This is a genomic window from Arthrobacter humicola (genome assembly GCF_039531445.1).
Taxonomy (GTDB): domain Bacteria; phylum Actinomycetota; class Actinomycetes; order Actinomycetales; family Micrococcaceae; genus Arthrobacter; species Arthrobacter humicola.
Map to the genome: position 1 here is coordinate 1 of NZ_BAAAQB010000029.1, position 46,155 is coordinate 46,155.

General features: G+C 67.2%; 40 protein-coding genes and 1 pseudogene. 17 read left to right on the top strand and 24 right to left on the bottom strand.

The window, feature by feature from the left end; genetic code table 11:
- Positions 1–61 precede the first annotated feature (61 nt).
- From ABD243_RS09460 to ABD243_RS09470, 3 genes are read right to left on the bottom strand one after another with little or no spacing between them, the layout of a single operon-like run.
- The gene (locus tag ABD243_RS09460; protein ID WP_116766704.1) at positions 62–1,210 is read right to left on the bottom strand and encodes a mannitol-1-phosphate 5-dehydrogenase; all 1,149 of its coding nucleotides are present in this window, start codon (positions 1,208–1,210) and stop codon (positions 62–64) included.
- Positions 1,210–3,198: a PTS mannitol transporter subunit IICBA gene (locus tag ABD243_RS09465; protein WP_344364729.1), complete on the bottom strand. Its 1,989-nt coding sequence runs from the start codon at positions 3,196–3,198 to the stop codon at positions 1,210–1,212. The genes ABD243_RS09460 and ABD243_RS09465 overlap by 1 nt, the downstream gene beginning before the upstream one ends.
- Before the next feature lie 58 nt (positions 3,199–3,256).
- Entirely contained in the window at positions 3,257–3,985 is a 729-nt protein-coding gene (locus tag ABD243_RS09470) for a TetR/AcrR family transcriptional regulator (RefSeq protein WP_344364732.1), read from the bottom strand.
- A gap of 184 nt (positions 3,986–4,169) precedes the next feature.
- Between ABD243_RS09470 and ptsP the strand changes: the two genes are divergently transcribed.
- The 3 genes from ptsP to ABD243_RS09485 all read left to right on the top strand — a co-directional run bounded on the left by ptsP (position 4,170) and on the right by ABD243_RS09485 (position 6,706).
- Positions 4,170–5,855: a phosphoenolpyruvate--protein phosphotransferase gene (gene ptsP / locus ABD243_RS09475; protein WP_344364735.1), complete on the top strand. Its 1,686-nt coding sequence runs from the start codon at positions 4,170–4,172 to the stop codon at positions 5,853–5,855.
- An 81-nt stretch (positions 5,856–5,936) separates the two neighbouring features.
- Positions 5,937–6,356 (top strand): helix-turn-helix domain-containing protein, encoded by a 420-nt coding sequence (locus ABD243_RS09480; protein ID WP_344364739.1) that lies wholly within the window; start codon positions 5,937–5,939, stop codon positions 6,354–6,356.
- A gap of 116 nt (positions 6,357–6,472) precedes the next feature.
- Positions 6,473–6,706 carry a hypothetical protein gene (locus ABD243_RS09485; RefSeq protein WP_344364742.1) on the top strand — a complete coding sequence of 78 codons (234 nt, stop codon included), beginning with the start codon at positions 6,473–6,475 and terminating at the stop codon, positions 6,704–6,706.
- On the opposite strand, the gene ABD243_RS09490 is transcribed toward ABD243_RS09485, so the two are convergent.
- A complete protein-coding gene (locus ABD243_RS09490; RefSeq protein WP_344364744.1) occupies positions 6,703–7,923 on the bottom strand; it encodes a PucR family transcriptional regulator in 1,221 nt (406 codons plus the stop codon). The genes ABD243_RS09485 and ABD243_RS09490 overlap by 4 nt on opposite strands.
- A gap of 245 nt (positions 7,924–8,168) precedes the next feature.
- Here ABD243_RS09490 and ald point away from each other — a divergent pair, with 245 nt between their 5' ends.
- A complete protein-coding gene (gene ald / locus ABD243_RS09495) occupies positions 8,169–9,287 on the top strand; it encodes an alanine dehydrogenase (protein WP_116766711.1) in 1,119 nt (372 codons plus the stop codon).
- 99 nt (positions 9,288–9,386) lie between these two features.
- On the opposite strand, the gene ABD243_RS09500 is transcribed toward ald, so the two are convergent.
- Positions 9,387–10,442 carry a Gfo/Idh/MocA family protein gene (locus ABD243_RS09500; RefSeq protein WP_344364746.1) on the bottom strand — a complete coding sequence of 352 codons (1,056 nt, stop codon included), beginning with the start codon at positions 10,440–10,442 and terminating at the stop codon, positions 9,387–9,389.
- 25 nt (positions 10,443–10,467) lie between these two features.
- The gene (locus tag ABD243_RS09505; RefSeq protein WP_344364748.1) at positions 10,468–11,100 is read right to left on the bottom strand and encodes a TetR/AcrR family transcriptional regulator; all 633 of its coding nucleotides are present in this window, start codon (positions 11,098–11,100) and stop codon (positions 10,468–10,470) included.
- A gap of 125 nt (positions 11,101–11,225) precedes the next feature.
- Here ABD243_RS09505 and ABD243_RS09510 point away from each other — a divergent pair, with 125 nt between their 5' ends.
- From ABD243_RS09510 to ABD243_RS09520, 3 genes are all read left to right on the top strand, one after another.
- Positions 11,226–11,789 (top strand): NAD(P)H-dependent oxidoreductase, encoded by a 564-nt coding sequence (locus ABD243_RS09510; protein WP_116766713.1) that lies wholly within the window; start codon positions 11,226–11,228, stop codon positions 11,787–11,789.
- Positions 11,790–11,951: 162 nt separating this feature from the next.
- On the top strand, positions 11,952–13,250 hold the full coding sequence (locus tag ABD243_RS09515; protein ID WP_116766714.1) for an aminotransferase-like domain-containing protein: 1,299 nt from the start codon (positions 11,952–11,954) through the stop codon (positions 13,248–13,250).
- On the top strand, positions 13,247–13,675 hold the full coding sequence (locus ABD243_RS09520) for a universal stress protein (RefSeq protein WP_116766715.1): 429 nt from the start codon (positions 13,247–13,249) through the stop codon (positions 13,673–13,675). Before ABD243_RS09515 ends, ABD243_RS09520 begins: the two co-directional genes overlap by 4 nt.
- A 3-nt stretch (positions 13,676–13,678) precedes the next feature.
- On the opposite strand, the gene ABD243_RS09525 is transcribed toward ABD243_RS09520, so the two are convergent.
- Positions 13,679–15,289, bottom strand: coding sequence for an AMP-binding protein (locus ABD243_RS09525; protein WP_344364755.1), 1,611 nt, complete (start codon positions 15,287–15,289; stop codon positions 13,679–13,681).
- 256 nt (positions 15,290–15,545) lie between these two features.
- Here ABD243_RS09525 and ABD243_RS09530 point away from each other — a divergent pair, with 256 nt between their 5' ends.
- Positions 15,546–15,884, top strand: a complete 339-nt coding sequence (locus ABD243_RS09530) for a hypothetical protein (protein WP_344364757.1) — start codon at positions 15,546–15,548, stop codon at positions 15,882–15,884.
- A 105-nt stretch (positions 15,885–15,989) separates the two neighbouring features.
- Here ABD243_RS09530 and ABD243_RS09535 read toward each other — a convergent pair whose 3' ends face one another.
- The 4 genes from ABD243_RS09535 to ABD243_RS09550 form a co-directional block, all read right to left on the bottom strand.
- Complete coding sequence (locus ABD243_RS09535) at positions 15,990–17,543, bottom strand: dihydrolipoamide acetyltransferase family protein (protein WP_344364759.1); 1,554 nt, start codon at positions 17,541–17,543, stop codon at positions 15,990–15,992.
- A 9-nt stretch (positions 17,544–17,552) separates the two neighbouring features.
- A complete protein-coding gene (locus ABD243_RS09540; protein WP_116766719.1) occupies positions 17,553–18,533 on the bottom strand; it encodes an alpha-ketoacid dehydrogenase subunit beta in 981 nt (326 codons plus the stop codon).
- Positions 18,533–19,783: a pyruvate dehydrogenase (acetyl-transferring) E1 component subunit alpha gene (gene pdhA, locus ABD243_RS09545; RefSeq protein ID WP_344364763.1), complete on the bottom strand. Its 1,251-nt coding sequence runs from the start codon at positions 19,781–19,783 to the stop codon at positions 18,533–18,535. The genes ABD243_RS09540 and pdhA overlap by 1 nt, the downstream gene beginning before the upstream one ends.
- A 147-nt stretch (positions 19,784–19,930) precedes the next feature.
- Complete coding sequence (locus ABD243_RS09550) at positions 19,931–21,049, bottom strand: histidinol-phosphate transaminase (RefSeq protein WP_344364766.1); 1,119 nt, start codon at positions 21,047–21,049, stop codon at positions 19,931–19,933.
- 85 nt (positions 21,050–21,134) lie between these two features.
- Here ABD243_RS09550 and ABD243_RS09555 point away from each other — a divergent pair, with 85 nt between their 5' ends.
- The gene (locus ABD243_RS09555; protein WP_116766790.1) at positions 21,135–21,521 is read left to right on the top strand and encodes a phage holin family protein; all 387 of its coding nucleotides are present in this window, start codon (positions 21,135–21,137) and stop codon (positions 21,519–21,521) included.
- Here the strand turns inward: ABD243_RS09555 and ABD243_RS09560 are convergent.
- Both ABD243_RS09560 and ABD243_RS09565 read right to left on the bottom strand, forming a co-directional pair.
- Complete coding sequence (locus ABD243_RS09560; protein WP_344364771.1) at positions 21,472–22,935, bottom strand: alpha/beta hydrolase family protein; 1,464 nt, start codon at positions 22,933–22,935, stop codon at positions 21,472–21,474. The two genes, ABD243_RS09555 and ABD243_RS09560, sit on opposite strands and share 50 nt — an antisense overlap.
- Positions 22,935–23,270 carry a hypothetical protein gene (locus tag ABD243_RS09565; RefSeq protein ID WP_344364773.1) on the bottom strand — a complete coding sequence of 112 codons (336 nt, stop codon included), beginning with the start codon at positions 23,268–23,270 and terminating at the stop codon, positions 22,935–22,937. The genes ABD243_RS09560 and ABD243_RS09565 overlap by 1 nt, the downstream gene beginning before the upstream one ends.
- A 180-nt stretch (positions 23,271–23,450) precedes the next feature.
- On the opposite strand from ABD243_RS09565, the gene purB reads away from it, so the two are divergent.
- The 5 genes from purB (at position 23,451) to ABD243_RS09590 (ending at position 31,706) form a co-directional block, all read left to right on the top strand.
- Positions 23,451–24,893 (top strand): adenylosuccinate lyase, encoded by a 1,443-nt coding sequence (purB, locus tag ABD243_RS09570; RefSeq protein ID WP_344364776.1) that lies wholly within the window; start codon positions 23,451–23,453, stop codon positions 24,891–24,893.
- Positions 24,890–25,561: a histidine phosphatase family protein gene (locus tag ABD243_RS09575; protein WP_344364779.1), complete on the top strand. Its 672-nt coding sequence runs from the start codon at positions 24,890–24,892 to the stop codon at positions 25,559–25,561. Before purB ends, ABD243_RS09575 begins: the two co-directional genes overlap by 4 nt.
- Positions 25,562–25,716: 155 nt before the next feature.
- A complete protein-coding gene (locus ABD243_RS09580) occupies positions 25,717–30,567 on the top strand; it encodes an NAD-glutamate dehydrogenase (RefSeq protein ID WP_344364781.1) in 4,851 nt (1,616 codons plus the stop codon).
- A gap of 154 nt (positions 30,568–30,721) precedes the next feature.
- A complete protein-coding gene (locus ABD243_RS09585) occupies positions 30,722–31,225 on the top strand; it encodes a GNAT family N-acetyltransferase (protein WP_091248278.1) in 504 nt (167 codons plus the stop codon).
- A gap of 46 nt (positions 31,226–31,271) precedes the next feature.
- Entirely contained in the window at positions 31,272–31,706 is a 435-nt protein-coding gene (locus ABD243_RS09590; RefSeq protein ID WP_116766726.1) for an acyl-CoA thioesterase, read from the top strand.
- 1 nt (position 31,707) lies between these two features.
- Here ABD243_RS09590 and ABD243_RS09595 read toward each other — a convergent pair whose 3' ends face one another.
- From ABD243_RS09595 to ABD243_RS09605, 3 genes are all read right to left on the bottom strand, one after another.
- Positions 31,708–32,100: a nuclear transport factor 2 family protein gene (locus ABD243_RS09595; protein ID WP_116766727.1), complete on the bottom strand. Its 393-nt coding sequence runs from the start codon at positions 32,098–32,100 to the stop codon at positions 31,708–31,710.
- A 116-nt stretch (positions 32,101–32,216) separates the two neighbouring features.
- Complete coding sequence (locus ABD243_RS09600) at positions 32,217–33,407, bottom strand: 4-hydroxybenzoate 3-monooxygenase (RefSeq protein ID WP_116766728.1); 1,191 nt, start codon at positions 33,405–33,407, stop codon at positions 32,217–32,219.
- 93 nt (positions 33,408–33,500) lie between these two features.
- Positions 33,501–34,280, bottom strand: a complete 780-nt coding sequence (locus ABD243_RS09605) for an IclR family transcriptional regulator (protein WP_344364788.1) — start codon at positions 34,278–34,280, stop codon at positions 33,501–33,503.
- A gap of 132 nt (positions 34,281–34,412) precedes the next feature.
- On the opposite strand from ABD243_RS09605, the gene ABD243_RS09610 reads away from it, so the two are divergent.
- Complete coding sequence (locus tag ABD243_RS09610) at positions 34,413–35,702, top strand: MFS transporter (protein ID WP_425547165.1); 1,290 nt, start codon at positions 34,413–34,415, stop codon at positions 35,700–35,702.
- Here the strand turns inward: ABD243_RS09610 and ABD243_RS09615 are convergent.
- Positions 35,699–36,781, bottom strand: a complete 1,083-nt coding sequence (locus ABD243_RS09615) for an FUSC family protein (protein WP_344365289.1) — start codon at positions 36,779–36,781, stop codon at positions 35,699–35,701. The genes ABD243_RS09610 and ABD243_RS09615 overlap by 4 nt on opposite strands.
- Before the next feature lie 263 nt (positions 36,782–37,044).
- Between ABD243_RS09615 and mscL the strand changes: the two genes are divergently transcribed.
- Both mscL and ABD243_RS09625 read left to right on the top strand, forming a co-directional pair.
- Positions 37,045–37,563: a large conductance mechanosensitive channel protein MscL gene (gene mscL, locus ABD243_RS09620; protein ID WP_344364791.1), complete on the top strand. Its 519-nt coding sequence runs from the start codon at positions 37,045–37,047 to the stop codon at positions 37,561–37,563.
- Positions 37,564–37,774: 211 nt separating this feature from the next.
- Positions 37,775–38,644 carry an amino acid-binding protein gene (locus ABD243_RS09625; protein ID WP_344364793.1) on the top strand — a complete coding sequence of 290 codons (870 nt, stop codon included), beginning with the start codon at positions 37,775–37,777 and terminating at the stop codon, positions 38,642–38,644.
- Here the strand turns inward: ABD243_RS09625 and ABD243_RS09630 are convergent.
- The 7 genes and pseudogenes from ABD243_RS09630 to ABD243_RS09660 all read right to left on the bottom strand — a co-directional run.
- A complete protein-coding gene (locus ABD243_RS09630) occupies positions 38,574–41,303 on the bottom strand; it encodes a WecB/TagA/CpsF family glycosyltransferase (RefSeq protein WP_344364795.1) in 2,730 nt (909 codons plus the stop codon). The two genes, ABD243_RS09625 and ABD243_RS09630, sit on opposite strands and share 71 nt — an antisense overlap.
- A 14-nt stretch (positions 41,304–41,317) precedes the next feature.
- Positions 41,318–41,914 carry an acyltransferase gene (locus tag ABD243_RS09635; RefSeq protein WP_344365292.1) on the bottom strand — a complete coding sequence of 199 codons (597 nt, stop codon included), beginning with the start codon at positions 41,912–41,914 and terminating at the stop codon, positions 41,318–41,320.
- An 81-nt stretch (positions 41,915–41,995) separates the two neighbouring features.
- A pseudogene (locus ABD243_RS09640) lies at positions 41,996–42,433 on the bottom strand (VanZ family protein); the annotation flags it as partial.
- Positions 42,434–42,437: 4 nt separating this feature from the next.
- Positions 42,438–43,094, bottom strand: coding sequence for an acetyltransferase (locus ABD243_RS09645; protein ID WP_344364798.1), 657 nt, complete (start codon positions 43,092–43,094; stop codon positions 42,438–42,440).
- On the bottom strand, positions 43,087–44,217 hold the full coding sequence (locus tag ABD243_RS09650) for a DegT/DnrJ/EryC1/StrS family aminotransferase (RefSeq protein ID WP_344365295.1): 1,131 nt from the start codon (positions 44,215–44,217) through the stop codon (positions 43,087–43,089). Before ABD243_RS09650 ends, ABD243_RS09645 begins: the two co-directional genes overlap by 8 nt.
- 50 nt (positions 44,218–44,267) lie before the next feature.
- Positions 44,268–45,263, bottom strand: coding sequence for an NAD-dependent epimerase/dehydratase family protein (locus ABD243_RS09655; RefSeq protein WP_344364800.1), 996 nt, complete (start codon positions 45,261–45,263; stop codon positions 44,268–44,270).
- On the bottom strand, positions 45,260–46,155 hold an 896-nt coding region (locus ABD243_RS09660; protein WP_344364803.1), incomplete at its 5' end, for a Gfo/Idh/MocA family protein. The genes ABD243_RS09655 and ABD243_RS09660, both read right to left, overlap by 4 nt.

Genomic DNA, 46,155 nt, shown 5'->3' on the forward strand with positions numbered 1-46,155 from the left:
GACGCCGCAACTCAGGCGAGTTGCGGCGTCGGCGTTTAGTGCTCGGCGTTATCGGAAGAGGCTAGACGACCGCCTTGGCTTCCTCAATGAGGGACGAGACGGGGGCGAAGAGCGGGTGGCCCGGCGCCAGGCCCGTGATCTTCTCCGTGGCCTCGTCGGGCGTGGATGCGGACAGGATTTTCGCCAGCTCCACGGCCTCGGCGTCCGCCGGATCGTTGAAGCGCAGGGCCGAGGCGATCGCCCCGAGCAGTGCCTCCGGGACAATCCCGCGTTCGGCCAGCTCGGCGGCGGGGCCGATGAAGCGTTCGTGCCGGCCGAGTTTGCGCAGCGGGGCGCGGCCCACCCGAGTGACAGTGTCCGGCAAGTGCGGGTTGGAGAAGCGGCCCAGAATTTTCTCCACATAGGCCTCCTGCTCCTCGCGGTTGAAGCCGTGCTTGGCCACCAGGAGCTCCTTTGTTTCGTCCAGGACGGCGCGGACGTCTGCCGCGACGTCCTGATCGGCCATGGCCTCGGAAATCTTGCCCAGGCCCGCTTCGAAACCGAAGTAGGCCGCCGCCGCGTGGCCGGTGTTCACCGTGAACAGCTTCCGCTCGATGTAGGGTTCGAGGTCGTCAACGAAGGTCGCTCCCGGAATGACCGGCTCTTTCCCGGCGAACGGGGTACGGTCGATCACCCACTCGTAGAACGTCTCCACCGTGACGTCAAGGCCCTGGCCGGCCTCCTGGTTGGGCACAATCCGGTCCACCGCCGTGTTGGCGAACACCGCGGCAGCGTCCAGGGATCCGGCGGCCGGATCCCACTGGGCCGCGACTTCGGATTTCAGGATGTCGGTCGCATTGATGGCGTTCTCGCACGCCATCACCTGCAGCGGCCCCAACCCGGCCGCGCGGGCTGCGATCCCCTTGGCGATCACGGGCGCCACGAACTTCAGGATGTGCGGCCCCACGGCGGTGGTGACGATGTCCGCCGTCGCGATTTCCGCGACGACGTCGGCTTCCTGGGTGCCGGAGTTCAGCGCGCGGAAGTTGTCGACGGTCCGGACGGCGGGGTTGTCTCCCACCTCGTGGACCTGGTAGCTGTCCGCCGCGGCGAGCTGGGTGATGAGGGCGTCCGCGACGTCGGCGAACACCACCTCATACCCGGCATCGTGCAGCAGCAGGCCAACGAATCCGCGCCCGATGTTTCCCGCTCCGAAATGAACAGCCTTCACTAGGAGTTGACCTTTCCGAAGAGGGCGAGGACTTCGTCAACCGTGGTGGCCGCTTCGAGCTGCGCGACCTGTGCCTTGTTGGTGAAGACCTTGGCGATCGAGGACAGGATCTGCAGGTGTTCGTTGTTGATGCCGGCGACGCCGACGACGAACTTCACTTCCTTGCCGTTCCAGTCGATGCCGTTCGGGTAGCGGATCACCGACACCGCGGACTTCATGATGTGGTCCTTCGCGGCGTTGGTGCCGTGCGGGATCGCGAGGTAGCTGCCCATGTAGGTGGAGACGGATTCCTCGCGTTCGTGCATGGCGTCCAGGTAGCCGGAGTCGACGGCGCCGCGGTCCAGCAGGAGCTGCCCGGCCTCATCGATCGCGGCGTCCCGCGTGGTTGCGGTGCCGTTGAGGATGACGCTTTCGGCCACGAGAATGCCCGCCGGGCCAGCCTCTTCGGCGGGAGCCTCAGCGGTGGCTTCCGGTGTGCCGCCGACGGCAGGAGATGCGGTAGCCGGAGCCCCGGCGTCGGGAGCCTCTCCCCCGTCCGTGTTGCTGGCCCTGACCAGCTCCACGATCTCGTCGTACCGCGGGCTGTTCATGAAGTTGTCCACGGACACGTGCACTGCGCTGGCCGTGGCGGGTTTGGCCCGCTCGGTCAGGTCCTGGTGGGTGATGACGACGTCGTAGGTGTCGCTGAGGTTGGCGATTGCGGAGTTGGTGACCTTGACGTCCGCGAAGCCGGCAGCCTTGATCTTGTTGCGCAGCACCGAGGCGCCCATCGCGCTGGAGCCCATGCCGGCGTCGCAGGCGAAGACAATGTTCTTCACCGGGCCCGCGAGGACCGCGACGCCGCCGGCATTCATGCCGGCACCGGTGAGGGCGGAGGCAACCGAGCTCTTCTTGCCCTTCAGGGCCTCCATCCGGTGGGTGGCCTCGTCGAGGTCGTCCTCCGCGGGTGCCTTGCTGGCTTTCAGGACCACCGAGGCGATGAGGAAGGACACCGTGGTGGCGAACAGCACCGAGAGTGTCACGCCGACGTAGCTGTCGCGTGCGGTGGCGGCGTAGACGGCGATGATGCTGCCCGGGGCGGCCGGGGACCGGAGTCCGGCGCCGGTGACCACCAGGGTGAAGATGCCGGTCATGCCGCCGCCGATTGCGGCGAAGATCGTCATCGGCTTCATCAGCACGTACGGGAAATAGATCTCGTGGATGCCGCCGATGAACTGAATGACGGCTGCGCCCGGCGCGGACGCCTTGGCCAGGCCTTTGCCGAAGAATGAGTAGGCGAGGAGGATGCCGAAGCCCGGACCGGGGTTTGCTTCAAGCAGGAACAGGATGGATTTGCCCTGTTCGAGCGCCTGCTGCGTGCCCAGCGGCGTGAGGATGCCGTGGTTGACGGCGTTGTTCAGGAACAGCACCTTTGCGGGCTCGATGAAGATGCTGGTGAAGGGCAGCAGACCGTTGACTACGAGGAATTCGACCACGGCGCTGGCGCCGTTGCTGAACGCTTTCACCACCGGGCCGACCACGAGCATGCCGACGGCCGCCATAATGGCGGCAAGGATGCCGGCGGAGAAGTTGTCGATCAGCATCTCGAAGCCGGGCTTGACGCGGCCTTCCCAGATCTTGTCGACCTTCATCATGAGCCAGGCCGTGAGCGGCCCTAGGATCATGGCGCCAATGAACATGGGGATGTCGGTACCGACGATCACACCCATCGTGGCCACGGCACCCACTACGCCGCCACGGACGCCGTAGACCATCCGGCCGCCGGTGTAGCCGATCAGGAGCGGGAGCAGGTACGTGATAATCGGCCCGACCAGCTTGGCGAGCTCCGAATTGGGGAAGAAGCCTGCCGGGATGAAGAGCGCCGTGATGAAGCCCCAGGCGATAAAAGCACCGATGTTGGGCATGATCATTCCGGACAGGAACGTCCCGAATTTCTGGACGTGTACCCGCACGCTGGTCTTTGGTTTCGCAACTGTCTCTGTTGCCATGTGAATTCCTAACCGTCGTTCCCGCTGCTTTGCAGGATGGTCCGATAATTTCGCCGAGCTAGCTGGTGGAGCTGGTGGAGATCCGGTGGAGCCATTCGAGGAAGAGCTTGAGTTCCGAACTGGAGAGCTGGTCCGAGTGGGACGCCTGGAGTGCTGCGTTCAATGCGATTGCCGCCACAACCACGGAGGATTTTCCGCTGTCATCAGAGTCGTTGGTCCGGGCCTGTTCGGTGGAAACCGCAAAGATCATGGCGTCGCGGGTCATGGTGGACAGCTCGAGGTTGCGTTCGGGCGCCTTTTCCGCGATCAACATGAGGGTCACACCCACGTTGGCCGCCAGGATGGACCGGGCAGCCTCCCGGGGCGGGACGTTGAGCTGGCCGGAGACAGCCGCCTTGTTGAGCATCTCCTCCATGAGGGCCTCGGCATCGGCGACGATCGCCGGCCTGCTCTCAGGGCGGATGTTGCCAAACATGACGAGGTACAGTTCCGGCTGTTTCAGCCCGAACTGTACGTGGTTGTCCCACATCCTCCGGATGTCCTCCAGCGGCTGGCCAGAGGGCGCAAAGTCGCGTTCGCCCGCGACATATTCGTCAAAACCCGCTGCGACGACGGCGTCGAACAGCCCTTCCTTGTCGCCAAAGTGGTGGTAAAGGGTCGGCGCCGTGACACCGGCCAATTGCGTGATCTGACGGGTCGAGACTGCGGACCCGCCGGAGTTGGCCAGCAGCTCGGCGGCCGCACGCAGCAGCCGGGCTTTGGGTGGTAGCTGGCCATCGATACTCATAACCGCTACCCTAGCACCTATAGCAACGCTATATGAACTACATCACATACAATTTTTGCAGGTGCCGTGATCCGCCCGCAGACGTAGCCGTCACGCGCAGCACAAATGATCAGCAGGATCAGCGGCGGCACCTGGTTAACCGGCTTAGTGGCCATTGGCCTACGACAGAGAATGAGGACCTTCAGTGCAGAACTTCCCAGGAGTAGGCGTTAGCCCCGGCCGCATCATCGGCACCGTCCGGCAGATGCCCAAACCGATCAGCGAACCGCCGGCCGGAGAGCAACTGCCCGCCGGCGTCACGGCGGAAGAGGCGACGGCGGCGCTGAAGGCCGCGGCAAAGGCGGTCCACGACGAGCTCAAAGCCCGCGCCGAGACCGTCACGGGCGACGGCAAGGCCGTCCTTGAGGCCACGGCACTCATGGCCACCGACACCATGCTGCTCAAATCCGCCACGAAGCTGATCGGCCGCGGCACCTCCGGGCAGCGGGCGATCTGGGAAGCCGGCGCCTCGGTCTCGGAAATGCTGCACAACCTGGGCGGCTACATGGCCGAGCGCGCCACCGACGTCCTGGATGTCCGGGCCCGCATCGTTGCGGAACTGCGCGGAGTGCCCGCGCCGGGCATTCCCGTATCCGCCACGCCTTTCATCCTGATCGCCGAGGACCTGGCCCCGGCCGACACCGCCACCCTGGATCCGGAGAAAATCCTGGCCCTGGTCACCGCGGGCGGCGGTCCGCAGTCCCACACCGCCATCATTGCCCGCTCGCTGGGCCTGCCCGCCGTCGTGGCCGCCACCGGAGTCGATGAGCTCGCCGACGGCACCGAGGTATACGTGGACGGCGCCGCCGGGCTCATCACCGCGGAGCCCGGCGAGAGCCAGCGCGCCGCCGCGGCCCACTGGGCCGCCACCGCGTCACTGCTGGCCGCCTTCGACGGGACGGGCACGACGGCGGACGGTCACCTGGTCCCGCTTCTGGCCAACGTCGGCGGCGCCAAAGACGCTGTAGCCGCGGCCGGGCTCAACGCCCAGGGCGTGGGCCTGTTCCGAACCGAGTTCTGCTTCCTCGAACGGGACACCGAACCGACCGTGGAGGAGCAGGCCGCCGCCTACAAGGGCGTCTTCGATGCCTTCCCGGGCAAGAAAGTGGTGCTCCGCACGCTCGACGCCGGCGCGGACAAACCGCTGCCGTTCCTGACCGACGCCACTGAGCCCAACCCCGCTCTGGGCGTCCGCGGCTACCGGACCGACTTCACCACGCCGGGGGTCCTGGAGCGCCAACTGCAGGCCATCGCCCTGGCCGAGCAAGCCTCCGAAGCCGACGTCTGGGTGATGGCCCCGATGATTTCCACCGCGGAGGAGGCCGCCCGCTTCGCCTCGCTGTGTGCCGCGGCGGGGATCAAGACCCCCGGTGTCATGGTGGAGGTCCCGTCCGCCGCGCTCACCGCCGAGGCCATTCTCCGCGAGGTCGGCTTCGCGAGCCTGGGCACCAACGACCTCACCCAGTACGCCATGGCCGCGGACCGCCAGCTCGGCCCGCTGGCCGCCCTCAACACGCCCTGGCAGCCGGCCGTGCTGCGGCTCGTGGGCCTGACGGTGGAGGGCTCAAGGGCCGAGGGCCACAACAAGCCCGTGGGCGTGTGCGGCGAGGCCGCCGCAGACCCGGCCCTCGCCGTCGTCCTCACGGGCTTGGGCGTCACCACGCTGTCCATGACGGCGCGCTCCATCGCGGCCGTCGCTGCCGTACTGAAGACCGTCACCCTGGCCGAAGCCCAGGAGCTGGCCAAGCTGGCCCTGTCCGCGCCGAGCGCAACGGAGGCCCGGGCCTGGGTCCGGGCCAAGCTGCCGGTCCTGGAGGATCTCGGGCTGTAACGGACGAAGCGCCAACGGCTGGACCGCCGGCGTCCCCGCCGGCGGATCCGGCCGCCAGAATGCAGCCGTTAGGATGCACTCATGGCACTAATAGCTCCCAGGGTGACGGCCGGCCTTCCGGCCGAGGACGCAGAGAAACTCAAGTACGCCCTCGACGGCAGCCACGACATCACGGTGTTCGTGGACGGCACCGTCCACCGCCTCCCGCCCGAGGCGAGGGACGCCGTCGTCGATATGCTGGGCCGCTTCAGCCGCGGCGAGGCCGTCACGGTCAGCAGCGTCGAGGAGATGCTGACGACGTCGCGGGCCGCGGAGCTGGCGGGGATCTCGCACACGTATCTGCGGAACATGACCGACCGCGGCGAGATTCCGGTGGAGTACCGCGGAACGCACCGGCGGATCCGGCTGGCCGACATCATGGCCTGGCTCGAAACGCAGAAGAAGAATAGTGCGGGCGCGGGCACGCTGCCCGGCCAGGATGACGACCCAGATGCTTCATAAACAGGCGATTCATGAAGCAGTGATAAGGATCAAGCAACGATCACAGTCCGACGCCGAAACACAGAAAGGCCGCGGGTTACTCTTGAATTGTGGGTAAATTCAGAGGATGGCACATCGTGGCAGGCATCGCCGCCATGCTGCTCGCCGGCTTCGTCGGAACCGCGATGGGCCTGAACAACACCGCCACCTATATGGCCAGCGGCGTCGCGTTCGTTGCCGTGTCCCTCTGGGTGGATAGCCGGATATCCCGACGTCGGAGCGCCGCCCGCCAGTCCGGGACGGACGCCGCTGTTGCCGGCCCGGACGCCGGACTGGTTCTCGACGCCGACGCGTCGAACCGCGAGGGCTAAATCCGGGGCCGGCCGGCCCAGCGCCGGGCCTTGAGCGCGGCGTGAAGCTCCAGCCGCACCATTCCCTTCAACGGGTCCACGCCCAGCAGTTGCCGGATCCGGCCCAGCCGGTTGTAGATGCTGCTCCGGTGGAGGTGCAGCTTGGTCGCGACCTCCTGGACCGAGCCGTCGTTGTCATAGAACAGCTCCAGGACGGGAAGCAGCTCGTGGTTCCGGTCATGGTCTTCGAGGATGCGGAAATACACGGATCCCGCGTCCGCCCAGGCGCCCGCGCCGCCGCCGGCTGATGCCAAAAGCTGGTAGACGCCGGTGGCCCGGCAGTCGACGAGCTCTCCCAGCTGGGGATCCACCGCCGCCGCCTGGGCCGCCTGCCGAGATTGCCGGTAGGCCTCGGCGAGTTCGCGCGGCTTGGCGAATCCCTCGCTGGTGCCGAGGATGATCCGCCGGACCGTCCGCCCCGAGCGTTTGGCGAGTTCCAGCTGGTAGTGGACCAGGACCTGGGCGTGGTCAGCCCGTCCGGTGGATTCCTTGAAGAGCACCACGGCGTGGGTTTCGGTGCCGGCACTGAACAAGGCGGCGTCGACGCCGATGGTGGCCTGCAGTGCCGCGGAGCGGTGGATGAGCGTGTCCGCGATGGGATCCGACCCCCCGGCCCAGCCGTCTGCGTCCAGGACAATCACCAGCTGCCACGGCCCCTTGCCCTGGACCTCTTTCCAGCCCGCCACAGCCGCGGCCGCGTTGGCTTCACCGGCGCAGGCGGCCAGGAACTCCTGCTCGCGGCGGCGGCGGAACTCGGACTCTGCGGTGTTGGAATCCAGCAGGAGGGAGGACAGCTGTTCCAGCTCCCGCGCCACGTCCGGCAGCTGGGCGAGGACGGTTGCGGCGCTGGGTTCCTCGGGATCAAGCTGGACCCACAGGTACCCCACCCGGAAGCCGCGCACCAGCAGCGGCACGCACACCCGGCCCAGCATGCCGAGATCCGCGTTGGCCGGCACGACCACCGGCCGGACCGCCGTCGCGATCCCGTGGGAAAGCTGCCACGCACTGACTTCCACCGGGACGCGCTTGCTCAGCAGGAAGTTCACCCGCACGCGGTCCGCATGCGACTGGTTGGAACTGTAAGCGAGGAGCAAACCGTCCAGGTCCTCGAGCGAGAGACCGCGGCCCAGCCGCTGCGCCACCTGCTCCACGAGCTGCTCCACGTCCTGCTGCTGCATGCTGCCACACTACTGCGCCGGACGGCCGCACTGCGAATGCGGACACGAACGGACACGAGCCGACACCTGACGCCCGCTATCTCGACAAATGTCTACCACTGGATTCGGAAAACCCCGGAAAGACGGGGCCGGGGCCTTGGACCGGCCAGACACTCCTGTCGCCTGCCTCACAGCCGGATCTATTCTGGAATTACGAAATCCCCCGCTCATCCAGGCCCGCGAGGCCGCCACTACTGGAGCAAAAAATGATCATCGGTGTCCCCAAAGAGATCAAGAACAACGAATTCCGCGTCGCCATCACGGCAGCGGGCGTTCACGAATTCCGCACCCACGGCCACGTTGTCCTCGTAGAGCGCGGCGCCGGCCTGGGCTCCGGCATCACTGACGAGGAATACGCGATTGCCGGCGCCGAGATCGTCGCCGAAGCCGACGACGTCTGGGCCCGCGCCGACATGGTCATGAAGGTCAAGGAACCGGTCAAGGCTGAATACCACCGCTTCCGCAAGGGCCTGATCCTCTTCACCTACCTGCACCTGGCTGCCGAGCCGGAACTGACCCAGGAACTGATCAACTCCGGCGTCACCGCGATCGCCTACGAGACCGTCCAGGAAGGCCGGTCCCTGCCGCTGCTGGCCCCGATGTCCGAAGTTGCCGGACGCCTGTCCGTGCAGGTCGGCGCGACCTCCCTGATGGCCCCGGCCGGCGGCAAGGGCGTGTTGCTCGGCGGCGTCCCCGGTGTTCGCCCGGCCAAGGTGGTTGTCCTGGGCGCCGGTGTTGCCGGCACGAACGCTGCCGCCATGGCCCTGGGCCTCGGCGCCGACGTCACCATCCTGGACATCAACATCAACCGCCTGCGCGAGCTCGACGCCCAGTACCAGGGCCGCCTGAAGACGGTCGCGTCCAACTCCTACGAAATCGAGAAGTCCGTCGTGGACGCCGACCTCGTGATCGGCTCCGTCCTGATCCCGGGCGCCAAGGCCCCCAAGCTGGTCACCAACGAACTCGTGTCCCGGATGAAGCCCGGCTCCGTGCTGGTGGACATCGCCGTGGACCAGGGCGGCTGCTTCGAGGACACCCACCCCACCACGCACCAGGAACCGACGTACAAGGTCCACAACACGATCTTCTACTGCGTGGCCAACATGCCCGGCGCCGTCCCGAACACCTCCACCTATGCGCTGACCAACGTCACCCTGCGCTACGCCGTGGCCCTGGCCAACCTGGGCGTCAAGGCTGCCTTCGAGCGTGACGCTGCCCTGGCCGCCGGCCTGAACATCGCCGCGGGCAAGGTTGCCCACCACTCCGTCTCCGAGGCGCACAACCTGCCCCTCGTCGCCGACTGGCACCAGCTGGTCTCCGCGTAAGCATCAGCGCATCGGCTGCTCCATAACCGCCCTTTTGGACCCCCAAAACGGCAGTTGCGGAGCAGTCGATTGCTCTTTAAGACCGGTCAGCGAAGCCCGTCAGGCCAAAGCCCGGGCCTGCTCGATGAGCCGCAGCACCTCGACGGGCCCGGCGGGGTCGACGGGGACGGGCAACGCCGAGGCCGCCCCGCCGTCGGCGATCTTCGCCGCCAGGATCCGGTAGAACTCGGGGTAAGCGCCGCGTTCGGTGGGCAGCCGGTCCAGGTGCCCATCGCGTCCCAGCAGCCCGGCCCAGTCCGGGTCCTCGACGCCGTAGTCAGCGTCCAGCGGGCTGCCGCCGGCCACAATGTAGGGCTCCTGCGGGTCCACGCCGTGCTTGGAGAAACCTCCAGTGCTGCCCAGCACGCGGTAGCGCGGACCCTGCTGGGCACAGAGCATGTTCATCCACAGATGGCTGATTACTCCTGACCCGTGGCGCAGGGCCACGAAGACGTCGTCGTCGGCCTTCTCGCCTGGCCGCCGGACCTCCAGTTCCGCGTGCGTCACCGTCGCCGGGCCGAAGAGCTGCACCGCCTGGTCCAGCAGGTGAGTGCCGAGGTCGAAGAGCACCCCGCCGCCGTCGTCCGAGGTCGCGGCCGCCTTCCACGCTTTGGAGACGTCGGGCGACCACCGCTCAAAGCGGGACTCAAACCGGGTCACTGTGCCGAGGAGTCCCGTGTCTATGAGTCCTTTGACCGTCAGGAAGTCGCCGTCCCAGCGCCGGTTCTGGAACACGGTGAGCACCCGGCCCCGCCGCGCGGCGAGGTCGATGAGTTCCTGTCCTTCCGCACTGCGCACCGCGAACGGCTTGTCGACGACGACGTCGAGGCCTGCTTCCAGCGCCGCCTTTGCGAGCGGGTAATGGGTGGCCGGCGGCGTGCCGAGCACCAGCAAGTCCAGCTCGCCGGCGAGCTCCAGGATGTCGGCCGGGGTGTCGACGATCCTGGCCGCCGGGTAGCTGGCGGCGGCGGCAGACTTCCGGCCGGCGTCGGACGTCGAGATGACATCCAGCGAGAAGGCGTGGTTCGCGGCAAGAAACGGGGCATGGAAGACGCTGCCCGAGAGACCGAACCCGGCGACGCCGGTGCGGATGGGCCGGGCTGAATCGTTGCTCATGGTGCCTAGGCTACCGCTCCGGCCGCTACCCGCCACCCACTACGCGCGTGACGAGTTCCCGCCACGTTTCCGCGAGCCGCTCGGGCGCGATCCCGTGCACGCCGACAGCGTGCAGCAGCAGTTCCGGCTCCAGCGCAGCGCCCAGGGCCGACGCCATGAGCCACGGGTCCGCCGTCACGCCGGCTTCGCGCAGCAGCATCTCGAGGTGGCGGTGCCAGAGGACGGCCGGCGGGACATCGAACCTGTTGTAGACCGAGGCGTCGGCGGCCCGGGCCAGCTCCCCGAATTCCAGGATCCAGGATATGCGCGCGGCCCCGACGGCGATCAGGCGCTCCAGTGGCGGCGCACCGGGGCCCACCGGAGGCGGGCCGAACATGAACCGGCCCTGGAACTCGGCCTCGGCACCGCTCAGGAGCGCCATCATCAGCCCGGCACGGCTGCCGAACCGCCGGAAGACTGTTCCCTTGCCTACGCCGGCACGCTGGGCCAGCCGGTCCATGGTGAGCGCGTCGGCGCCGGATTCCTCAACGATTTCCCGGGCCGCGCAGAGCAGGAGCTCCCTGTTGCGCGCCGCGTCACGGCGCTCGGACTCTGCGGCGGGCCCGGGGGCGCGCCCTCCCCCGGGCTGGGCACCGGGACGGATCGGGATGAGGCTCACACCGCTGATTCTAGCGCCTGGGAATACAACCGGACCGCGGTCCGTTTAACATGGGTGAAGGCCTCAAAGCCTCACGACCAGCCAGCCGCAGGAACCGTCCCGCGGCGTGACGCATAGGAGTACACATGTCCAAGAAGACCGTCCTCACCCTCGTCGGCAGCCTGCGCGCCGGCTCCACCAACCAGCAGCTGGCCGAGGCCATCCAGCTCAACGCGCCGGACCAGGTGAACGTCGTCATTCACGAGAGCCTCGGCAACATCCCGTTCTACAACGAGGACATCGACGTCGAAGGCCAGGTGCCCGCAGCGGCGGCCGCCCTGCGCGCAGCAGCCAACGACGCCGACACCCTCCTGCTGGTCACGCCGGAACACAACGGCACGGTCCCGGCCTCCTTGAAGAACGCCATTGACTGGCTGTCCCGCCCGTTCGGCGCCGGCGCCCTCGCCGGCAAGCCCACCGCCGTCGTCGGCACCGCCTTCGGCCAGTTCGGCGGCGTCTGGGCCCAGGACGAGGCCCGCAAGGCCGTCGGCATCGCCGGCGCCCAGGTCCTCGAAAACGTCAAGATGGCAGTCCCCGGCTCGATGGTCCGCTTTGCCGAAGTTCACCCGAAGGACGACGCCGAAGTTGTCGAGCAGATCAAGGGCGTCTTCGACGCGCTGGCCGAAGCCCGCACCCCGGAAGCGGCGTAGCACACACCGAGCTCCTGCGCCCTTGAGGCCCCCGGCAGCCGCGACTGCCGGGGGCCTTGGACTTTACGGTCAGCCGGCAGATGCCCTCGCATGGCACCCGGCATGGGCGGGATTGAAAACAATCGTTTCCCCATAGACAACATGGGTAGTATCCTTGGGACTGTGACCCACGAAACACTTGATGCCGCCGCAGCAGTACTTCCGGCCGAGGCCATTGACGCAATCGAACGTGCGGCTACGTCCGCCCACCGCCACGAGATCCTGTTCTCGGAGCGCGCAGCAAATATCAAACAGTCGGCCGTGCGGGATGTTTTCGACATCTCGATGCGCCCGGGCCTCGTTTCCCTGGCCGGGGGAAGCCCGTACCTGCAGTCCCTGCCGCTGGAGCGCCTTGGCCAGACGGCCGCGAAGATCATCGCCGAGCAGGGCATGACCGCCCTGCAGTACGGCGGCGGCCAGGGCACCGAGGAACTCCGCACCCAGATCTGCGAGGTCATGGCAGCCGAAGGGATCCTCGATGCCGATCCTGCGAACATCGTCATTACCGCGGGTTCCCAGTCCGCGCAGGATGTAGCCACCAAGGTCTTCTGCAACCCGGGCGACGTTGTCCTTGTGGAGGACCCCACGTATGTGGGCGCCCTCAACACCTTCGAGGCCTACCAGGTGGAGGTCGAAACCGTGCCGATGGACGGGGACGGCATCGTACCTGACCTGCTGGAGGCGAAGATCGCCGCCCTCCAGACCGCGGGGAAGAACGTCAAGTTCCTCTACACCATTCCCAGCTTCAACAACCCTTCCGGCATCACGCTTTCCCCGGAACGCCGGCAATCAGTGGTCGATATATGCCGCCGCGCGAATATCTTGGTGCTGGAAGACAATCCCTACGGTCTGCTCCGCTTCGACGGCAAGCCGCTGATCCCGTTGCGGGCAGCCAATCCGGACGACGTCATCTACATGGGGTCCTTCTCGAAGATCTTCGCCCCCGGCCTGCGGATCGGGTGGGCCCTCGTCCCTGCCCACCTGCAACGCCGCTATTACCTGGCTTCGGAGGCCGTCACTCTTTGCCCGCCGACGTTCAACCAGATGCTGGTCTCGGCCTATCTGCGCGATTACGACTGGCGCGGCCAGATCGAGACCTACCGGGGGCTGTACCAGGAACGCTGCGAGGCAATGCTTGCCGCCCTGGCAGAATTCATGCCGGACGGGCTCAGCTGGACGCGCCCCGACGGCGGCTTCTTCGTGTGGGTCACGCTGCCCGACGGCGTGGATACCTACCCGTTGCTGAGGAAGGCGATCGACGCCGGCGTCGTGTTCATCCCGGGAGCGGCATTTACGCATTCGGACGACCCGTCCAACAAGATCCGGCTGGCGTTCAGCGCTGTGCCGCCCGAGTCCATCCGTGAGGGCGTGCGGCGCCTCGCGCCGGTCCTGCGCGAAGCTGTAGAGGGGCTGAAGCCATGACCGGAATTATCGTTGTCGGCGTCGACGGCAGTGAGACTGCACTGCGGGCGGCCCAGACCGCGCGTGACCTCGCGGCGTCCATGGGGGCGACCCTTCACGTGGTCAGCGCCTTCGACAGCGACAGGACCGAGGTCATCAGCAGCGGCGGCGACACGTGGATCATTTCCGACGCCGGCAACGCGGAGAAGGTCGCCCGCACGGTCGCGGACGGCCTGCGCCGCCCCGGCACCAACGTCTCCTACGCCGCCGCCCGGGGCAAACCCGCGGAGGCCCTCATCAACGAAGCCGAACGGACCGGCGCCCGGATGATTGTGGTCGGCAACCGGCGCATGAGCGGAATCGGCCGGGTGCTGGGGAGCGTTGCGAACAGCGTGGCCCACAACGCCCCCTGCGACGTCTACATCGCCAAGACCGACGTCGGCTAGGCCCTACTGCTTTGCTGCCCCCGCAGCCGGAGCCGTGGTCTTGAGCATCCGGCGCAGGATTTTTCCTGACGACGACTTCGGCACGGCCTCGATGAACTCCACGCGCCGCACCTTCTTGAACGGCGCCACCTTGGCCGCCACGAACGCCATGACGGCGTCTTCATCCAGGGCGGCGCCGTCCGGTCCGGGCTGGCGCACCACAAACGCCATGGGAACTTCCTGGCCGTCGGCGTCGAGGGCTCCGATCACCGCGGAGTCGGCAATCCCGGGGTGGGTCAGGAGCAGCGCCTCCAGCTCCGCCGGAGCGATCTGGTAGCCCTTGTACTTGATGAGTTCCTTGAGCCGGTCCACAATCGTCACGACGCCGTCCGCCCGCACCGTCGCGATGTCCCCGGTGTGCAGGAAGCCGTCCGCGTCCAGGGTGTCCGCGGTTTCCTCCGGCCGGTTGAGGTAACCGAGCATGACATTCGGTCCGCGGCACAGCAGGTGCCCCGGCGCGCTGGTTCCTTCCGCGGGAACCGGAATCTCCTCCCCCGTGGCCGGATCCACGAGGCGGCACTGCATGTTGGGCACCGTGTACCCGACCGAACTGACGGGAACATCAACACCATCGCGCGGAATGAGGTGCGACACCGGGCTCATCTCGGTCATGCCGTAGCCCTGCAGCACGCGGCATCCCAGGCGCTGCGCGAGTCGGGTACCGAGCTCCCCGTCCAGGGGCGCCGCGCCGGAGAGGGTGGTGTGGACCGAACTGAGGTCGTACTCGGCAACCAGCGGGTGCTTGGACAGCGCCACGGCCACCGGCGGGGCGATGAACAGGTAGGTGCACCGGTGGTCCTGGATGATCCGCAGGAACTCGGGCAGATCGAACCGGGGCATGGTCACGAGCCGGGCCCGCTGGCGCAGGGCGATGTTCAGCAGCACCGTGAGTCCGTAGATATGGAAGAACGGGAGCAGCGCCAGGACGCGGTCCTCGGGGCCGACGTCGAGCATTCCCCGGGACTGTTCCACATTGGCGACCAGATTCCGGTGGCTGAGCATGACGCCCTTGGGCCGGCCCGTGGTGCCGGAGGAGTACGGCAGCACGGCCACATGGGTGGCCGGATCAAACGAAACTTGGGGCGCAGGCGCCCCGGCGCCGAGGAGGTCAGCAAGGGAGGGGTGGCCGTCGGCGCCGTCGATCACCACGAGCCGCTCGGCAGGGATCCCGGTCCTTTCGGCGGCCTCCCGGGCAGCCGGCAACAGCGCCGAGACGGTGAAAAGCCAGCCCGCACCGGCGTCGGTGAGCTGGTTGGCGATGTCCTCCGCCGTGTACAGCGAGTTGATCGTGGTGACCGTGGCGCCCGCCCGCAGCAGGCCGTGGAAAACAGTGGCAAACGCGGGGATGTTCGGACACAGGATGGCTGCCACGCCGTGGACGCCGAGTCCTTGCGCGGCAACGGCGCCGGCGAGGGCATCGATCTGGCCGCGGAGCGTACGGTAGGTGGTTTCCGCACCGCTGGCGCCGTCGACGACGGCGACCCGGTCCAGGTCTTCTTCGGCCAGGTCGCCGAAGAGGTAGTCGTAGATACCGAGGTTGGGAACATCGACGTCGGGGTACGGGCTTGAAAACACGCAACATCTCCTTTGATCCGCGTCCGCCGGGCTGGCGGCGGCTGGTGTCACTCTAGTGCCGCGGTGCACCCGGCGGACAGGACGGCACGGACTTGACCGGGACCGGACTTGGCCGTGATTGGAGTTGATGAGGATCACCCCCTCCCGTGGGCAGCCTCACCGCCCTGCGCCCCGTCCGGAAGAGCCCGGCTCGGTAAAATGGGAAGTGCCCTGCGATGGTGCGGACATCCGAGAATCCACCTACCAAGGGGACCCCATGATCACTCTTCAGCGCCGCCAGCTGGTTGGCCACGACATCCTGCTGGCCCGCCACGGCAACCACATCAGCACCATGCGGGTGGACCGCGGCGCAGGCCGCGTTGTCGCCTTTCTGGACGACGGATCAACGGACAGCGCCCCCAACCTGATTGCCCCGGGACTGCGCATGCCGGACACCGTGCGGAGCGTGCTCCGCGAGGACTGGAAGTTCCTCGCCGGCGCCAGCGCGTGCGGCCTGGGACTCGCCGGACTGATGTTTGCCGCCGCGTCCGCCCTCGCCGGCATCAGCGGCGATCCTGCCCTGGCTCAGGTCCTGACGGCATACTCGGGAAACTGAGGCATCCGGGCGCAGAGGCCTGACACTGACGGAACCCCGCCGCTGAAGCATTCAGCGGCGGGGTTCCGTGTTCTGTTGGCCCTGGTCCGGCAGCCGTTCCGGGGGCTAGTCCAGGAGGAGTGCCGGTTCTTCCAGTATGGCGGCGACGTCGGCCATGAAACGGGCCGAAAGGTCCCCGTCCACGACGCGGTGGTCGAAGGAGCCGCCGAGGGTGGTGATCCACCGCGGAATGACTTCCCCGTCCAGGACCCAGGGCTTCTGCTTGATGGTGCCGAATGCCACGATCGCAACCTCGCCCGGGTTGATGATCGGCGTGCCGGTATCGATCCCGAGGGCGCCGATGTTGGTCACGGTGAGCGTGCCCCCCTGCATCTGGGCGGGCTGGGTCTTGCCCGCCCGTGCCGTGGTGGCGAGCTCGTTCAGGGCCAGGGCCAGCTGCTTGAGCGAAAGATCCTGGGCGTTCTTGATGTTCGGCACCATCAGTCCTCGGGGGGTGGCCGCCGCGATGCCGAGGTTCATGAAGTGCTTGACGTGGATCTCCGCGGAGTCGCTGCCGTCGGGGTTGTCCACCCAGGTGGCGTTGACGCTCGGGTTCCGCGCCGCGGCCCAAATGACCGCCTTGGCGAGGATCAGCAGCGGGGAGACCTTGATGCCTTCGAAATCACGGGAGGCCTTCAGCCGCTTCACGAATTCCATGGTGCGGCTGGCGTCGACGTCGACAAAGATGCTGACATGAGGCGCCGCAAAGGCTGATTCAACCATGGCCTTTGCGGTGGCCTTGCGGACGCCCTTGACCGGGATCCGCTCGATCCGCTGGTCCTGCGGACGGCCGGACTTGCCCCAGAACGAGTCCGCCTTGTCCACCTCGGCGTCACGTTGGGCCTGGTAGCTCACCAGGTCCTCACGGGTCACTTCACCGCGGGCGCCGGTGGGCACGACGTCGGCCAGGTTGATCCCGAGATCCCGGGCGATCTTGCGGACGGGCGGCTTGGCCAGCACCTTGCCGACCAGGCCGCTGATGGCACCGCTGAACGTGGGACGCGGGTCGATGGCGCCGGCGGGGCCAGCGGCTTCGTCAGCCGTTCGGCCGACGGTGTCCGGGTTGATCCAGATGTCGTGGGTCTCTACGCCCACCCGCTCCGCCACCGCGGCGGAAGCACCGGTCGCTGCCGAGGCCGCCGGCGTTTCGCGGCCTGTGGCCGGAGCAGCCGCCGGGGCCGAAATCCGCCGCCGGCGCTTGACGGCGTCGGCCTTGGGACCGGAACCGACCAGCGGGCCGCCGGCCGGGCGTCCGGACGTCTCGCCGCCGTCGGACGTGTCGGCCGTCAGCTTTCCGTACATCGGCGCGGCAACGGCGGGTGCCTGGGCAACAGGTGTCTGGTCAGCAGGCGACGGTGCAGCAGCTGGCGGGGCCGCCGCGTCGTCACTCACGCTGATGATCGGCGTGCCGACCTCCACCGTGACACCCTCGGGAACCAGCAGTTCGGTGACGGTCCCCGCGAACGGTGAGGGCAGTTCCACGAGGGACTTGGCCGTCTCGATCTCGCACAGGACGTCGTTGATGGCCACGGTGTCGCCGGCTTTGACCTTCCAGTCGACGATTTCGGCCTCGGTCAGCCCTTCGCCGACGTCCGGGAGGTTGAACTTGTTAAGCGTCATGGGTCCTCGTTAGTACGCGAGGGCGCGGTCCAGCGCCTCAAGGATGCGGTCGATGTCCGGCAGGTAGTCTTCTTCGACCTTGGCGACGGGATAAGGCATGTGGAAACCGCCGACCCGGATCACGGGGGCTTCAAGCGAGTGGAAGGCACGCTCGCTGATCCGGGCCGCGATTTCGCCGCCGATGCCGCCGAAGGTGGGGGCCTCGTGGGCCACGATCAGCCGGCCGGTTTTCTGGACCGAGGCCGTGACGGTGTCAAAGTCGATCGGAGAGATGGAACGGAGGTCGATCACTTCGACGCTGCGGCCGTCCTCGGCCGCGGCTTCGGCCGCCGCGAGGGCCACGGGCACCAGCGGGCCGTAGACGACGACCGTGGCGTCGCTCCCCTCCCGCAGCACGTGCGCCTTGAAGGGGTCTGCGGACGCGCCGGGGTTCTCGGTGTCCACCTCACCCTTGAGCCAATACCGGCGTTTCGGCTCGAAAACGATCACGGGATCCTGGCATTCGACGGCCTGCTGGATCATCCAGTAGGCATCGTGCGGATTGGACGGCGTGATGATGCGCAGGCCGGCCGTGTGGGCGAACAGCGCCTCCGGCGATTCGGAGTGGTGCTCGATCGAGCCAATGCCGCCGCCGTACGGGATCCGGACCACGACCGGAACGGTCAGGTTGCCGTTGCTGCGCGAGTGCATCTTGGCCAGCTGGGTGGTGATCTGGTTGAAGCCCGGGAACACGAAACCGTCGAACTGAATCTCGCACACGGGCTGGTAACCGCGCAGGGACAGGCCGATCGCGGTGCCGATAATGCCGGATTCGGCCAGCGGCGTATCGACCACACGGTCGCCGCCGAATTCGCCGATCAGTCCGTCGGTGACCCGGTAGACGCCGCCGAGGGCCCCGATGTCCTCGCCCATCAGCAGCGAGCGGGGGTTGTTGGTCAGCGTCGCCCGCAGGCCTTCATTGATGGCCTTCGCAATGGTCATGGTGGTCATCAGCGGGCCGCCTTGTCTGTCTGGTCAGCGTTTGCAGGTTCCTCGTCGGCGAACCCTGCGCTGTACTCCTCGAACCAGGCCAGCTCTTCGGCCACCAGCGGGTGGGCCTCCACATACGTATTGGCGAAGGCAGTCCGGATGTCCGGTGTTTCCAGGTCGTGGGTGGTCTTGCGGACGTAGGCGGCGAGTTCGTCGCCGTCGGCCCTGACCTGTTCGAAGAAGGCATCGTCCGCGAGGCCCTCGGCCCGGAGGTACTTCTCCAGCCGCTCCAGCGGATCCTTGGCCCGCCAGAGGCCTTCTTCGGCGGATCCGCGGTACTTGGTGGGGTCATCGGCGGTGGTGTGCGCCCCCACCCTGTAGGTGAACGCCTCGATCAGCACGGGTCCGTTGCCTTCGCGGGCCTGCTCCAGCGCCCACTCCGTGACGGCGTGGACAGCAATGACGTCATTGCCGTCCACCCGGATGCCCGGGAAGCCGTAGCCCTTGGCGCGGTTGGCCAGCGGGACGCGGGTCTGCACGGAGCTCGGAACGGAGATCGCCCAGTGGTTGTTCTGGCAGAAGAAGACCACGGGGGCCTGGTAGGACGAGGCGAACACCATGGATTCATGAACGTCGCCCTCTGAACTGGCGCCGTCGCCGAAGTACACCATGACGGCGGCCTTGGGCTCCGCGGGCTGTCCCGCTTCTCCGACGGCGTTGGCGGCCGCCAGCCTCTGGTCCCGCTGGATGCCCATGGCATAGCCGACGGCGTGCGGCGTCTGGGCGGCCAGGACCAGCGTGTAGAGGTGGAAGTTCGTGTCCTTGGGATTCCAGCCGCCGTTGGAGACGCCGCGGAACTGTCGCAGCAGCTCGGCCAAGTCCACATTGCGTGTCAGGGCCACACCGTGTTCGCGGTAGGTCGGGAAGATGTAGTCCTGCGGCTGGCTGGCCCGGCCGGAGCCGATCTGGGCTGCTTCCTGCCCGGTGAGCGGGACCCACAGGGCCAGCTGACCCTGCCGCTGCAGAGCGGTGGCTTCCACATCGAAGCGCCGGATCTTCGACATGTCGGCGTAGAAGCCGCGCAGGGTCTCGGGATCGAGCTTCTCGGCGTACTTTGAGAAAACCGGGTCCGAGCCCAGGGTGCCGTCCGGGCCTAGCAGCTGCACCATCGGCTCGGCAGGCGCGCCCAGTTGGGCCTCGGCTTCCGCCTCGAGCTGGTCATCGATATCGGTTCCGTCGAACTCGGTAGAGGGCAGATGTGTGGCGCCCATACCGTCTCCTTGCTTGCCGCATCCGAATGCGCCGCAATCGCTGGGATATATGCCGAACTGGGAATACATTCCGAATTCGGCATATATTTTGGCTTACTCGTCCTTACTTTATCCGCACGGGGCGGCCACAACGCGTCATGTTAAGCGCTAGGAACGCCGTGGTGGTTTTGTATAGATTGCACAGAGCTCAAGGAACCGGGTGTTGGCTTCCGTTTCTCCGATGCTGACCCGCACCCCCTCGTCGCCGAAGGCCCGCACGGAAAGCGCCCGTTCCGCTGCCAGGGCGGCGAATTCCGCGCTGTTTGCGCCCAGGTTGAGCCACACAAAGTTGCCCTGCGCCTCCGGAACGAACCACCCGAGCTCGCGCAGTCCGGCGGTGACCCGATCCCGCTCATCAACCAGGCTTTGTACCCTTTCTACAACGTCGGCGAAGTGCTCGAGCGACGTGACGGCGGCGATTTCCGCAATCTGGGACACCGCGAAGGGTGTGGCGGCAACCCGCAGGTGCTGCGTCAGTTCGGGACGGGAGACGCTGTAGCCCACGCGGAGCCCGGCGAGTCCGTGAGCCTTCGAGAACGTCCGCAGGACGACGACGTTGGGGTATTTGCGGTACATGGCAATGCCGTCCACGGCGTCGGCGGCGCGCACGAATTCCTGGTAGGCCTCGTCGATGACCACCACGACGTCCGAGGGCACGGCCTTGATGAAGCGCTCCGTTTCCTCGGTGGTCAGGATGGGTCCGGTCGGGTTGTTGGGCGTGCACAGCAGGATCATCCGAGTCCGCGCCGTGACCGCGGCCGCCATGGCGTCGAGGTCGTGCCGCCCGTCCGCGGTCAGGGGGATCCGTACGCTCTCGGCGCCGGCCAGTCCGACGCAGATCGGGTATGCCTCGAACGAGCGCCAGGCATAGATGACTTCGTCGGCCTTGCCGTCGTCGTTTTGGCCGGCGAAGGTGGTCAGCAACTGGTTCAGGGCGCCCAGGCTGCCGGCGCCCGTGACGATGTCCTCGGCGGGAACGTCCAGGAAGCCGGCGAGCGATGCGCGCAGCTTGCTGCTGAGCGGATCGGGATAGCGGTTGAAGTCGGTCTGCGCCGCGATGGCCTGCTGCACTGCAGGGATCGGGGGCAGCGGGTTTTCGTTGGAGGAAAGCTTGTAGCTGACCAGGCCCTCTACGGGGACGGGCGGTTTTCCGGCCGCGTAGCGGGGAAGGAGGTCTACCACCGGACGGGGCCTGATGCCCCCGGCCGTGTTCTCTGATGAAGTCATGCTCACTAGCCTACTTCGGGTCTCTGCCGCAATAGGGGGATATGGTCCCTGCCGCCGCCCGCGGGCGTATGACAGCATGGGGGCCATGAGCTCATTCATCGCACGAGTCATCATCAACGGGCTGGCCCTGGCAATCGCGTGCTGGATCCTCACCGGACTGGATATTTCCACCGCGAACAACAACATTTTCAGCATCGTCCTGGGCTACCTGTTCATCGGCCTGATCTTCGGCCTGGTCAATGCCTTCGTCAAGCCAATCGTCAGCCTCTTGTCGCTTCCGATCACCATCCTCACCCTGGGCCTGTTTACGGTGGTCATCAACGCGGGAATGCTCTACCTGACCTCCTGGATCAGCAGCTACACCACCGTGCACTTCACCATTGACAGCTTCTGGTGGACTGCGGTGTTCGCCGCCCTCATCATCAGCGGCGTGTCCCTCGTGGCGAGCTTCCTGCCGGCCCTCGATCGTTAGCCGCGCCCGGCCCGGTCCGCTGCTCCGGAGCCGGCCCCGGAGCCATGGGCACTCCCCGCGATGACGGCCGTGCTTCACGCCGGAGCGAGAAGCGGGTCACCGTCGCCGCCCCGCCGGTTCCCACGACAGCGGCCAGCGCCGCCGTCGAATCCCGCAGCGTGTTGTCCCGGCTCGCCGAGATGAGTTCGGCTCCGTCGGCGTAGTTTTCCAGCCGGTGCCCGGGACCTAAGCCGAAGTCCTTCAGCGGCGGCACCTCCAGCGGGTTGGTGAGCGTCACGGTCACCCGGTCCCTGGTATCCGGGTTGGCCAGGCCGTCCGCCCCCGGCACCCAGTCCTGCGCGTGTTCGAGGTGGAGGCTGCGGATCCCCGGCTCCGGGGTGATACCACCCACCGGCGAGCCCGCCGTGAGCACGAACTTGAGATCGTAGTCGGCCAGGACGGCGCGGTCCCTGCTGAGATTCATCGCATGAATCCCGCCCTGGCTGTAGCCGACCGCGACGAGCTGGTCGCCGGCCGCGGCTCCGGCCTGCCGGAGCGCCTCCCGGATGGCCGCACCCGTGGAGGCCGAGTCGTAGCCCAGGGCCTCGGCCACTCCGGCGGGGTCAAAGGGATTGGCCCCTTCCGGCGGGCCGTCCAGCTGGGTTCCGGGGATGATGACCACCCACGCCGGCCGGGCGCCGCCGTCGACCTCGATGACTTCGATCTGGCCGCCCTGCTCGCCCACCGTTCCGGCTCTCCGCAGCAATCCGGCCGGGGAGAGGTCGACGGCCGCGGAATGCGTCTCCCGCCCCACGATGCTGACGGGCCGGGGCTTGAGGAACTCGAGCCCGGGCGCCTCCGAGACATCCCGGACCAGGCTGCGGACGTCGGCGGGTCCGCTCAGGGCTCCGAGAACGGCGGCCAGAGGTGCGGGCAGGCCCAGCAGCGCGGCGAGATTCCGCGGCGCCGTGGCGACCCAGTCCTCTACGACGCCGCGCACGCCGGGGAGGGCGAATGGCTCCGGGGCCGCACCGTACTCGGCGCCGTGGAATCCCAGCCGCAGGAGCAGGGCATTCCGTGCCTCCGCAAACTCGTACTCCCGGTGGCTGGCACGGACGTCGTCGCCGATCCGCTGCAGCTGCGACCGGACACGGCCGACATCCCGGCCAGCTTCTCCCACCGCGATGATGGCGTTGCTGCCGCTGGTGTAGGAGTCGGACTGATAGGGGAAGAGTGCGTGCTTCACGGTGTCAGCATCCAGTTCAACCGACTGCAGTTGCCGGACCAGCGCGTCCAGTGCCGCTGCGCCGGCAAGGAGCTCCTCGAACTGGAAGCTGAGCCCTCCGATTCCGCCGCGGATGCGCAGGCTGCCGTCCGACGGCGGCGCGGAAACCCGGGGTGTCCCGCCAGAGTCTGCCGGTGTTGCTTCGGCCATCAGGAACCTAGCCGGCCCGAGGACAGCGTCACGTTCTGGGCGTGCCGGCGCACCACGGCCACAGCGTCCAGCAAGGCGTCCCGGCTGCGGCGCAGGGCTGCAGCCTGCAGGGACAGGGTCAGCCGGTAGGCTTGCCCGGCCGGCGACTGCCAGGTCTGCAGTTCAAGGCGGCCCAGTGCGGCCAGCACGGCGTCGGCCTCATCGGCGCACCGCGCCACGCGCGCCGCGAGCTGCTGGACTTCGTAACTGCGCGATGCGCACTCAACGGCGTCGGCGGCCGTCACGCCGAAAATAGCCGCACTGCCCGCCGAACCGGGGCGCATCATGCTGGTCATAGAAGTGACGCTAGCGGGCGGCCGGCACCCGCTGAAGAGCGGCGTCGGGCTATGTGGACAGTCCGGCTATGTGGACATCGGCGCGGATCGCCGCGCGATGCGAACCGGCATTCTCACACGGTGATGTCATAAGGACGGGGGCGCTTAAGGCCCGGCGTCACTTCGTGAAAGAATCGGAACATGCCTGAAACTGCCGCCACAGCTGATACCCGCACGCCGTCCGGACGTCTGGCCCTCGCCGCGTCCGACCACCAGATCGCGCTCGGCCCGCTGGACGGCCGCTACCAGTCCGCCGTCGCCCCCCTGGTGGACTACCTCTCCGAAGCAGCACTGAACCGCGACCGCGTGGCTGTTGAGGTCGAATGGCTGATCCACCTGACCAGCAACAGCGTCCTGCCCGGCGCTGGCCCGCTCACAGCGGCCCAGCAGGAGCAGCTGCGCGCGATTGTCACGGAGTTCGACGCCGCGTCAGTCACCGAACTGGCCGAGATCGAGGCGGTCACGGTGCACGACGTCAAGGCTGTGGAGTACTACATCGGCCGCCGCCTGCCCGGCATCGGGATCGATCACCTGACCGCCATGGTGCACTTCGGCTGCACCTCGGAGGACATCAACAACCTCTCCTACGCCCTCGGCGTCAAGGGAGCCGTGGAGGACGTCTGGCTGCCCGCGGCCCGCGCCCTGGTGGCCCAGATCAGTGCCATGGCCGAGGACAACCGCGCGGTGCCGATGCTCTCCCGCACGCACGGCCAGCCGGCCACCCCCACCACGCTGGGCAAGGAACTGGCCGTCATTGCGCACCGCCTCAACCGCCAGCTGGACCGGATTGCCCGGACCGAATACCTCGGCAAGATCAACGGCGCCACCGGCACCTACGCCGCCCATGTCGCCTCCGTCCCGGGCGCCGACTGGGAGCACGTTGCCAAGAGCTTCGTTGAAGGCCTCGGCCTGACCTGGAACCCGCTGACCACCCAGATCGAAAGCCACGACTGGCAGGCCGAACTCTATGCCGACGTCGCGCGGTTCAACCGCATCCTGCACAACGTCTGCACCGACATCTGGAGCTACATCTCGATCGGCTACTTCGTGCAGATCCCGGTCGCGGGCGCCACCGGCTCCTCGACCATGCCGCACAAGGTGAACCCGATCCGGTTCGAAAACGCCGAGGCCAACCTCGAGATCTCCTCGGGGCTGCTGGACGTGCTGGGTTCCACCCTGGTCACCTCGCGCTGGCAGCGCGACCTCACCGATTCGTCCTCGCAGCGCAACATCGGCGTGGCGTTCGGCCACTCGCTGCTCGCCATCTCCAACGTCGCCAAGGGCCTGGACCGGCTCAAGGTGGCCGAGGACGTCCTGGCCGCGGACCTGGACACCAACTGGGAGGTCCTGGGCGAGGCCATCCAGATGGTCATGCGTGCCGAGGCGATCGCCGGAGTCGAGGGCATGGAGAACCCGTACGAGCGGCTCAAGGACCTGACCCGCGGACACCGCGTGGACGCCGCCCGCATGCAGGAATTCGTCCAGGGCCTGGGCCTGTCCGCCGACGCCGAAGCCCGGCTGCTTGCGCTGACCCCCGGCCGCTACACGGGCATCGCGGACAAGCTGGTGGACCACCTCAAGTGAGGCTCCTGCTCATCCGCCACGGCCAGACGCCCGGGAACGTGCTTGGGCAGCTGGACACCGCCCACCCCGGCCCCGGACTGACGGAGCTCGGCGAGCGGCAGGCCGCTGCCCTGGCGAGGTCGCTGGCGAATGAGGAGATCGGGCTGCTTTACGCGTCCACCCTGATCCGCACCCAGATCACGGCACAACCGCTGGCCGCCATGCGCAGCCTCGACATCGAGGTCCTGGCGGGCCTGCGGGAAATCGAAGCAGGCTCACTGGAGAAACTCACCGACCGCGAGTCCCACATGCGCTACTTCAGTACGGTCGCTGCGTGGACCGAGGGCGACCTGGCCCGGAGGATGCCGGCCGGACCCAGCGGCCACGACTTCTTTGAACGCTTCGACGACTCGATTGCCCGGATTGCGGCCGCGGCCGGGCCAACTGCCGGGTCCGGCGCTGTGGCCGTGGTGAGCCATGGCGCCGCCATCAGGGTCTGGGCGGGCGTGCGGGCCGTCAACGTGGAACCTGAATTCGCTGTCCGCCACGTAGTTGCCAACACCGGCATTGTGGCTCTGGAGGGCGATCCCGACGCCGGATGGCGGCTCATCCACTGGGACGAGAGCCCCGTGGGAGGCCTGGCCCTGGCAGACCCGACGGCGGAAGATCCCACCGGCCGTCCGGCGTAGCGGGCGGCGCGTTCCTGGCTGCCGGTCCCCGGCGGAGGCGCGCCCTGCCCACAGGGGCTGGACTGCACCCCTCAACGCGGCCATGATGAAAGCAGGCGCGGGGATGGAATGGCCGGCGGCATGCGGTTGATCCCGCGCAGTGGAGGCGCAGGCTTATGTCACCCAAATCTGCACATCCGGGGCATGCGCGCCCAAGCATCCTCGACGGCCTCGATGAACAGTTCCTCGGGGAGTACTACGAGCACGTAGCGCCGGAGGACCTCCAGGGCTACAGTCCCGAAAACCTGGCGAAGCGGGCCAGGCGCCATGCGGAACTGGCGGGCAGCCACCGGGCAGGCACGGCCATCGTAGACGTCTTGAACGAAAGCGATGCCAGCGTACTGCTGGTGGTTGCCGACGCCATACCGCACCTGATCCATTCGCTCACCGCGGAACTGACGCGCCAAAACGAGTCCATCCGGTTGCTGGTGCATCCCAATTTTCTGGTGCGGCGCGATCCCCGTACCGGCCGGTTGTTGGAAGTACGGCACGGGTTGCCGCAGTCCGCACCGACGGGCCGAATCCCGGGCATTCCGGGCGCCCCCGAGGCCGCCCAGATCCCGCCGGGTTGGTCGTCCGAAATCTGGGTGGCGGCAGAGATAGGCCGCCTGCCGGGGCCGCGGGCCATCGCGGAGCTTACGGATAACGTGCGGCGCGTCCTGGCGGACGTCCAATTGGTCGCTGATGACACCCCCGCCATCCACGCCAGTCTCGCGCGCACCGTCGGCTCCTTGGAGCGGCTGCCGGCGGCCACGGCTCCGACCCCGGAGCAGCTCGTGGAGCTGCTGGGCTGGCTGGACCGGGGCAACTTCACGTTCTTGGGTTACAGCGAATATGAATACTCGACGGCGGAGGGCCCGGATGTCGTGACGGTGCGGGCCGGCACGGGGCTGGGCCTGCTCAGGGACGGACGGCCGGAGGCCCGCCAGCCCGTCACGGGGCTCCCCCATGCGCAGGTTCTCACGCTCTCCATCTCGGATCTGAGATCGTCCGTCCCCCGCCCCGCTTACCTGGATGAAATCCTCGTCCGGACTTTCTGCAGCGCGGCGACGGCCACGGGAGAAGTGCGGTTTGTGGGCCTCTTCGCTCCGGGCGCCACGGGCCGGTCCGTGCGGCGCATCCCGGTCATCCGGGACAAGGTTCGCGCCATCCAGGAAAACTTCGGCTTCACCGAATCATCCCACCAGGGCAAGCAGCTTCTCACCGTCCTCGAGTGCTTCCCGCTGGACGAGCTGTTCCACCGGGACCTGGCGGAACTTTCCGGGCTGGCCCGTGAGATCCTGCGCCTGCAAGCCCACCACCAGACAAGGGTGTTCCTGCACGCTGACAGCTACGGCCGCTTCATGACCGCACTGGTCTTCCTCCCCCGCCACAGGTACAGCACCGCCGTCCGCCTCCGCATCGAACACGAGCTCAAACAGGCCTTCCAGTCCTCCTCGCTCGAATTTGAAGTCCGGCTGAGTGAATCCCCCATGGCCCGTGTCTTCTTCCGGATCCTGCTGCCTCCCGGCGCGATGCCCGACGTCGATCCCGCTGCACTGGAGCGGAGCATTGTCAGCACAACGCGGACCTGGGCCGAGGGCCTGGACGAAGCGCTCCGGGACAGATTGTCCACCGCGGAGAGCCGCCGGTTGTCGGCACTATGGTCCGCGGCCTTCCCGGCCAGCTACCGGGCTGATTTCGACGTCGAGGACGCCATTGAAGACATCAGGCGGTTTGAGCAGTTCGATCTCGACGGCACAGGCGGACGGCCGCTGAACGATCCGCAGCTGGCCGTTTATGTCCGCGCCAGCGCGTCCCCGACGCTGGCCGAAGACGCGCGGATCCGTCTCTACCTGACCTCCGCCCATAGCCTGACGAGGATCCTGCCGTTCTTCCACAACCTCGGACTGGAGGTGCTGAACCAGCGTCCCTTCGATGTGGTGCGCGGGAACGACCGGCCTTTGTTCCTCTATGATCTTGGCGTCCGGTATCCGGCCGGTGTGGATCCTGCCCGGACCAGCGGGCTGCTGGGGGATGCCTTCGGAGCTGCCATGCGCGGGGACTCGGAATCGGACCGTTTTGACGGCCTCGTCCTCCGGGAGGGCATCCACTGGCGCCAGGTGGAAATCCTGCGCAGCTATGCCAAGTACCTGCAGCAATTGGGCACCACGAACTCCTACGGATTCATGGCCGACACCTTGCTGGCCAATGTCCGGGCAACTCACGGTCTCCTGGCACTGTTCCGGGCCAAGTTTGACCCCGATCTGGAGGCCCCGGACCGGGTCGGGGAGACCGCCGCGGCCCGGAAGGATCTGTTGGCTGCGATCGACGACATTCCGGTCCTCGACGCCGACCGGCTGCTGCGCACCTTCATGAACCTGGTGGAATCCACGCTCCGCACCAACTACTTCCAGGGGAAGCCTCACTTGAGTTTCAAGCTCAATCCCGCCGCCGTCGCGAGTGCGCCGCTTCCGCGGCCCAAATACGAAATCTGGGTGTGCTCGCCCCGCGTGGAGGGGGTCCACCTGCGCTTCGGTGCCCTGGCGCGGGGCGGCCTGCGCTGGTCCGACCGCAGCGAGGATTTCCGCACCGAGGTCCTTGGCCTGGTCAAGGCGCAGAACGTGAAGAATTCCGTGATCGTGCCCACGGGCGCCAAGGGCGGTTTTTATCCCAAACAGTTGCCGGACCCTGCCGCGGACCGCGAGGCGTGGCTGACGGAGGGACTGGAGTGCTACCGGATCTTCGTCCGCGGGCTCCTGGACCTCACCGATAACCTCGTCACCACCGCGCAAGGCGAGACAGTGGCGCCTCCCGCGCGGGTGGTGCGGCACGACGTCGATGACTATTACCTCGTCGTGGCGGCGGACAAGGGAACCGCGTCATTTTCCGACGCCGCGAACGCGGTGGCCGAAGAGTACGGTTTCTGGCTGGGCGATGCCTTCGCGTCCGGCGGATCCGTGGGGTATGACCATAAACAGATGGGCATCACGGCCCGCGGTGCGTGGGAATCGGTGAAACACCATTTCCGCGAACTCGGGGTGGACTGTCAGGAAGAGGACTTCACTGTCGCCGGCATCGGCGACATGAGCGGCGACGTCTTTGGGAACGGAATGCTGCTCTCCCGCCACATGCGGCTGGTGGCGGCCTTCGATCACAGGCACATCTTCCTTGACCCGGCGCCGGAGGCGGAGGCCTCGTGGGAGGAAAGGCAGCGGCTCTTTGCCCTCCCCCGCTCATCCTGGGCGGACTACGATCCCTCACTGATCAGCGAGGGCGGTGGCGTCCACTCCCGCCGGGCCAAGGCCATCAGTATCACGGAACAGGTCAGGAGCTCGCTCGGCCTGGAGCCGGGCATCAAGTCCCTGCCGCCCCACGCGGTGCTGCAGGCCATCCTCCGTGCGCCGGTGGACCTCCTGTACAACGGCGGCATCGGAACGTACATCAAGGCCTCGTCGGAGGACAATGCCGGGGTTGGCGACAAGGCGAACGACCCCATCAGGGTCAACGGCAATGAGGTGCGGGCGAAGGTCATCGCCGAGGGCGGGAATCTGGGAATCACGCAGCTCGGACGGATTGAGGCCGCCCTATCCGGCGTCCTGCTCAATACCGATGCAATCGACAACTCAGCCGGCGTGGACTGCTCGGATCATGAGGTGAACATCAAGATCTTCGTGGACCGGATGATCGCTGCGGGAAAGATGCCGACGGCGGAACGCGCCGGCTTCCTGCATTCCCTGACGGACGAAGTGGCCCGTCTTGTCCTAGCCAACAACACGAACCAGAATGTCCTGCTCCTCAACGACCGGCACCTGGTGCGGGAGTGGAGCCCGGGATTCGAACGGACCATGGACTGGCTCGAGAACGCCACCGACCTCGACCGCAGGCTGGAGGGCCTGCCCAGCAACGAACAGCTTCAGGACCGGCTGCGGTCTGGTGAGGGCCTGACCCCGCCGGAGCTGTCGGTGCTGGCCGCCTACGCCAAGATCGAACTGGCGGCGGAGCTCAACGCCAGCGATCTTGCCGACGACCCGTGGTTCCTGCGCGTCCTCCGCGGCTATTTTCCGCGCCAGCTCTCCGGACGCTTCGAAGCAGAGCTGCCGGGCCACCCGCTGCGCCGCCAGATCGTGTGCACTGTCGTGGCCAACGACATGATCAACCTCGGCGGAATCACGTTCGCATTCCGCGCCATCGAGGAAACGACTGCCACGGCCGCCGCTGTCGCCAGGGCTTTTGTGGTGGCGCGCGAGGCCTATGACCTGCCGTGGATCGTTAACCGGCTGGCCGCGCTCCCCGCCGGATATCCCAACGAACACGTCGCCGAGGCGACCCTGCATATGCGCCGGGTCCTCGACCGGGCCACTCGGTGGTACGTGACGCACGACCATCGGGACCAGCCCGTGGGCGCGGCCTTGGACAGGATCATGCCAACCCTGGAACTGCTGCGGACCCGAACCCTGGACTATCTCCGCGGCTCCGACCTCGACCGTGCGCAAGGAAGGCTCGCGCACTGGGACGCCGTGGGGATGCCGCGCGAGCTGGGCCTGCGCGCCTCGGACCTCTTGGAGAGTTTCGGGCTGCTGGACATCTCCCTGATCTCCGAACAGGTGCGCGAACCGATCACCACCATCGCAGACCTGTACTATGCGGTGTTCCAGCGGATCGGGGCCGCCAACCTGCTGCTCAGTATCACCGACCTGCCGCGGCAGAGCCGCTGGGAGGCCCTTGCCCGGGCCGCCCTGCGCGATGATGTGTATTCCGCCGTAGCGGACATGACGGTCTCGGTGATGGAGACCACCCAAGACCTCAGTGCCGCAGAGGCCGGCACGTCCGATGCTGTGGAGCGCATCGTGGCCTGGGAACGCGGGCATCAGGAGCAGCTGGCGCGGATCAAGGACACTCTCGCGGAAGTGACCAAACCGGGGCAGGTGGATATCGCCTCAATCTCCGTGGCGCTGAAGCTCCTGCGGACACTGGTGCGACGCTAGGCTGTGCTGTCCCCGGATCCACCAGGACGTAGAGCCCGAAGCGCTATCTGCACCACAGTCCACAGTTCTCCCGACGCTTACCGGAAGGAAACACGGCGGAAACCGCTGGTGCCTAGCCTTGGACTGCATAACCCTTCGGCGAATCGAGGCAGTGATGCAGACCAACCCGCGGCTCAACATCCGTCAGGTCACTTGGGCGAACCCCGTTGGTGCGGACCTGAGGGCCGCCCAGCAGGCAGAACTCGACGCCCGCTTCGGCCGGCCCGACCACGAACCCGGGCCGCCGCCGTCGGAAGTGGACACCGCGGTATTCCTGGTGGCGCACGACAAAGCCTCCGGCCAGCCGGTCGGCTGCGGCGGCCTGCGCATGCTGGACGCGCGCACTGCCGAAATCAAGCGCCTCTATGTCCTGCCCTACACCCGCGGCTCCGGGGTGGCGAGCTCCATCCTCGCGGCCCTCGAAGCCCACGCCCACGCGCTGGGCATCACCACACTGACCGCGGAGGCCGGCTCGGTACAGACCGACGGGCGGCAGTTCTACGAGAACTCGGGCTTTGTGCCCGTGCCGAACTTTGGACCGTACATCGGGGTCCAACACTCCTACTGCTACGCGAAGCCGATCGATTCGCACAGCGCCGCGCACACCGCCATGGCGTGAGGCGTCATACAACGCCGCCCGGAATGGAGTGGGCTAATCTCGCACTATGGAATCGGCCGACATCACTTTCCGCACCCGCAAATGGGTCCGCCCCGAGGACCTCAACGCCAACGGCACCCTGTTTGGCGGCAGCCTGCTGAAGTGGATCGACGAAGAGGCCGCCATCTACGCCATCCTGCAGTTGGGCAACGGCCGGGCCGTCACGAAGTACATCTCAGAAATCAACTTCGTCAGCTCGGCCGTCCAGGGCGACCTGATCGAAATGGGCCTGACCGCGACCCGCTTCGGCCGGACATCGCTGACCATGCGTGCCGAAGTCAGGAACATGATCACCCGGCAGAGCATCCTCACAATCGAGGAAATCGTCTTCGTGAACCTGAGCCCGTCCGGGAGGCCGGAGCCGCACGGATACACGGAGATCACCTATGACCGGGACCGGATTCCCACGCATCACCTGACCGGAACTCTCGAACAGGACTAAATCAGGTCCAGAAATCGTCGGCTTTGGCCGTGTCCTCGAAGAATTCCCGCCCCTCCGCGATCTGTCCGTCGCGAACCACGAACGTGATCACGGTGGGCATGTCCAGGGTTTTGCCGTTGGCTTCCCCGTGAGTTTGCTGGATTGCGACAGTGTGTTTCTCGCCGCCGACGATGTCCTGGACGTTGGCTTGGAAGTGACCTTGGGTGCGTGCTCCGAGTTCACCGAAGTACGCCAGGATGGCGTCTCGCCCCTGTTTCGTCCCCGATAGCACGCCGCTTCCGGCCACGTGCCAGACCGCGTCCTCCGCGAACATGTCGCTGAGGGTCGCCATATCTGCTGAGTTGAAGGCCTCGTACCCGCGCCGGACCAGTTCAACATTCTCTGCGGTTCCCATGATCGGACACCTCTCCGTCATCCTTGTGGGGTCATGCTGGGACGGTTAAAGGCTAGTCCTGGCGCCGGGGCCTGTCGACGGAAATATGAGCCCGATCCGGAGCTCTGGCGGACGTCCTAGCGGGCGCCGGGCCAGCCGGTGTAGGCCTCCGCGAGGTAGGCGCGGCCGTGGCGGGACGACACCACCGAGTGGAGCTCGCCGAGCTGGCGGGCGCGGGCGAAGTCGTCGGCGTCGGCCGGGGTGTGAAGCATGGAGGTCATCCAGTAGGAGAACTGCTGGGCCTTCCACACCCGGTCCAGGGCACGGTCACTGTAGGCATCCAGGAGCACGGTGGAGCCGGTGGAATAGAAGCTGTCGAATCCCTCGAAGAGGACCCTGACGTCGTTCAGCGCCAGGTTCAAGCCTTTGGCCCCGGTGGGTGGGACGGTGTGCGCGGCGTCGCCGGCAAGGAACAGGTTGCCGTGGCGCATGGGGGCATGGACAAAGCTGCGGAATTTCAGGACCGTTTTGTCGATCACGGGCCCTTCCTTGACTTCGAAGCCGTTGCCGTTAACGCGGCTGCGGAAGGCGTCCCAGATGCGGTCCTCGTTCCAGTTGTTGACGTCCTCGTTGGGGTCGCACTGGAAGTACATCCTCTGGACCGTCTCGGTGCGCTGACTGATCAGAGCGAAGCCGTTCTCGGAGTTGGCATAGATCAGCTCGTCCGAGCTGCGCGGCGCCTCTGCCAGGATGCCGAACCAGGCGAAGGGGTATTCGTGGAAGTACCACTTGCGCTGTGCCTCGGGGATCTGGAAGCGGCAATGGCTGCGCGAACCGTCCGCACCGGCGATGAAATCGGCCTGGAGTTCGTATTCCACACCGTCCGCATCCGTGAACCAGACCTTGGGCTTGGCCTCGATGTCGTGGATAGTGGTGTCCGTGACGCTGTACCGGACGTCCCCGCCGTCGGCCTTCCGGCGTGCGGCGAGGTCCAGGAACACGTCCGTCTGCGGGTAGAGCCAGACCGACTCCCCGACGAGGTCCTGGAAATCGATGCGGTGGCTTTCGCCGTTGAAACGAAGCTCAATTCCGTCATGGCGGTCGCCGTCGCGCAGCACGCGGTCCGAGACGCCGCTGTCAACGAGCATGTTCACCGAGCCGTGCTCCAGGATCCCGGCACGGACCGTCTCGGAGATCTCCTGGTGGCTGCGGATCTCGAGGACGGTGGATTCGATGCCGGCCTTGGCCAGGAGGTGGGAGAGCATGAGCCCGGCCGGGCCGGCCCCCATGATCGCTACCTGGGTGGTGATGACTTTTCGCTGTGCCATGTGATTCTCGCTTCGTTGCGGGGTCCCGGGGGTCGGGAACTGGGCCGGTTTGGTCGTCTGGCTACCAGTGTGGACCCCGATGCGTGATACGCGTTACATTGATTCCGTTGAATGGAATTCAATGGTCTCGCGTGACTCTCCAAGCCTCCTCCCGATCCCGCGGGCCGCGGTCTGGAGAGCGGGAACAAGCGCCTGCAGGCGCACTTCGCGGAGGGGGACGACGACGCCGAGGGCCGCCACAGCACGCTTCCTGCGGTCCAGCACGGGGACGGCGATCCCCCAGGTGTCCGGGTCCACGACGCCGGCCAGCTGCGCGTATCCCTGATGGGCAGCTTCCCCCAGAAGGGCGCCCAGATCCTCCCTGACCAGCTTGCCGGTCGGATCGCTAAACCCGTCCAGGTAGTCCATCTGGACGGCGTGGGTCTGGTTGGCCATGAGCACCAGCCCGGCGGAGGACACGTGCACGGGCATCCGGCCGGCCACCTGGGCACGGTTGGCAACAGAACCCCGGCGGGACAGCCGTTCCACGAAGAGCGCTTCCCAGCCATCCAGCACGGCGAGGTTCACGTTTTGGTTCAGCACCTGCTGGATGTCCTCCATGAAGGGCAGCGCAGCCTGGCGGAGCTCAAGCGTGGGGGAATTGCGGTTGACGAGCTCCCAGAGCCGCAGCCCGAGGCTGACCGAGCCGCCAGGGCCGACATCAAGGAGTCCATGTCCGGCGAGTTGCCGGACCAGCCTGTGCGCAGTGGTCAGGGGAAGCTCTGCCCTGGCGGCAAGGTCGGAAAGCTGCAGTGCCGTGACACCCTCCGGGAAGGCGGCAATGAGCCGCAGGATCCGGTCCACCACCGAGTCGCCGGAGGTCGAATTGGCCACGATACTCCTTCCGTTCAATGGTATGAAGTGTCCCATACAACACCGACGAGTGATAGAACTCTCACGATAGGAAAGTCCGGCCAACGCTGGCCGGACGCAAGGAACCACGTCAAGAATAGCGCTGAGGTAGCAATGTCAATGTCGTCATTGGGCAACAAATCAAGGTGGCCCGTGTGGCTCTGCTGGCTGGCCATGGTGCTGGACGGCTTTGACCTGGTGGTCCTCGGCACGGTCATCCCGACACTCATCAAGTCGCATGAACTTGGCTTCGACGCAATCGGGGCGACGTTCGCTGCGACCATCTCCCTGGTGGGTGTGGGGCTCGGCGCGCTCTTCATTTCCCCGCTATCGGACCGCTTCGGCCGGCGGAACCTGCTGGTGGCCTGCGTGACGTGGTTCTCCATCTTTACGATCGCCGTCGTCTTCGCACCGAACGTGGCATGGTTCAGCACGTTCCGGCTGCTTGCCGGCCTCGGCCTTGGCGCCTGCCTGCCAGCAGCGCTTGCCTACATGAACGACTACGCGCCCGCCGGAACGGCTGGAAAGTCCACCACCCGGACCATGACCGGATACCACGCCGGCGCCATTGCCACCGCGTTCCTGGCCATCATGGTGATTCCAAGCTGGCGGACAATGTTCGTTGTGGGCGGCCTGGCCGGCCTTGCCTTGGTCCCTTTCCTGTGGTTCAAGCTTCCGGAAACCCTCCCGCCGGTGCACCACGTCCCTGTAGCCGCCACGTCACCGGCCAACGCCCCGGTCCGCGCGAAGGCTGCGCCGCAAACAGCGCCGGAGGACGAGCGTGCCCGTTTCCGGGACCTGGCCCGCAAACCCTACCCGCTGATCGCCGCCGGCGTGGCCGTGGCCTCGTTCATGGGCCTGCTGCTGGTCTACGGTCTGAACACCTGGCTCCCGCAGCTCATGGCCTCCGCCGGCTATAGCCTGAACGCCGGCCTCGCGTTGCTCCTGGTCCTCAATGTCGGAGCCGTGGTGGGCCTCCTGATTGCCGGAGTCCTGGCCGACCGGCACGGCACCAAGAGGATCGTTCTGCTCTGGTTTGGCCTTTCCGCCGTGTTCCTCGCCGGTCTCAGCATCCAGATCCAGAACGAAGTGGTGCTCTACGCCGCTGTCTTTGTCACCGGCGTGTTCGTCTTCAGCTCCCAGGTCCTGGTCTACGCCTGGGTCAGCCAACTCTTCCCTGCTCGACTGCGTGGCACCGCCTTGGGCTTCGCCGCGGGAGTGGGGCGGTTGGGTGCCATTTTGGGTCCGGCCGTCACCGGCGCGCTGGTCGCCGCCGGCATCGCCTACCCGTGGGGCTTCTACGTTTTCGCCGCCGCCGCGGTCCTGGCGGTTCTCGCCCTGGCTTTCGTGCCGCAGACCATCGCCGCAACGTCCCGCACTGGTGCCAGCGTCGGGCAATCCTAGGTTAGGCGCCCTGGCGCAGCCATCCCGCGACGGCCCCTCAGGCGGCGCCACGCCCCTGGCGCCAGCACGACGGCGATGCCGACGGCGGCACCGATCACGGTCTCCACGATTCTGTCGCGGAGCAGGATGCCGGGCGGTACAGGTGCCACGAGAAGCGTCGAAATCAGGGCCAGCGGCGTGACAAAGACCTGCGCCAGCATGTACTGACGCGCGATGAACATCTCAGCGCCGAACTGGCACGCGGCAATGACCAGCACCGTCTGCCACGGCGTCGGCTGCAGCAGCAGGATCCCGGCGAGCAGTACCAGTCCCACGACCGTGCCGGCGATACGCTGGAGGCCGCGGCTCACCCGGTGCCTGGTGGTGTGCCCCACGAGTGGCACGACGGCGGCCACCATCGCCCAGTAATTGTGGCCGACCCCGAGCCATTCGCCGGCGAGGGTCCCCAGCGTTCCGGCCAGGCCCGCCGCCACGAGATAGCCCGCACTCTCCTGCCACGCGGCGCGCTTCTCAGCCGGCGTCAGGCTCACGGGCTTGGCCCTGACCCACGGGGTCCGGCGGCTCCGGGCCAGGCGTGAGGACTGGCCGATCAGCAGGGAGAACGCGACCGTGAGCACGGCCACCAGCATGCACTGCCACAGCGGGGGCTGGTTGGGGATCGACGCGATGGCCGCGAACGCGAAGATTTGGAACAGCGAACCCGAGGGACGCAGGCGCCACATGGCGACGACCAGGGAGCAACCGCCCGCCACCACGGTGGTGGCCGCAACCAGGAGCCAGGTGGTGCCTTCGCCCGAAAGCCCGAGGAGCCCGTCCACACGGGCGGTGAGGGCGGCCAGCAACATCACCAGGAGCATGAGTCCTCCGGCCCGCACTTGGAGCGTCAGCCGCCGGGGGTGCGGTTCATTCCGGCCGTAGATCCCGGTGAAGGCACCGAAGGAGGCGAAGATTGCCAGATCCAGCCGGCCCAGCAGCACCAGGGTTATCAGCGGGACAAAGACGCCCACGGCGCAGCGGAGGGCAACCTGGTGGTCCTTGTTGGCAGGAGCGATGGTAAACATCTCGGCGAACAGCTTCACGGTGCCGGCCTCCATAGCTTGGGGCGCCTTTCGTTGCGGTCTGTATATTACGACGGCGGCACTGGCATCCACCGTGGATTTTACGCCGGAACGTCGCCGCCGCCGCATAGTGACCCGTTGATCGGAATCTGACGGGCACCGGCGAAGTGGTAGCGTCTACCGGTTGAATCAGGCAACTGAATCAAGCACCTGAATCAAGCACCTGTGAATCAGACAAGCGACTCACGGCAGAGACATCCAGCAACGCACACCGGAGGTTCCCCATGCTCAAAGGATTCAAGGATTTCATCCTGCGCGGCAACGTGATCGAGCTGTCCATCGCCGTCGTCGTCGGCACCGCCTTCACAGCCCTGGTCGGCGCCTTCACCGCCAACATCGTGAACCCGATCATCGCGGCGGCCGGCGGTGTCGAGACCCAGGGCCTGGGCTTCCACATCTGGCCCGGCAACGACAAGACTTTCGTCAACATCGGCGCTGTGGTCACCGCCTTCCTGACCTTCCTCATCACCGCCGCGGTGGTGTACTTCATCTTCGTGGCCCCCATGAACCGGATCAACAGGATGGTCAAGTACCGGCTGAGCGCAGCGGAGCCCGAGGAAGAGCCGATCCCGGCCGACACCGCGCTGCTGGCCGAGATCCGCGACCTGCTGGCCCGGTTGGCAGGCCCGGAACCCGACGGCGGCAGCGACCGTAACGTGGAAGGCAGCAAGGATCCCAACGGGGATCGCAACCTGGCAGGGACCGTGGACGAGGACAGTCCCCGCCACGTGGCCAGCCGCTAGACGCGTCCTCCCGCAGGCCTGCCGCGGGTAGGTCGGCAGCGGCGGTCGGAAACCGTCACCCGGCGGCAATCCGGCCGAAACAGCGGGCCGGAATCATGGGAGCATGACGCGCGATGCCATTGGCAAAACCCCAGGTAAGACCTCAGGCAAGTCCCCCGGCACGACCCGGCACCCTGCCTCTTCCGAGTTGAGCTGCGAAGTGTGCGGCCAGATGCCGGAACCGACCAAGACCCGGCTGACCCTGGCGAATATCGCCGTGATGCTTCCGATCGAGTTGCTGGTGCATGCGGCGGTGGTGGGAACGCACCTGCCCTATGTTGCCAAGGTCCTGGTTCTGACGATGACCGCGACCATCCTTGTGATCTGGGTGGCGGAACCCTCGGCGGCCCGGATGCTCCGGAGCTGGCTGCACGCCCCGGCACTGAGCCACCGCAAACGGCTCGTCGCGGCGCCTGCCCTGTGGCGGGCGCGGACCGTCTTGAAGGACAAGCCCGGGTCGCTGCAGAAGCTCACTCAGGCCTTGGCCGGGCTGGACACCAACATTCTCAGTATCCACGTTCACCCCGTGGCCGGCGGCGTGCTGGACGAGTTCGTGCTCTCCGCACCGGGTGAAGTCCGCGAGGCCGATCTGCTCCGAGCGCTGCGGGCGGGCGGCGGTGCGGACCCTCATGTCTGGCCGACCACGGCCCTTGCCATGGCCGACGGCCAAACCGGGGCGCTGAGCCTGGCCGCCCGGATCGCGGCCAGCCCGGAGGAGCTCCCGCTGGCGGTCGCGGAACTGCTGCGGGCCCGGATCATCACGGGACAGGCCTCCGGCAGCGCCAAGGCGACCCCCGCGAACGGTACGGTCCTGAAAATTCCGACGGCGTGGCACGGGCCCATTACGTTCTTCCGCCCCGGCGAGCCGTTCACGCCGGCCGAATCCGCCCGCGCGCACCGGCTTGCCGAACTCGCCGAGATCCTGGCGCACCGGCCGGCGTCGCCGCCTAATCCGCAGCCGCCGGCAGAAGCTATCCCACGGAAGCTGACGACGGAGGACTGGAATGGAGCGGGCCGGTCCCCCGGACCGGGACTCCACTAGCCGGAATACCCGTGACCGGAACACGCGTGATAGGCCGGCCGGAAGCGGAATCGTCATGGGAATCGTGACGGGCCGCGGCAGGCAAGCGGCTACTTTCGTCGCGTTCCCACCCGCCCGCCGGCGCTGCGCCTCGACGGCCGGCGACCGCGAACCCCACATACACCGCCGCGTTGACGGCGGAGAGGGGGCCGCGGATGGACTGTGCCACCTCCTTCAGCGTGCCCAGTGCCGTGCCGTGACGTTCCTCCATGCTGTTCTGCTGGGCGTTGCCTCGGTAGACCCGGTTCAGCACCGCCAACTGGGCACCAGGGGTGCGCGGCGGGCGCACCACCACCGGTTCCACGTCGAGCACGGCTTTCTCGGACGGCAAAAAAAGCCGGTCCACGAAGAGGTCGTCCCCGATGATGTCGGGAAACTCCGCGAACCGGTCATGCCCGCGCTTAGAAATGCCATAGGCGCCGGCCGACCAGAGCCCGCTTCGTGCCGACGGCAGCCGCAGGCGAGTGCCGTAGTAGGCATGGATCAGCGGATGGGCACCCTCCAGGTCGAACCGGACAGCCGGGCGCGCCGCCAGAAGGCCACCGGGAGCCAGAGCGGCCAGCACGTCCCGAACCGCTGCCGGGGTGATTTGGATGTCGGCATCCAGGTAGAGCCTTGGCCACCGGGTGGCGGCGGCATCGCCAGCGTTCAACGCAGCGGACTTGGAGGCCTGGTCAATCTCCAGCACCGTCACGCCGTCGAAGCCGCGGGCGATCTCGGCCGTGTCGTCGACGCAGCCGTTGCAGACCACGAAAACGTTCACCACTCCGGCTGCCGCCAACGGAGCGAGAGGCGCCAGGGTCCGCGCAATCACTTGGGACTCATTGTGGGCCGGGATAATCACGGAACCGTGCGGGAAGTCCTCAACAGGCGCCTCGCTGGTGGGCCCGGGCAGGCTGGTCCAGAGCTGTTCGTTCAGCACCGTCCACAGGACGCCCTTGCGGTCGGCCTTCCACGACCGAAGAGCTTCGGACAGGACCACGGCGCCGCGGAAGGCCCCCGCGTAGGCCGTCGAATGGTATTTGCGGATGTAGCGGATGCAGTTGACGGCAAGCAAGGCGTTCAACTCCGGTGACGCGCCGGACCCCCCACCCACATGGGTCATGGTCGCGGCAGGTTCGTACCAGACGGTTTCACCCAGCATCCGCAGGCGGCGGAAGAAATCGACCTCCTCGGAGTAGAGGAAGAACGATTCGTCCCACGGCAGGGCATCTGCCACCGCACGCCGCACCATCAGCGCGGCACCCGTTGCCCAATGAACAGTGTGTGGATGGGCGTAGCTTTCGGTGTCGAAATCACTCGTTGCGAGCCACGCCGGCCGGCTGGCCGCGCGCCGGCCCAGGAACGCATCACCGAGACTCCGCGCAATGCTCGGTTCGCGGCGCAGCGTGGGGCTGACCGCCCCACTGGGATCAAGCAACCGGGGCACCACGGCGCCGGCCCGTGAGGCCCGCAGTCGAAGCTGCAAGGTCTTCAGACTGCCTTCTTCAACGCGTAAGTCCGGGTTGAGCACCAGCACGGCGGCCGCGTCCCCGGCCCGCCGCATGGCGGCGTTGATGCCGCCGGAATATCCCAGGTTGCCGCCGGTGGAGAATGCGATGACGTCCGGGTGGCGGCGGCGGACCAGCCCCAGCGTGCCGTCGCTGGAGGAGTTGTCCGCAACCAGCACGCGCAGGGTCAGATCCCGCGTTTCCGCGCGCAGGCTGGCCAGCAGGCCGTTGATGTCCCGGGAACTGTTGTACGTAACGACGACGACCGCGACGTCCGCCGATCCATCGGGCCCGGTGAAGCGGCCCGGGGTTCGTTCGGCTGGCACGCCGCCGGTCGGGTGTTCGGGGAGGGTGGGCGGAAGCGTGCGGGACCGGGTGCGGAGTTTGACGTACGCCGGAGGCCCGTCGACAAGATAGCGTCCGGCCAAGCGCCGAGGTTCCAAGGCCAGCCGGAAGCCCCATTCCAGTCCGTGGTCGCTCACCCATTGGGGCGCGCGACTCACCCGACCGGCCAGGAAATCAACCGCCGCACCGAAGCCCAGGAGGACGCCCGCGCCGGTAAGCCCTGCGTACCGGTCCATCCAGAGCTCCTGGCGGGGTTTGCCCAGGCCGACAAATAGTATCTGCGCGCCGGAGCTGGCAATGCTGCCGGCGATCCGTTTCGATTCTTCCGCCGAGGCGAGATCTTCCCGGCACGGCGACCACATCCCCGCGACTCTAAGCCGCGGATGTTCCCGGGCGATTTTGTCCGCCAGGAGCCGGCGGCTCTCGTCCGACCCGCCAAGGAACCCCACGCGAAGGCCCCGGTCTTCCGCGCGGGCCAACAGCGGAGCCGCGAGATCGCTGCCGGCCAGGCGGGGCCAGTGGCGCCTGGTGAGCCTCCGCGACCGGGCAACAAGGGGTGCGCCGTCAAGTAGATAGAGCCAGTCGGCGGTGCTGGCGGGGTCCGCGTGCAGGGTCCCCGCCCAGCGCCCCCCGGTGCCGAAATGATGAAGGTGGTCCAGATTCACGGACGCCACGGCAAGCGGACGGCCACCGGGGGCGGCCGCCCTGTCCAGAATGACATCCAGGGCCGCCTCCGGATCCACAAGATCCACGGGGGTGCCGCCTAAAACCACTTTGTCAGCCATAAGTCTTCGCTCCCTCAGGAGATCTTCTCGGGCCGTAGCTGCCCGTTGGATTCGACGTACCGGCGCCCGGTGACCGGGCAGAGCCAGCTTCCGCCGTCGTCCTGCTTCAACGGCTGCCCGGCCTCCCCCACCCAGCCCATCTGGCGTGCCGGTACGCCGGCAACCACGGCGAAGGCTGGTACATCCTTGGTCACGACGGCGCCTGCCGCCACGGTGGCCCACTCGCCGATGCAGGCGGGGGCGATGCACACGGCACGGGCGCCGATGGAGGCCCCTTTGCCGATGCTGACCCCGACGGCCACCCAGTCGTCCGAGCCCTTGAGCGTGCCGTCGGGGGTGATCGCCCTCGGGTGCAGATCATTGGTCAGCACTGCTGCGGGGCCGACGAAGACGCCGTCGGCCAGGCGGGCGGGCTCATAGACCAGCGCATAGTTTTGCAGCTTGCAGTTATCCCCCACCTCCACTCCCGGTCCGACGTACGCGCCACGGCCGATGTTGCAGTTCTTGCCCAGAACCGCGTCCTCGCGGATCTGGGCAAGATGCCAGATGCGGGTGCCCTCACCGATGCTGGCCGTTTCGGCCACGTCTGCTGAGTTGGCCACCGTTGTCATGTCGCTCCTGCCGTCGGGGGTTCCTGGACCGGGGGTTGGCTGAGGTTTCGGTGCCCGCGGCCGGGTGCGCGCCAGCCTGATGATCAGGGCGCCCAGCAACGCGCCGAGGGAGTTGTTGACGACGTCCCGGATGCTGGCCTGGCGCTGACTGAGCAGCAGGAACTGGACAGCTTCAATCGCCGCGGAAGTGAAGAGGCCGGCCAGGGCAGCCAACCACCACTTACGCACCGGCAACAAGAGGGCCAGGAAGAGGCCAAGTGGGACGAAGAGAAGGACGTTGGCCGTGCCCTCCACAACGTGGTAGTCAATTCCCGCCGTCAGTCTGTGCTCCTGCAAGGCCGAGAGAATGTCGTTCAGGAAGCCGGAGAGGGGCCGGTCCACCGGCGTGGGCCAGAAACCGATGCAAGCCAGGGCTGCCAGATAGAGGGTCAGCAGCACGAGCACTCCGTGGCGCGCGTTCGGGTGGAGGTTTTGCGGTGCACGCATCACCTGGTCTGGGGCTGCAGTGCGGACTCCCATGGGACTAGGCCGCCGTTCCGCTCTGAATTCCGGCCCTTAAGACCCGTGCCGGCACGCCCACCCACGTCTCGTCCTCGGGTACGTCGGCCAGGACGGCCGCGCCCATGCCGACGGTGGCGCCCGCACCCACCGAGGAGCCTTCCCGCACGCTGGCGTTCATGCCCAGGTAGGCGCCGCGCCCGACCTTGACACCGCCGCCGAGCGAAACCCCGGCGGCGAACGTGGCGAAGTCCTCCACGACGTCGTCGTGAGTGAACGTCACGCCAGGCATCGCCACCACGTGCTCACCAAGCGTGACCCCGGCGGTCAGGGTGACGCGGCCCAGCAAGACGCTGCCGCGGCCGATCGTGCATCCAGCCGGGATCCGGACAGAAGGATCGAGGACCGTGGCGTATCGGCGGTCCGCGACGCCGAGGGCGGCCAGCCGCTCCACAATCCGGGCGCGTCCTCTGCCGGCGCCGACGCACACCACGATGCCGGCTTCCGGATAGCGGAGGGCGTCACTGGCCGGGCCAAGGATGCGGGCACCGTCCACGACGGTTCCGGCCCTGCCGGCGTCGTCGTCTAGGATCCCGATGACATTGAATCGTCCGCCCTCGCGGACCGCGGCGAGCACTTCACGCGCCAGGCCGCTCGCGGCGATGAGGAGCAACTCATCCATGGTTCCGCCCGCCGGCCATCCGAAGGGAGTGGATTACCCGGAACTGCTCGTCCGGCGTCAACTGGTGGTAGACGGGAAGGATGACGGTGTTGTCCGTGAGCCGTTCCGTCACGGACAAATCGGCCGTGCCGGTGTCCCGTCCGGCGTAGGCCGGCTGCCGGTGTGCCGCCATGATGCCGCGCCGCGCCGAGATGCCGTCGCGGGCGAGATGAGCGAGCAACTCCTCCCTTCCCAGCCCGAAGTCCGGCAGGACCTCGAACCAGAACGACTGGAAATTGCTGGTGCCATAGGCGGGATCCTGGCTGAACCGCAGGCCGTCGAGATCGGCCAGGGCAGCCCCGTAGCCAGCGACAATTCCGCGGCGCCGGGCGACGGCTTCCTGAAGCCGGCCCAGCTGCACGAGCCCGACGGCCGCCTGCAGATCCGTCATTCGGTAGTTGAAGCCGATCTCCAGATACTCTTCGGCCGGGGCGAGCAGCGCTGTATGTCGGTCATTTGCCGACACGCTCATGGAATGTTCCCGCAGCTGGCGCGCGCGGGCGGCCCACTCCGGGTTCTTGGTGGTCAACATGCCACCCTCGCCTGTTGTGAGGATTTTGCGGGGATGGAAGGACCAGGCGGCGAGCTCGGCCCCCGCCCCGACCGGACGCCCCCGGTAGGTGGACCCTGCCCCGCAGGCGGAATCCTCGATCACCGTGATACCCAGTGGGTCGCAGAGCTCGCGGATCGGGTCGAGGTCCACAGGCATGCCGCCCTGGTCCACGACGATCACGGCCCGGGTGGCCGGGGTCAGGGCCGCCGCGAGGCTGCGTGCGGACACGTTCCCGGTGTCCGCTTCGACGTCGGCAAACACCGGCCGGGCCCCGACGTACGTGGCGGCATTGGCGGTGGCAATGAAGGAAAGGGAGGGAACCACGACGTCGTCGTCGGGCCCGATGCCGGCAACTTTCAACGCCAGATGCAGTGCGGTGGTGCAGTTGGAGACGGCGACGGCGTGCGGCGCCTGTTGCGCTGCGGCAAAAGCGTCCTCGAACCTGGTCACCCGGGGGCCCTGCGCCACCCAGCCGGAGGCGATCACCTCGGCAACGGCCTCGGCTTCCTCGGTTCCTAGCCACGGCTTCATGACATTGATCCGGCTCAGCACCTGGTCTTGGAGCTGGTCCTGCTCGATGGTCACCGCACGCCTCCCACCCGGGCGGCGGCGATCTCGCCGCGCAGCGGACGCCACCAGTCGACGAGTTCGCGCAGCCCCTCCTCCAGCCCGGTTTCGGCGGTGAAGCCGAGATCACGTTCTGCCGCCGTCGTGTCCGCCAGCCGGCGGACGACGCCGTTGACGGCGCGGTCCGGGCCGTGTTCGACCTGCAGGCCCGAATCCATCGCCCTCAGGAGCGCCTCGGCGAGTTCCAGCAGGCTCGTCTCGGAACCGCTGGCGACGTTGTACACGCCCTCGCGGATTCCGCTTCCCGCGGCCAGAATGTTGGCCCGCGCGATGTCCCGGGTGTGGACAAAGTCCATGGTCTGCAACCCGTCACCGAAAATCAGCGGCGGCTGGCCGTCCGCGATCCGCTCCATCCAGCGCACCAGCACCTCGGTGTACAGGCCGTGGACGTCCATCCGGGGCCCGTAGACGTTGAAGTAGCGCAGCAGGACGTAGTCCAGCCCGGTCATGGCCCGGAAGCTGCGGGCCATGCCTTCGTTGAAGGACTTGGCCGCTCCGTAAAAGGTGTCGTTGTTGTGGTGGTGGTGGCGTTCGGTGGTCGGAAACTCCTCTGCCATGCCGTAGACGGAGGCGCTGGAGGCGGCAATGAGCTTGTCCACCCGGTGTTCGGCCGCGGCCTCGAGCACATTGAAGCTTCCGTCCACGAGGACTTCCAGGGCGAGCCGGGGTTCTTCGGCGCACTGGGTGATCCGGATGGCGGCCTGATGGAACACGATGTCGGTGCCGCGGGTGAGGTCGTGGACGAGGTCCCGGTCGCGGAGGTCGCCCTCGACCAGGTGCACCCGCCCGCTTTCCATGGCGTCATCGAGATTGGCGCGGCGTCCGCGGACGAGGTTGTCGAGGACGTCGATCCGCCCGGCTCCGGCGGCGAGCAAATGGTCAACAATTGTGGACCCGATGGTTCCGGCCCCGCCGGTCACCAGGACCGTGGCCCCTTGCAGTGTGCTCATCGTGTTCCTTCCAGCTGAAATTCGTTCCCTGTTACGGCGGCGGGCCGCCCGGCAGCGCCGAGGCTGATGCTGACTGCCTCCAGCACCGAAAGTACGCGGAGCCCGGCGGCCCCGCTGGTCCGTGCGGGCCGCTGCTGCCAAATGCTGCTGGCGAATTCGGCCACCATCTGGCCGAGTGCCTCGTGTTCGGGCAGGGCCGGGGACCAGGTGTCACCCAGCCGGTAAGAAATGGCCGATGCCTTCCGCTCCGCCGCGGACCGCGACTGGGCGTCCAGGCTGACCCCCCGGTCGTATACGCTGAGCCGCTGCTGCGGGTTCAGGTCGTCCCAGACCAGCGTGCGCCGGGAACCGCCGACCACCAGCTGCCTGATTTTGGTGGGGCTGAGCCAGTTCACGTGCACATGGGCCATCCCGCCGCCGGACAGTGCGAAGGTCAGGTGGCCCACGCAGGCATTGCCGGTGCCGAGCGGATCCGCGCCGTGAGCGGACACTTCGGCCGGCCTGAGGCCGCCGGGAAGGATGAAGTCGAGGATGGACAAGTCGTGCGGGGCCAGGTCCCAGAAGACGTCCACGTCCGGCTGGACGAGCCCAAGGTTGATCCTGACGGAGTCGATGAACAGGATTTCGCCCAGGGAGCCGTCGGCGATCAGTTCCCGGATCTTCAGGACGGCCGGGGTGTAGCAGTACGTGTGGTCCGCCATCAGGACCAGGCCGCGGGTCTCGGCTTCGGCGACCATTTCCAGGCCCTTGGCCCGGGCGTCCGCGAGCGGCTTTTCAACCAGGACGTGCTTTCCGGCACGCAGTGCCGTGAGGGCGATGCCGTGGTGGGTGTGGGCCGGTGTCGCGATGGCGACGGCGTCGACGTCGACCGTGTCCAGGAGCTCCTGGACGG

Excerpts from the sequence above, each read along its gene's own strand:
- ABD243_RS09510 (WP_116766713.1), top strand. The coding sequence starts at position 11,226 with ATGTCCAAGAAGACCGTCCTCACCCTCGTCGGCAGCCTGCGCGCCGGC.
- ABD243_RS09535 (WP_344364759.1), bottom strand. The coding sequence starts at position 17,543 with ATGACGCTTAACAAGTTCAACCTCCCGGACGTCGGCGAAGGGCTGACC.
- ABD243_RS09650 (WP_344365295.1), bottom strand. The coding sequence starts at position 44,217 with ATGAAGCCGTGGCTAGGAACCGAGGAAGCCGAGGCCGTTGCCGAGGTG.
- ABD243_RS09520 (WP_116766715.1), top strand. The coding sequence starts at position 13,247 with ATGACCGGAATTATCGTTGTCGGCGTCGACGGCAGTGAGACTGCACTG.
- ABD243_RS09645 (WP_344364798.1), bottom strand. The coding sequence starts at position 43,094 with ATGGATGAGTTGCTCCTCATCGCCGCGAGCGGCCTGGCGCGTGAAGTG.
- ABD243_RS09610 (WP_425547165.1), top strand. The coding sequence starts at position 34,413 with ATGTCAATGTCGTCATTGGGCAACAAATCAAGGTGGCCCGTGTGGCTC.
- ald (WP_116766711.1), top strand. The coding sequence starts at position 8,169 with ATGATCATCGGTGTCCCCAAAGAGATCAAGAACAACGAATTCCGCGTC.
- ABD243_RS09595 (WP_116766727.1), bottom strand. The coding sequence starts at position 32,100 with ATGGGAACCGCAGAGAATGTTGAACTGGTCCGGCGCGGGTACGAGGCC.
- mscL (WP_344364791.1), top strand. The coding sequence starts at position 37,045 with ATGCTCAAAGGATTCAAGGATTTCATCCTGCGCGGCAACGTGATCGAG.
- ABD243_RS09480 (WP_344364739.1), top strand. The coding sequence starts at position 5,937 with ATGGCACTAATAGCTCCCAGGGTGACGGCCGGCCTTCCGGCCGAGGAC.
- ABD243_RS09635 (WP_344365292.1), bottom strand. The coding sequence starts at position 41,914 with ATGACAACGGTGGCCAACTCAGCAGACGTGGCCGAAACGGCCAGCATC.
- ABD243_RS09490 (WP_344364744.1), bottom strand. The coding sequence starts at position 7,923 with ATGCAGCAGCAGGACGTGGAGCAGCTCGTGGAGCAGGTGGCGCAGCGG.
- ABD243_RS09625 (WP_344364793.1), top strand. The coding sequence starts at position 37,775 with ATGCCGGAACCGACCAAGACCCGGCTGACCCTGGCGAATATCGCCGTG.
- ABD243_RS09500 (WP_344364746.1), bottom strand. The coding sequence starts at position 10,442 with ATGAGCAACGATTCAGCCCGGCCCATCCGCACCGGCGTCGCCGGGTTC.
- ABD243_RS09600 (WP_116766728.1), bottom strand. The coding sequence starts at position 33,407 with ATGGCACAGCGAAAAGTCATCACCACCCAGGTAGCGATCATGGGGGCC.
- ABD243_RS09540 (WP_116766719.1), bottom strand. The coding sequence starts at position 18,533 with ATGACCACCATGACCATTGCGAAGGCCATCAATGAAGGCCTGCGGGCG.
- ABD243_RS09585 (WP_091248278.1), top strand. The coding sequence starts at position 30,722 with ATGCAGACCAACCCGCGGCTCAACATCCGTCAGGTCACTTGGGCGAAC.
- ABD243_RS09465 (WP_344364729.1), bottom strand. The coding sequence starts at position 3,198 with ATGGCAACAGAGACAGTTGCGAAACCAAAGACCAGCGTGCGGGTACAC.
- ABD243_RS09470 (WP_344364732.1), bottom strand. The coding sequence starts at position 3,985 with ATGAGTATCGATGGCCAGCTACCACCCAAAGCCCGGCTGCTGCGTGCG.
- ABD243_RS09630 (WP_344364795.1), bottom strand. The coding sequence starts at position 41,303 with ATGGCTGACAAAGTGGTTTTAGGCGGCACCCCCGTGGATCTTGTGGAT.
- ABD243_RS09580 (WP_344364781.1), top strand. The coding sequence starts at position 25,717 with ATGTCACCCAAATCTGCACATCCGGGGCATGCGCGCCCAAGCATCCTC.
- ABD243_RS09550 (WP_344364766.1), bottom strand. The coding sequence starts at position 21,049 with ATGACTTCATCAGAGAACACGGCCGGGGGCATCAGGCCCCGTCCGGTG.
- ABD243_RS09560 (WP_344364771.1), bottom strand. The coding sequence starts at position 22,935 with ATGGCCGAAGCAACACCGGCAGACTCTGGCGGGACACCCCGGGTTTCC.
- ABD243_RS09530 (WP_344364757.1), top strand. The coding sequence starts at position 15,546 with ATGATCACTCTTCAGCGCCGCCAGCTGGTTGGCCACGACATCCTGCTG.
- ABD243_RS09565 (WP_344364773.1), bottom strand. The coding sequence starts at position 23,270 with ATGACCAGCATGATGCGCCCCGGTTCGGCGGGCAGTGCGGCTATTTTC.
- pdhA (WP_344364763.1), bottom strand. The coding sequence starts at position 19,783 with ATGGGCGCCACACATCTGCCCTCTACCGAGTTCGACGGAACCGATATC.
- ABD243_RS09555 (WP_116766790.1), top strand. The coding sequence starts at position 21,135 with ATGAGCTCATTCATCGCACGAGTCATCATCAACGGGCTGGCCCTGGCA.
- purB (WP_344364776.1), top strand. The coding sequence starts at position 23,451 with ATGCCTGAAACTGCCGCCACAGCTGATACCCGCACGCCGTCCGGACGT.
- ABD243_RS09590 (WP_116766726.1), top strand. The coding sequence starts at position 31,272 with ATGGAATCGGCCGACATCACTTTCCGCACCCGCAAATGGGTCCGCCCC.
- ABD243_RS09655 (WP_344364800.1), bottom strand. The coding sequence starts at position 45,263 with ATGAGCACACTGCAAGGGGCCACGGTCCTGGTGACCGGCGGGGCCGGA.